At 67.5% G+C, this 56525-nt stretch carries 48 protein-coding genes, 7 tRNA genes and 1 pseudogene (1 of these 56 running past the window's edge); 23 read left to right on the top strand and 33 right to left on the bottom strand.

Annotated features, from left to right (window positions below; all coding sequences use genetic code 11):
• Window positions 1-1420: the 5' portion of an alanine--tRNA ligase gene (gene alaS, locus ACAH41_RS16825; protein ID WP_325653939.1), read on the bottom strand. 1244 nt of this gene lie to the left of the window's left edge; 1420 of the gene's 2664 nt are visible here — the first part of the coding sequence; the start codon lies at window positions 1418-1420; its stop codon lies off the left edge, out of view.
• A gap of 184 nt (window positions 1421-1604) precedes the next feature.
• Between alaS and ACAH41_RS16820 the strand changes: the two genes are divergently transcribed.
• Window positions 1605-3491: a M48 family metalloprotease gene (locus ACAH41_RS16820; protein ID WP_325653941.1), complete on the top strand. Its 1887-nt coding sequence runs from the start codon at window positions 1605-1607 to the stop codon at window positions 3489-3491.
• 107 nt (window positions 3492-3598) lie between these two features.
• Window positions 3599-4117, top strand: coding sequence for a hypothetical protein (locus ACAH41_RS16815; protein ID WP_325653943.1), 519 nt, complete (start codon window positions 3599-3601; stop codon window positions 4115-4117).
• Between the two features lie 5 nt (window positions 4118-4122).
• On the opposite strand, the gene ACAH41_RS16810 is transcribed toward ACAH41_RS16815, so the two are convergent.
• Complete coding sequence (locus ACAH41_RS16810) at window positions 4123-5529, bottom strand: PLP-dependent aminotransferase family protein (RefSeq protein WP_325653945.1); 1407 nt, start codon at window positions 5527-5529, stop codon at window positions 4123-4125.
• A gap of 145 nt (window positions 5530-5674) precedes the next feature.
• Here ACAH41_RS16810 and gabT point away from each other — a divergent pair, with 145 nt between their 5' ends.
• The 7 genes from gabT to ACAH41_RS16775 all read left to right on the top strand — a co-directional run bounded on the left by gabT (window position 5675) and on the right by ACAH41_RS16775 (window position 13924).
• Window positions 5675-6973 (top strand): 4-aminobutyrate--2-oxoglutarate transaminase, encoded by a 1299-nt coding sequence (gene gabT, locus ACAH41_RS16805; RefSeq protein WP_325653947.1) that lies wholly within the window; start codon window positions 5675-5677, stop codon window positions 6971-6973.
• A gap of 16 nt (window positions 6974-6989) precedes the next feature.
• The gene (locus ACAH41_RS16800; RefSeq protein WP_325653949.1) at window positions 6990-8072 is read left to right on the top strand and encodes an ABC transporter ATP-binding protein; all 1083 of its coding nucleotides are present in this window, start codon (window positions 6990-6992) and stop codon (window positions 8070-8072) included.
• A 128-nt stretch (window positions 8073-8200) separates the two neighbouring features.
• Window positions 8201-9235, top strand: a complete 1035-nt coding sequence (locus tag ACAH41_RS16795) for an ABC transporter substrate-binding protein (protein ID WP_325653951.1) — start codon at window positions 8201-8203, stop codon at window positions 9233-9235.
• Between the two features lie 12 nt (window positions 9236-9247).
• Window positions 9248-10531, top strand: coding sequence for an ABC transporter permease (locus tag ACAH41_RS16790; RefSeq protein WP_325653953.1), 1284 nt, complete (start codon window positions 9248-9250; stop codon window positions 10529-10531).
• Between the two features lie 4 nt (window positions 10532-10535).
• Window positions 10536-11366 carry an ABC transporter permease gene (locus ACAH41_RS16785; RefSeq protein ID WP_325653955.1) on the top strand — a complete coding sequence of 277 codons (831 nt, stop codon included), beginning with the start codon at window positions 10536-10538 and terminating at the stop codon, window positions 11364-11366.
• A gap of 10 nt (window positions 11367-11376) precedes the next feature.
• Entirely contained in the window at window positions 11377-12327 is a 951-nt protein-coding gene (gene speB / locus ACAH41_RS16780) for an agmatinase (RefSeq protein ID WP_325653957.1), read from the top strand.
• Between the two features lie 106 nt (window positions 12328-12433).
• Window positions 12434-13924: an NAD-dependent succinate-semialdehyde dehydrogenase gene (locus tag ACAH41_RS16775; RefSeq protein ID WP_325653959.1), complete on the top strand. Its 1491-nt coding sequence runs from the start codon at window positions 12434-12436 to the stop codon at window positions 13922-13924.
• Between the two features lie 44 nt (window positions 13925-13968).
• Here ACAH41_RS16775 and ACAH41_RS16770 read toward each other — a convergent pair whose 3' ends face one another.
• The 4 genes from ACAH41_RS16770 to ACAH41_RS16755 all read right to left on the bottom strand — a co-directional run bounded on the left by ACAH41_RS16770 (window position 13969) and on the right by ACAH41_RS16755 (window position 17573).
• Complete coding sequence (locus ACAH41_RS16770) at window positions 13969-14886, bottom strand: GGDEF domain-containing protein (RefSeq protein WP_325653960.1); 918 nt, start codon at window positions 14884-14886, stop codon at window positions 13969-13971.
• Window positions 14887-15053: 167 nt separating this feature from the next.
• Window positions 15054-15815, bottom strand: coding sequence for an OmpW family outer membrane protein (locus tag ACAH41_RS16765; RefSeq protein ID WP_325653962.1), 762 nt, complete (start codon window positions 15813-15815; stop codon window positions 15054-15056).
• A 26-nt stretch (window positions 15816-15841) separates the two neighbouring features.
• Window positions 15842-17242: a prolyl oligopeptidase family serine peptidase gene (locus ACAH41_RS16760; RefSeq protein ID WP_325653964.1), complete on the bottom strand. Its 1401-nt coding sequence runs from the start codon at window positions 17240-17242 to the stop codon at window positions 15842-15844.
• A gap of 257 nt (window positions 17243-17499) precedes the next feature.
• Window positions 17500-17573: transfer RNA gene (locus ACAH41_RS16755), tRNA-Gly, on the bottom strand.
• Window positions 17574-17763: 190 nt separating this feature from the next.
• On the opposite strand from ACAH41_RS16755, the gene trmB reads away from it, so the two are divergent.
• Window positions 17764-18507, top strand: a complete 744-nt coding sequence (gene trmB, locus ACAH41_RS16750; protein WP_370538380.1) for a tRNA (guanosine(46)-N7)-methyltransferase TrmB — start codon at window positions 17764-17766, stop codon at window positions 18505-18507.
• A gap of 103 nt (window positions 18508-18610) precedes the next feature.
• Here the strand turns inward: trmB and ACAH41_RS16745 are convergent, their stop codons facing one another.
• The gene (locus ACAH41_RS16745) at window positions 18611-19453 is read right to left on the bottom strand and encodes an undecaprenyl-diphosphate phosphatase (RefSeq protein WP_325653968.1); all 843 of its coding nucleotides are present in this window, start codon (window positions 19451-19453) and stop codon (window positions 18611-18613) included.
• A 169-nt stretch (window positions 19454-19622) separates the two neighbouring features.
• Here ACAH41_RS16745 and ACAH41_RS16740 point away from each other — a divergent pair, with 169 nt between their 5' ends.
• From ACAH41_RS16740 to ACAH41_RS16725, 4 genes are all read left to right on the top strand, one after another.
• Entirely contained in the window at window positions 19623-20348 is a 726-nt protein-coding gene (locus ACAH41_RS16740; protein ID WP_325653970.1) for a TetR/AcrR family transcriptional regulator, read from the top strand.
• Between the two features lie 82 nt (window positions 20349-20430).
• Entirely contained in the window at window positions 20431-21084 is a 654-nt protein-coding gene (locus ACAH41_RS16735; RefSeq protein ID WP_370538379.1) for a protein-L-isoaspartate O-methyltransferase, read from the top strand.
• Window positions 21085-21111: 27 nt separating this feature from the next.
• The gene (locus ACAH41_RS16730; RefSeq protein WP_325653974.1) at window positions 21112-21459 is read left to right on the top strand and encodes a rhodanese-like domain-containing protein; all 348 of its coding nucleotides are present in this window, start codon (window positions 21112-21114) and stop codon (window positions 21457-21459) included.
• A gap of 89 nt (window positions 21460-21548) precedes the next feature.
• Window positions 21549-22901: a TolC family outer membrane protein gene (locus tag ACAH41_RS16725; RefSeq protein ID WP_325653975.1), complete on the top strand. Its 1353-nt coding sequence runs from the start codon at window positions 21549-21551 to the stop codon at window positions 22899-22901.
• A gap of 59 nt (window positions 22902-22960) precedes the next feature.
• Here ACAH41_RS16725 and ACAH41_RS16720 read toward each other — a convergent pair whose 3' ends face one another.
• Window positions 22961-24244, bottom strand: a complete 1284-nt coding sequence (locus tag ACAH41_RS16720; RefSeq protein ID WP_325653977.1) for a 3-deoxy-D-manno-octulosonic acid transferase — start codon at window positions 24242-24244, stop codon at window positions 22961-22963.
• 28 nt (window positions 24245-24272) lie between these two features.
• Window positions 24273-25661 (bottom strand): phosphomannomutase/phosphoglucomutase, encoded by a 1389-nt coding sequence (locus tag ACAH41_RS16715; RefSeq protein ID WP_325653978.1) that lies wholly within the window; start codon window positions 25659-25661, stop codon window positions 24273-24275.
• Between the two features lie 243 nt (window positions 25662-25904).
• Between ACAH41_RS16715 and ACAH41_RS16710 the strand changes: the two genes are divergently transcribed.
• The 9 genes and pseudogenes from ACAH41_RS16710 (at window position 25905) to ACAH41_RS16670 (ending at window position 35230) form a co-directional block, all read left to right on the top strand.
• Complete coding sequence (locus ACAH41_RS16710; protein ID WP_325653980.1) at window positions 25905-27098, top strand: histidine kinase; 1194 nt, start codon at window positions 25905-25907, stop codon at window positions 27096-27098.
• Window positions 27095-27844, top strand: coding sequence for a LytTR family DNA-binding domain-containing protein (locus tag ACAH41_RS16705; RefSeq protein ID WP_325653982.1), 750 nt, complete (start codon window positions 27095-27097; stop codon window positions 27842-27844). The genes ACAH41_RS16710 and ACAH41_RS16705 overlap by 4 nt, the downstream gene beginning before the upstream one ends.
• Before the next feature lie 75 nt (window positions 27845-27919).
• Window positions 27920-29497 (top strand): AlkA N-terminal domain-containing protein, encoded by a 1578-nt coding sequence (locus tag ACAH41_RS16700; RefSeq protein WP_325653984.1) that lies wholly within the window; start codon window positions 27920-27922, stop codon window positions 29495-29497.
• Window positions 29498-29506: 9 nt separating this feature from the next.
• Complete coding sequence (locus ACAH41_RS16695) at window positions 29507-30082, top strand: methylated-DNA--[protein]-cysteine S-methyltransferase (RefSeq protein WP_325653986.1); 576 nt, start codon at window positions 29507-29509, stop codon at window positions 30080-30082.
• Window positions 30079-30975 carry an EamA family transporter gene (locus ACAH41_RS16690; RefSeq protein ID WP_325653988.1) on the top strand — a complete coding sequence of 299 codons (897 nt, stop codon included), beginning with the start codon at window positions 30079-30081 and terminating at the stop codon, window positions 30973-30975. Before ACAH41_RS16695 ends, ACAH41_RS16690 begins: the two co-directional genes overlap by 4 nt.
• Window positions 30976-30984: 9 nt before the next feature.
• The gene (locus tag ACAH41_RS16685) at window positions 30985-32505 is read left to right on the top strand and encodes a helix-turn-helix transcriptional regulator (protein WP_325653992.1); all 1521 of its coding nucleotides are present in this window, start codon (window positions 30985-30987) and stop codon (window positions 32503-32505) included.
• Window positions 32506-32673: 168 nt separating this feature from the next.
• Window positions 32674-33621: a hypothetical protein gene (locus ACAH41_RS16680; protein ID WP_325653994.1), complete on the top strand. Its 948-nt coding sequence runs from the start codon at window positions 32674-32676 to the stop codon at window positions 33619-33621.
• Window positions 33622-33636: 15 nt separating this feature from the next.
• A pseudogene (locus ACAH41_RS16675) lies at window positions 33637-33903 on the top strand (S8 family serine peptidase); the annotation flags it as partial.
• A 400-nt stretch (window positions 33904-34303) separates the two neighbouring features.
• The gene (locus ACAH41_RS16670) at window positions 34304-35230 is read left to right on the top strand and encodes an alpha/beta hydrolase (RefSeq protein ID WP_325653996.1); all 927 of its coding nucleotides are present in this window, start codon (window positions 34304-34306) and stop codon (window positions 35228-35230) included.
• Between the two features lie 6 nt (window positions 35231-35236).
• Here ACAH41_RS16670 and ACAH41_RS16665 read toward each other — a convergent pair whose 3' ends face one another.
• The 24 genes from ACAH41_RS16665 to leuC form a co-directional block, all read right to left on the bottom strand.
• Window positions 35237-35986 (bottom strand): sulfite exporter TauE/SafE family protein, encoded by a 750-nt coding sequence (locus tag ACAH41_RS16665; RefSeq protein WP_325653998.1) that lies wholly within the window; start codon window positions 35984-35986, stop codon window positions 35237-35239.
• A gap of 167 nt (window positions 35987-36153) precedes the next feature.
• Window positions 36154-36230: transfer RNA gene (locus tag ACAH41_RS16660), tRNA-Asp, on the bottom strand.
• 92 nt (window positions 36231-36322) lie between these two features.
• A tRNA-Glu gene (locus tag ACAH41_RS16655) sits at window positions 36323-36398 on the bottom strand.
• A gap of 34 nt (window positions 36399-36432) precedes the next feature.
• A tRNA-Ala gene (locus tag ACAH41_RS16650) sits at window positions 36433-36508 on the bottom strand.
• A gap of 71 nt (window positions 36509-36579) precedes the next feature.
• Window positions 36580-36656 (bottom strand) — tRNA-Asp (locus ACAH41_RS16645).
• Between the two features lie 91 nt (window positions 36657-36747).
• A tRNA-Glu gene (locus ACAH41_RS16640) sits at window positions 36748-36823 on the bottom strand.
• A gap of 35 nt (window positions 36824-36858) precedes the next feature.
• Window positions 36859-36934, bottom strand: a tRNA-Ala gene (locus tag ACAH41_RS16635).
• Window positions 36935-37040: 106 nt separating this feature from the next.
• A complete protein-coding gene (gene gltX, locus ACAH41_RS16630; protein WP_325653999.1) occupies window positions 37041-38498 on the bottom strand; it encodes a glutamate--tRNA ligase in 1458 nt (485 codons plus the stop codon).
• On the bottom strand, window positions 38498-39715 hold the full coding sequence (locus ACAH41_RS16625) for an O-succinylhomoserine sulfhydrylase (protein ID WP_370538381.1): 1218 nt from the start codon (window positions 39713-39715) through the stop codon (window positions 38498-38500). Before ACAH41_RS16625 ends, gltX begins: the two co-directional genes overlap by 1 nt.
• Window positions 39716-39771: 56 nt before the next feature.
• Complete coding sequence (purF, locus tag ACAH41_RS16620) at window positions 39772-41298, bottom strand: amidophosphoribosyltransferase (RefSeq protein WP_325654003.1); 1527 nt, start codon at window positions 41296-41298, stop codon at window positions 39772-39774.
• A gap of 96 nt (window positions 41299-41394) precedes the next feature.
• Window positions 41395-41928: a CvpA family protein gene (locus ACAH41_RS16615; RefSeq protein ID WP_325654005.1), complete on the bottom strand. Its 534-nt coding sequence runs from the start codon at window positions 41926-41928 to the stop codon at window positions 41395-41397.
• On the bottom strand, window positions 41925-42818 hold the full coding sequence (locus ACAH41_RS16610; protein WP_325654007.1) for an SPOR domain-containing protein: 894 nt from the start codon (window positions 42816-42818) through the stop codon (window positions 41925-41927). Before ACAH41_RS16610 ends, ACAH41_RS16615 begins: the two co-directional genes overlap by 4 nt.
• Window positions 42819-42928: 110 nt before the next feature.
• Window positions 42929-44206 carry a bifunctional tetrahydrofolate synthase/dihydrofolate synthase gene (gene folC / locus ACAH41_RS16605; RefSeq protein ID WP_325654009.1) on the bottom strand — a complete coding sequence of 426 codons (1278 nt, stop codon included), beginning with the start codon at window positions 44204-44206 and terminating at the stop codon, window positions 42929-42931.
• A gap of 94 nt (window positions 44207-44300) precedes the next feature.
• The gene (gene accD, locus ACAH41_RS16600) at window positions 44301-45173 is read right to left on the bottom strand and encodes an acetyl-CoA carboxylase, carboxyltransferase subunit beta (protein ID WP_325654011.1); all 873 of its coding nucleotides are present in this window, start codon (window positions 45171-45173) and stop codon (window positions 44301-44303) included.
• 31 nt (window positions 45174-45204) lie between these two features.
• On the bottom strand, window positions 45205-46026 hold the full coding sequence (trpA, locus tag ACAH41_RS16595) for a tryptophan synthase subunit alpha (protein ID WP_325654012.1): 822 nt from the start codon (window positions 46024-46026) through the stop codon (window positions 45205-45207).
• A gap of 67 nt (window positions 46027-46093) precedes the next feature.
• Entirely contained in the window at window positions 46094-47299 is a 1206-nt protein-coding gene (gene trpB / locus ACAH41_RS16590; protein ID WP_325654013.1) for a tryptophan synthase subunit beta, read from the bottom strand.
• Window positions 47300-47315: 16 nt separating this feature from the next.
• Entirely contained in the window at window positions 47316-47954 is a 639-nt protein-coding gene (locus tag ACAH41_RS16585; protein WP_325654014.1) for a phosphoribosylanthranilate isomerase, read from the bottom strand.
• On the bottom strand, window positions 47951-48856 hold the full coding sequence (gene truA / locus ACAH41_RS16580; RefSeq protein ID WP_325654015.1) for a tRNA pseudouridine(38-40) synthase TruA: 906 nt from the start codon (window positions 48854-48856) through the stop codon (window positions 47951-47953). The genes ACAH41_RS16585 and truA overlap by 4 nt, the downstream gene beginning before the upstream one ends.
• The gene (locus ACAH41_RS16575) at window positions 48843-51449 is read right to left on the bottom strand and encodes a FimV/HubP family polar landmark protein (protein ID WP_325654019.1); all 2607 of its coding nucleotides are present in this window, start codon (window positions 51447-51449) and stop codon (window positions 48843-48845) included. The genes truA and ACAH41_RS16575 overlap by 14 nt, the downstream gene beginning before the upstream one ends.
• A 419-nt stretch (window positions 51450-51868) precedes the next feature.
• Window positions 51869-53029, bottom strand: a complete 1161-nt coding sequence (asd, locus tag ACAH41_RS16570) for an aspartate-semialdehyde dehydrogenase (RefSeq protein ID WP_325654021.1) — start codon at window positions 53027-53029, stop codon at window positions 51869-51871.
• A gap of 103 nt (window positions 53030-53132) precedes the next feature.
• Window positions 53133-54245: a 3-isopropylmalate dehydrogenase gene (gene leuB / locus ACAH41_RS16565; protein ID WP_325654139.1), complete on the bottom strand. Its 1113-nt coding sequence runs from the start codon at window positions 54243-54245 to the stop codon at window positions 53133-53135.
• Window positions 54246-54270: 25 nt separating this feature from the next.
• Window positions 54271-54918 carry a 3-isopropylmalate dehydratase small subunit gene (gene leuD / locus ACAH41_RS16560; RefSeq protein WP_325654022.1) on the bottom strand — a complete coding sequence of 216 codons (648 nt, stop codon included), beginning with the start codon at window positions 54916-54918 and terminating at the stop codon, window positions 54271-54273.
• Window positions 54919-54931: 13 nt separating this feature from the next.
• A complete protein-coding gene (locus ACAH41_RS16555) occupies window positions 54932-55069 on the bottom strand; it encodes an entericidin A/B family lipoprotein (protein WP_141288923.1) in 138 nt (45 codons plus the stop codon).
• Window positions 55070-55090: 21 nt separating this feature from the next.
• Window positions 55091-56500, bottom strand: coding sequence for a 3-isopropylmalate dehydratase large subunit (leuC, locus tag ACAH41_RS16550; RefSeq protein ID WP_370538378.1), 1410 nt, complete (start codon window positions 56498-56500; stop codon window positions 55091-55093).
• Between the last annotated feature and the right edge of the window lie 25 nt (window positions 56501-56525).

Raw genomic sequence — 56525 nt, 5'->3', positions numbered from 1 at the left:
CGTCGTAACCGTGGAAGGTGGTGGGCGAGCCGGTGTAGGCCAGGCCGGCGGCCATCTTGAACTTGCCGGCGGCGCGGGCCTGCTCGCGCTGTCGCGCCATTTCCGCGTCGAACTCTGCTGTGTTGATGGTTATCCCACGCTCACGTGCCACGTCCGCGGTCAGATCGATGGGGAAACCATAGGTGTCGTGCAACTTGAACGCGATGTTTCCGCCGAGCGTCAACTCTCCGCCCCGCGGAAGAACTGACAGCGCTCCTTCCAGAATTTCCATCCCGCGTTCGATGGTCAGGAAGAAGCGTTCCTCTTCCTGTTTCAAGACCTCGCTCACGCGCGCCTGAGCTTGGCGCAGCTCGGGGTAGGCATCGCCCATCTGGTTGACCAGCTCGGGCAGGATCTTGTGGAAGAACGGGGTGCGCGCGCCCAGCTTGTAGCCGTGGCGGATGGCGCGGCGGGCAATGCGGCGCAGCACGTAGCCGCGGCCTTCGTTGCCGGGGATCACGCCGTCCACGATGGTGAACGAGCAGGCGCGGATGTGGTCGGCGATGACCTTGAAACTTGGATTCTCAGGGTCGACCACCAATGCATCAGCGACAGCCGCGCCAGCCCCACCTGCCTCAGCAACGGCCTTGCGGGTTGCAGCCAGCAGCGCGACGAAGGTGTCGATCTCGTAGTTCGAGTGCACGTGCTGCAGCACCGCGGCCAGGCGCTCCAGGCCCATGCCGGTGTCCACCGAGGGCTTGGGCAGCTTGTGCATCACACCGTCTTCGGTGCGGTTGAACTGCATGAAGACGTTGTTCCAGATCTCGATGTAGCGGTCGCCGTCTTCGTTCGGCGAGCCCGGCGGTCCGCCGGGGATCTCTTCGCCGTGGTCGTAGAAGATCTCGGTGCAGGGGCCGCAAGGGCCCGTGTCGCCCATCATCCAGAAGTTGTCGGAGGCGTAGCGGCCGCCCTTGTTGTCGCCGATGCGGATGATGCGTTCGGCCGGCACGCCCACCACCTTGTGCCAGATGTCGTAAGCCTCGTCGTCTTCTGCATAGACGGTGACCCACAGCTTCTCGGCCGGCAGCATGAACTTGGTGGTCAGCAGTTCCCAGGCGTAGCTGATCGCGTCGTGCTTGAAGTAGTCCCCGAAGCTGAAGTTGCCCAGCATTTCGAAGAAGGTGTGGTGGCGCGCGGTGTAGCCGACGTTGTCCAGGTCGTTGTGCTTGCCGCCGGCGCGGATGCACTTCTGGCTGGTCGTGGCGCGCGTGTAGGCGCGCTTGTCGAAGCCCAGGAACACGTCCTTGAACTGGTTCATGCCCGCGTTGGTGAACAACAGCGTCGGGTCGTCCCCAGGCACCACGGGCGACGAGGCCACGATGGTGTGGCCCTTGGACTCGAAGAACTTCAGGAAGGTCTGGCGGATCTCTGCGGCTTTCATCCGGGTCTTTTCTCGAGGGTCACGCCGAGTCTGGCGAAGCTTTCGATTATAGGTGGCGAGGGCTGGCCACACGGGCCTGGGCCGCCCGGCTTGTGCAGCGCGCGGGCCTCGTCACAAAATGCCTCCAAAGCGGAAAACGCAGGTTCAACGAGGGTCCGGGAAGTTTCGGAGTGAGGGAGGAAAGATGGAAATCGAACGTTTCGAGCGCATGGTCGCGCAGCTGGAAGCCGAGAGCGCCGCTGCGCCAGGGCGTTACCAGCTGAAGGTGGCACTGCTGGCCCTGGCCGGCTTCGGGCTGCTGGGGCTGATCGGCCTGGGGCTGGGCTTCGGCCTGGTGCTGCTGGGTGGCGCGGTGGCGGCCGCCTTGTGGGTGGGCGGGGCCGCGGCCTGGCTGCTGTTGCTGAAGCTGGGCAAGCTGCTGCTGCTCGTGGCCATTCCGGTCTGGCTGCTGCTGCGCAACACCATGAGGGCGTTGTTTGTGCGCCTGCCGACGCCGCAGGGCCGCGCGCTGCAGCGGGCCGACGCACCGGCGCTGTTCGCCGCGCTGGACGACATGCGCCGCCGGCTTCGCGGCCCGGCGGTGCACCAGGTGCTGGTGGTGGACGGCATCAACGCGGCCATCGTGCAGCGGCCGCTGTTCGGGCTGATCGGCTTTCCGCGCAACCACCTGCTGCTGGGCCTGCCGCTGCTGGAAAGCCTGTCGCCCGACGAGGCGATGGCCGTGGTGGCGCACGAATACGGCCACCTCTGCGGCGCACACGGCCGCTTCAGCGCCTTCATCTACCGGCTGCGCTTCAGCTGGGCCACGATCCAGGGCCACGCCGCCACCTGGCACGGGTGGGCCGGCCGGCTGATGCAGCGCGCGGTGGGCGCCTATGCGCCCTACTTCAACGCCTACACCTTCGTGCTGGCCCGGGCCCAGGAATACCAGGCGGATGCGACCTCGGCCCAGCTGGTCGGCAGCGCGGCGGCCGTGGCGGCGCTCAAGCGCACCAACCTGGCCTCGGCCCATCGCTCGGGCTTCTTCGACCAACTGCTGGAAACCACGCGCGACCAGGCCGCGCCGCCACCCGACCTGGCGCTGCGCTGGGCGGCGGTTGCCACCCAGTTGCCTGCTGCCCGCACCGGCCCGTGGCTGGACCGTGCGCTGGACCGCTCGCCGGGCGCGATGGACACCCACCCGACGCTGCGACAGCGCTTGCAGGCGCTGGGCGCAGACGGCACCGAAGCGCAGGCCACGCCCGCCCCGTTGACCGGCCCTTCGGCGGCCCAGGTGCTGCTGGGCCCGGTGGCCGACACGCTGCGCAGCGAGTTCCAGCGCAGCTGGGCCGAAAACGCCGCCGAAGGCTGGGGCGAACAGCACGCGCAGTGGCAGGCCCGCCGCCAGCGCCTGGCCGAACTGGAAGCCATGGCCGAGCGCGACAGCGACCAGCGCCTGGAACTGCTGCGCCTGACCATGGGCCTGCAGCCCGAGCTGGACCTGCGCGCGGCGTTTGCCGAGTTCAACCGCGAGCACCCGGACCATGCGCTGGGCCTGTTCCTCGAAGGCTCGGCCCGGCTGGCGCGGGACGATGCCGGCGGGCTGGGCCAGCTGGAGGCCGCGATCCGCCTGGACGTGGAAGCCACGCGCGGGGCCTGCGAACGTGCGCACGCCTGGCTGATCGAGCGCGACCCAGCCGCCGCCAAGCCCTGGGCCGAGCGTTGGCAGGCCCGGGCCGAGCTGGAAGCGCTGCGCCAGCACCAGCTGGACCGGCTGGACCCCAAGGGCAAGCTGCTGCCGGCGGAGCTGTCGGCGGACACGCGCGTGGCCATGGGCAAGCTGGTGGCGCAGCACGGCAAGGGCGTGCGCCAGGCCTGGCTGCTGCGCCGCGAGATCCCGGCCGACCCGGCCTGCGAGGCCTATGTGATCGTGCTGCAGCTGGGCTGGTGGGCGCGGCTGCGCAACCAGGGTGGCCTGGCGGTGCAGGCGCTGGCGCGGCAGGAATGGCCAATGCCGCTGCACCTGTGCCTGGGCCACCGCTTCCGCGCTTACCAGCGCACTGCGATGAAGATCGGCACGCGATTGCGCTGAACTTCACGTTGCAGAAGCCAGCCCTCGGAGTCGGCAGGCGGAGCTCAGGCCCGGCAAGCAACCCGCCAAGGCCGGCAGGGATTTGCATCGCGCGTAAGCTCATCGCGATGACGATCTCGATCTTCTTTTCCAACGCTTGGCGTGGCCTTGCCGCCGCCGCCACGGTGGCCAGCCTCGGTGGCTGCGCGATCTTCTCTCCGCCGAAATTCGAACCCGGGGCCAGCCCCGCCGAAGTGACGCGGCAGCTCGGCCAGCCGACCGGCGACTACCCGCAACCGGGTGGCGGCCACACGCTGGAGTTTGCCGCCGGCCCATTCGGCAGGTTCACGTGGCTGGTCCGCTTCGACAGCCAGGACAGGCTTGTCAGTGGAGAGCAGGTGTTGACCGAGCGCAACTTCAACGCGATCAAGGCCGGCATGACGGCTGACGAAGTGCGGCTCGCGATCGGCCGGCCCGGCACCACGTTCGGCGTGCACTACCCGAAAGAAATCGTCTGGGCCTACCGCTACGACACCCCGTTCTGCCAGCGCTTCATGGTGGGCATGGGCTTCGACGACCGCGTCATCGACACCGCCTACGGCCCGGACCCGGCCTGCGACAACGACAGGCCATTCTTTGCGCGCTGAGGGCCTCAGCCCAGGCCCTGCGCCTGGAAGAACTCGCCCAGCTTGGTGTCCAGCGAAAAGGCCACGTTGAAACGCATCCACGGCGTGGGGCCCAGGTCCGCTGAAAACAGGTGGCCGGGGCCCAGCATGATGTCGTGGTCGGCCGCCTTGTTGGACAGTGCCACCGGGTCGCTGACCAGAGGGTGGCGGGCCCACAGGAACATGCCCGCCTTGGGTTCGGCGAACAGCTCGAAGCCCAGGCTGGAGAGGCGGTGGCCGACCTGCTGGTGCGCCTCCGCCAGGCGCTCGCGCAGGCCTTTGAGGTGCTTGCGCCAGCGGCCTTCGATCAGCACGCCCAGCGCCAGCCGCTCGCCGAATTCGGCGCTGGTCAGCCCGGCAATCATCTTCAACTGCGCCAGGTCTTCCACCATGTCCGGGTGCGCCACCAGGTAGCCCACGCGGATGTTGGGCGAGATGGTCTTGGAATAGCTGCCGACCGTGATGACGCGGCTCAGCTGGTCCAGGCTGGCCAGCGATGGCCGCGGGTTCGGGTCCAGGTCGACGTAGATGTCGTTCTCGACAATCGTCAGGTCGTGCTTCTCGGCCAGTTGCAGCACGCGGTGCAAATGCGCCAGTTGCGCCACCGAACCGGTGGGGCTCTGCAGCCGCGGCTGGGTGAAAAACACCTTGGGCTGGTGCGCCACGATCAGCCGCTCCAGCGCGGGCAGGTCGTAGCCCTGCGGCGTGCGCGGCACGCCGACCAGCGTGGCGCCCTGGAAGCGCAGGCTGAACAGCAGGTTGGCATAGCCGGGGTCGTCGACCAGCACGGTGTCGCCCGCGCGCACCAGGCGGCGCACCGCCAGGTCCAGCGCCTGGCTGGAGCCTTGCGTGAGCAGCACCTGGCTGGGGTGCACCTGCACCTCCTGCTCGGCAAACGCCTCGGCAATGAACTGGCGCAGCGGCGGATAGCCTTTCGGGTCGCCATAGCCGCCGAGGTCTGCGTCTTCGCTGGCCAGGCTGCGCAGCGCACGGCGCAGGCCGTCTTCGGCCAGCCAGTCGCCGGGCAGCCAGCCGCAGCCGGCCTTGATGGACAGGTGGCGGTGCTCGAAGATCTTGCGCATGTACCACATGGCATCGAAGCCCTGGACTGCCGCCACCTGGGCCCGGGCCGGGCCGCCTTCGCGGCCATCCGCCTGCGCCCGCCGCCGCACGAAGAAGCCCGAATGCGGGCGCGAGGCCAGCCAGCCTTGCGCCACCAGCCGGTCGTAGGCCTCGACCACGGTGAACACGCTGACCTGGTGCGCATGCGCGAACTGGCGGATGGACGGCACCTTGGCGCCGGCACGCAGCCCGCCCTGCTCGATCTGCGAGCGCAGGCCCTCGACGATCTGGGCCACCAGCGAAATGCTGGACTGGGGCTGAAGCTGGAGCATGGGGAACGCCGCGGTGGCGCGCTGTACAGGTCTTGCGGCCTGCACAGTGCACCGCACAAGACCTCGCGCTGTACATGGTAACGCCCGTGTCATGAAGCCTAAAGTCGGCGCCTCACCTGCAAACCAGGACAGGAAGGCAAAGACCATGAAACACGAAGCTCCGAACAATGCGATGCTGATGGCGCGCCGCCGCGCTGCGCTGCCGACCGGGCTGGGCCAGACCTACGAGGTCTTCGCCGAGCGCGCGCTGAACGCCGAAGTCTGGGACGTGGAAGGCAAGCGCTACATCGACTTCGGTGGTGGCATCGCGGTGTTGAACACCGGCCACAACCACCCGAAGATCGTCGCCGCCGTGAAGACGCAGCTGGACAAGGTCCACCACACCTGCTTCCAGGTGCTGGCCTACGAGCCCTACGTCGAACTCGCCGAGCGCCTGATCGAGAAAACGCCTGGCGACTTCGCCAAGAAGGCCTACTTCCTGTCCACCGGCGCCGAGGCGGTGGAAAACGCCGTGAAGATCGCCCGCGCAGCCACTGGCCGCCAGGCGGTGATCGCCTTCGGCGGCGGCTTCCATGGCCGCACGCTGCTGGGCATGGCGCTCACCGGCAAGGTTGCGCCGTACAAGGCCGGCTTCGGCCCATTCCCCGCCGAGATCTATCACGCCGAGTATCCGAACCCGCTGCACGGCATCAGCACCGCCGAGGCGCTGCGCTCGGTCGAGCACATCTTCAAGTACGACGTGGAAGCGGCCCGTGTCGCCGCCATCATCATCGAGCCTGTGCAGGGCGAAGGCGGCTTCTACGTCGCGCCCAAGGACTTCGTGCAGGCGCTGCGCAAGCTGTGCGACCAGCACGGCATCGTGCTGATCGCCGACGAGGTGCAGACCGGCGCCGGCCGCACCGGCACCTGGCTGGCCAGCGAGCAATGGGGCGTGGCAGCGGACATCGTGACGATGGCCAAGTCCATGGCCGGTGGCTTCCCGCTCTCGGCCGTGATCGGCCGCGCGGACCTGATGGACAAGCCGCTGCCCGGTGGCCTGGGCGGCACCTATGCCGGCAACCCGCTGGCCTGCGCCGCGGCGCTGGCGGTGCTGGACGTGTTCGAGGAAGAGCAACTGCTGGCCCGCTCTGTGGCCGTGGGCGAGAAGCTCACCGTTGGCCTGAAGGCGCTGGCCACCAAGCACAGGCAGATCCAGGACGTGCGCGGCCTGGGCGCGATGGTCGCGGTCGAGCTGTTCAAGGACGGCGACCATGAACAGCCAGATGCCGACCTGACCAAGCGTGTGTGCGCCGAAGCCATCAAGCGAGGCCTGGTGCTGCTCTCCTGCGGCGTGTATGCCAACGTGATCCGCGTGCTGGTGCCGTTGACTGCGAGCGACGCGCTGCTGGACGAAGGCCTCGCCGTCCTGGGCGAGGCCTTCAGCGCCGCCGTCCAGCAAGGCTGAAGCCGACGTGAACACCATGCCCACAATGCCTCTTGTCCGGTTCGCCGGTGTGCAGAAGACCTACGACGGGCTCAGCCTCGTCGTGCGTTCGCTGGACCTGGACATCCAGCGCGGCGAGTTCCTGTCGTTGCTGGGCCCGTCTGGCTCCGGCAAGACGACCACGCTGATGATGCTCGCGGGCTTCGAGTCGCCCACCGCAGGCGAGATCCTGCTCGACGGCTCGCCGATCACGCGCACGCCGCCGCACAAGCGCAACTTCGGCATGGTGTTCCAGAACTACGCGCTCTTCCCGCACCTCTCGGTGGCGGACAACGTGGCCTACCCGCTGACGGTGCGCAAGGTGCCCAAGGGCGAGATCGCCACCCGCGTGGCCAGGGCGCTGGACATGGTGCAGCTGGTCGGCAAGGGCGAGCGCCTGCCCGGCCAGCTCTCCGGCGGCCAGCAGCAGCGCGTGGCGCTGGCCCGCGCCCTCGTGTTCGAGCCGCAGCTGGTGCTGATGGACGAGCCGCTGGGCGCGCTGGACAAGCAGCTGCGCGAGCACATGCAGATCGAGCTGAAGGAACTGCACCGCAAGCTCGGCGTGACCTTCGTCTACGTGACGCACGACCAGGGCGAGGCGCTGACCATGAGCGACCGCGTGGCCGTCTTCAACGACGGCCTGATCCAGCAGATCGCCCCGGTCGAGCAGCTCTACGAAACGCCGGTGAACCGCTTCGTGGCCGGCTTCGTCGGCGACAGCACGCTGCTGGCCGGCACCGTGGGCCAGTCCGATGGCGACAGCTGCGAGCTGGTGCTGCCCACCGGCGAGCGGCTGACCGGGCTGAACATCAACCGCGCGCTGCCGGGCACACAGGTGCTGGCCTCGGTGCGGCCCGAGCGCATCGAACCCTGCCTGGTCAAACCCGAGGCGCTGGGCAATGCGGTGCAGGCCGCCGTGACCGACATCATCTATTTCGGCGACCACCTGCGGCTGCGCTGCGCCGTCAATGGCCAGGCGCCGGCGACCGTCAAGCTGCCGCTCGCGGGCGGGCTGCAACCGGTCGTCGGCCAGGCAGTGTGGCTGCACATTCCGCAGCCCTACCTGCGCATCTATCACTGAACAAGATCCAAAGGCCCGTTCGAGGCTCGCACACATCAAGAGGCACCGCAGCGCAAGCTGACGGCGGCCCGTGACTTCTCTCGCTGCACGACACGTCCCTCCCTCAAGCCCTTTCAGGAGTTATTGCGATGAAGAAGACGTCCATGGCCTTTGCGGCCGCGGCGATGCTGGCCGCGCTGCCAGCGCTGGCCCAGAGCCAGTTGACGGTGGTGAACTTCGGCGGTGCCAATGGCGCAGCGCAGAAGAAGGCGTATGTGGAGCCGTTCGAGAAGAGCAGCGGCGCCAAGCTGGTGATCGTGGAATACAACGGCGAGCAGGCCAAGATCAAGGCGATGGTCGAAACCGGCAAGATCAGCTGGGACGTGGTCGAGGTCGAAAGCCCGGACGTGGCGCGCGGCTGCGACGAAGGCCTGTTCGAGAAGATGGACTGGCGCAAGGTTGGCAGCAAGGCTGACTTCCAGCCCGCTGCCGTGACCGAGTGCGGCGTGGGCGCCTTCGTGTGGTCCACCGTGATGGCCTACAACGGCGACAAGCTCAAGGACGGCCCCAAGACCTGGGCCGATTTCTGGGACACCAAGAAGTTCGCCGGCAAGCGCGGCATGCGCAAGGGCGCGCGCTACAACCTGGAATTCGCGTTGATGGCCGACGGCGTGAAGAGCGCGGACGTCTACAAGGTCCTGGCCACGCCGGCCGGCGCGGACCGCGCCTTCAAGAAGCTCAGCGAACTCAAGCCCAGCATCCAGTGGTGGGAAGCCGGCGCGCAGCCGCCGCAGTTCCTGGTGGCCGGTGACGTGGTGATGGCCACGGCCTACAACGGCCGCATCGACGCCGCGCAGCGCGAAGGCAAGAACCTGAAGATCAGCTGGACCGGCGGCATCTTTGACCTGGACTACTGGGTCATCCCCAAGGGCTCGCCGAACAAGGACCTGGCGATGAAGTACATCGCCGCCGCTGCCGCACCGGGCGCGCAGGCCGAATACGCGCAGAACATTTCCTACGGCCCGACCAACAACAAGGCCCTGGCCAAGCTGGACCCCAAGGTGCTGGCCCTGCTGCCGACCTCGCCGGCCAACAGCAAGGACGCGCTGCAGTTCAACATCGGCTTCTGGGCCGACCAGGGCGAGGCGCTGGAAAAGCGCTTTGCTTCCTGGGCCGCGCAGTGATGGCCTGAAGCCGTGAGCAGCAGCACCGTGACGACACTCGCCGCCGCACCGGCGCCCGCCCCCGAAGGCAATGCGCTGGCCCGCTCGCTGGCGCGGGCCCAGCGCCGCCGGCACCTGGCGGCGATCTCGCTCACGCTGCCGCTGCTCTTGTTCCTGCTGGCCACTTTCCTGGTGCCCATCGGCGCGCTGCTGATTCGCGCCGTGGAGAACCCGGAAGTGGCCAACGCCCTGCCCCGCACCGCGCAGGCGCTCTCGAAGTGGGACCGCCACCAACCGCCCGCCCCTGCCGCCTATGCGGCTGTGGTGGAAGACCTGGCGGCCCTGCCCGAAGCGGCGCAGGCCGGTGCGCTGGCAAGGCGCCTGAACACCGAACAGCCCGGCTCGCGTTCGCTGGTCATGAGCACCTACCGCGCGCTGCCGCAGCTGCAACCCGCAGGCACCACGCCCGCACCCGACGCGCTGCGCGAGCAGCTGCTGGCGCTGGACCCGCGCTGGGGCGAGCTGCCGTACTGGCAGGCGATTGCCAAGAACGCCAGCCGCTGGACGCCGGACTACCTGCTCACTGCCGTGGACCTGAAGCGCAAGGCCGAGGGCGGGCTGGAACGTGTGGCGCCGGACCAGCGCGTGTTCTCGTCCATCCTGCTGCGCACCTTCCAGATCAGCGCGGTGGTGATGCTGTGCTGCCTGCTGCTGGGCTATCCGCTGGCCTACTGGCTCTCCACGCTGAACGCGCGCCAGGCCAATGTGCTGATGATCCTGGTGCTGGTGCCGTTCTGGACCAGTATCCTCGTGCGCGTGGCCGCGTGGATCGTGCTGCTGCAGCGCGAGGGCCTGGTCAACAGTGCGCTGATGGGTGTTGGCGTGATTCAGGAACCTCTGGCGCTGCTGTTCAACCGCACCGGGGTGATCATCTCGATGACGCACATCCTGCTGCCCTTCATGATCCTGCCGCTGTACAGCGTGATGAAGTCGGTCTCGCCGACCTACCTGCGCGCAGCGGTGTCGCTGGGCAGCCCGCCGCTGGCGGCCTTCTTCCGTGTCTACGTGCCGCAGACGCTGCCCGGCGTGGGCGCGGGCGGCCTGCTGGTCTTCATCCTGGCCATTGGCTACTACGTGACACCCGCACTGCTGGGCGGTGCGGACGACCAGATGCTGAGCTACTACATCGCCCAGTACACCAACGTCGACATCAACTGGGGCATGGCGTGCGCTTTGGGCGCCATCCTGCTGACGGCCACGCTGGTGCTGTATGCGCTGTACCGCCGCGTCGTGAAGTCCGAACTGAGCCTGGGGTAACGGCATGAGTTTTTTCTCGTTCTTGCGACCACAGTTCCCGGCCCACTTCACGCTGCTGGACAAGGCCGGCTGGTGGGCGCTGCGCCTGTTCAGCCTGGGCGTGCTGCTGTATTTGCTGCTGCCCATCCTGGCCATCATGCCGCTGTCGTTCTCGGCGTCTTCGTTCCTCGCCTACCCGATGCCGGGCTGGTCGCTGCAGTGGTATCACAACCTCTTCACGTCGGACGAATGGGGGCGCGCGGCGAAGAATTCCTTCATCGTTGCGCCGGCCGCCACCGTCATTGCCACCACGCTGGGCACGCTCACCGCCGTGGGCCTGGCGCGCGCGAACTTCCCCGGCAAGGGCTTGCTGATGAGCGTGCTGATTGCGCCGATGGTCGTGCCCATCGTCGTCGTCGGCGTGGCCTGCTATTTGTTCTTCGCACGCATCGGCCTGTCGGACACCTATGCCGGGCTGATCATCGTGCACGCGGCACTCGGCGCGCCGTTTGTCGTTACCACCGTGCTGGCCACGCTGCAGAACTTCAACCACAACCTGGTGCGCGCCTCGCTGAGCCTGGGCGCCGGGCCGCTGCAGACCTTCTTCCGCGTGACGCTGCCGGTCATCGCGCCGGGCGTGATCTCGGGCGCGCTGTTCGCCTTTGCCACCTCGTTCGACGAAGTGGTGGTCACGCTGTTCATCGCCGGGCCGGACCAGGTGACGCTGCCGCGGCAGATGTTCACCGGCATCCGCGAGAACATCAACCCGACGATTGCCGCCGTGGCCACGCTGCTGATCCTGTTCACCACCGCGCTGATGGGCGCGCTGGAGTGGATGCGCGGGCGCCGCGCCTGAGAGACACACGATGACGCGACAACTCAACATTCCTTTGGGCGGCAACGACATGCCGCGCTTCGGCGGGCTGGCCAGCATGATGAGGCTGCCGGTCGCCACCTCGCCCGTGGGCCTGGACGCTGCCTTCATCGGCGTGCCGCTGGACATCGGCACCTCCAACCGCGCCGGTGCGCGCTTCGGCCCGCGGCAGATCCGCGCCGAGTCTTCACTGATCCGGCCCTACAACATGGCCACCGGCGCTGCGCCGTTCGATGCGCTGCAGGTGGCCGACCTGGGCGACGTGCCGATCAACACCTACTCGCTGGAAAAGTCCGTCCCGATCATCACCGCGTTCTACCGGCCGGTGGTGGCGGCAGGCTGCATTCCTCTGACCCTGGGCGGCGACCACACGATTGCGCTGCCCATCCTGCGCGCGGTCGCCGAACGACACGGCCCGGTCGCGCTGATCCACGTGGACGCGCATGCCGACGTCAACGACGACATGTTCGGCGAGCGCATTGCGCACGGCACGCCGTTCCGCCGCGCGGTCGACGAAGGCCTGCTGCAGAACCACAAGGTCTGGCAGATCGGCCTGCGCGGCTCGGGCTACGCTGCGGACGATTTCGACTGGCCGCGCCGCCAGGGCTTCACCATCGTGCCGGCGCACGAGGTGTGGTGGCAGTCGCTCACCCCCCTGATGGCGCGCATCCGCGAAGCCATTGGCAACGCGCCCTGCTACCTCAGCTTCGACATCGACGGCATTGACCCGGCCTATGCCGGTGGCACCGGCACGCCGGAGATCGGCGGACTGAACGTGCCGCAGGCGCTGGAGATCATCCGCGGCTGCTTCGGGCTGAACCTGGTGGGCTGCGACCTGGTGGAGGTTTCTCCCCCTTACGACCCCAGCGGCAACACCTCGCTGCTGGGCGCCAACCTGCTGTACGAGATGCTGTGCGTGCTGCCGGGCGTGCCGCGGCGCTGAACCAGGCAACACAAGGCAACACAGCCGACATGCGATTCGCGGAACGCGCGCTGTAGAGTCCGCGTCCAACCTTGCCGGCAGCGACCGGCCGATTCCGGAGATTTCGATGGACACGAGCAACACCCCCAGCAACAGCCCGCTGAGCGCCCTTCGCGACCCCAGTCTGCTGAAGAGCGACGCGCTGATCAATGGTGAATGGGCGCCCGCGCCCGGCCGTTTTGCGGTCAACGATCCGGCCACCGGCGCCTTGCTCATAGAGGTGGCCAACCACGGCGCAGAGTCGGCGCACCACGCCATCGTCGCGGCGAACCGCGCCTGGCCGGCCTGGAAGGGCAAGACGGCCAAGGAACGCGCGGCCATCATGATGAAGTGGTTCCAACTGCTGCATGCCAATGCCGACGACCTGGCCCGCATCATGACCGCCGAGCAAGGCAAGCCGCTGGCCGAGGCCAAGGGCGAAGTGAGCTACGGCGCCAGCTTCATCGAGTGGTTTGCCGAAGAGTCCAAGCGGGTCTACGGCGAAACCGTGCAGACCACCGACGGCAACAAGCGCTATCTGGTGATCAAGCAGCCGGTGGGCGTTTGTGCGGCCATCACGCCGTGGAATTTCCCGATCGCAATGATCACCCGCAAGGTCGCGCCGGCGCTGGCCGCCGGCTGCACCGTCGTCATCAAACCGGCCGAGGCCACGCCGCTGTCGGCGCTGGCGGTGGCCGAGCTGGCACAGCGCGCCGGCATGCCGGCCGGTGTGCTGAACGTGCTGACGGCGGACGCAGAGCAGTCGATTGAAGTGGGCAAGGTGCTGTGCAGCAGCGACGTGGTGCGCCACCTGTCCTTCACCGGCTCGACCGAGGTTGGCCGCATCCTGGCCGCGCAGTGCGCACCGACGGTCAAGGCACTGTCGCTGGAACTGGGCGGCAACGCGCCTTTCATCGTCTTCGATGACGCCGACCTGGACAGCGCGGTCGAAGGCGCGATGGCCAGCAAATACCGCAACGCCGGGCAGACCTGCGTCTGCGCGAACCGCTTCTATGCGCAAGACGGCATCTACGACCGCTTCGTCGAGAAGCTGGCCGAGAAGGCTGCGGCGATGAAGGTCGGCAACGGCTTCGAGGCCGGCGTGACACTGGGCCCGCTGATCGACGACGCGGCGATTGCCAAGGTGCAGGAACACGTGGCGGACGCGGTGAGCAAGGGCGCGCGCGTGGTGACCGGCGGCGAGCTGATCGAAGGCCGCTTCTACCAGCCCACGGTGCTGGCCGATGCTACGGCCGAGATGCGCTGCTCGCGCGAGGAAACCTTCGGCCCGGTCGCGCCGGTGTTCCGCTTCCAAACCGAGGCCGAAGCCATCGAACTGGCCAACGCGACCGAGTTCGGCCTGGCCAGCTACTTCTACAGCCGCGACGTGGGCCGTGTCTTTCGCGTCGGCGAAGCGCTGGAGTACGGCATGGTCGGCATCAACACCGGGCTGATCTCAACCGCCGAAGTGCCGTTCGGCGGTGTCAAGCAGTCGGGCCTGGGCCGCGAAGGCGGGCGCCAGGGCATCGAGGACTATGTCGAAACCAAGTACCTGTGCCTGGGCGACATCCTGAAGTGATGAAGTGAAGCCGGCCGCGCCGCGGAGCGGTGCTTCAGTGCTGGCTATTCGTCGTCGTTGGCCGCCGCGGCGCCCACGCTGCGCAGCCGGCTGATGGCCTCGCCCGAGGCTTGGCTGACGGCGCGCGTGAGCAGCGCCTGCGCGTCCTTGCCATGTGCGGGGTATTGACCCACGCCGACCCGCGCGCCCAGCGGCACGTTGTGGCCGGTCACCTGGAAGGGCTGGGTGACCGAGGACAGCAGCTTGCGGGCGACCCGCTCGGCGTCGTCGTCGGCGTCGATCCAGGCCAGCAGCACCGCGAACATGTCGCCGCCCAGCGAGGCCACCACGTCGCTCGCGCGCAGCGAGGCGCGCAGGCGCACCGCCGCCTTGCGGCGCAGCACGTTGGCCGATTCGGTGCCCAGGCTGGCCTCTGCCGCACGGAAGCCGTCCAGGTGCAGAACAATCAAGGCCATGGACGCCGGCTCGCGCTCGCGCAGCGCCAGCAGGTGCGTCATGTGTTCCAGCAACTGGTGGTGGTTGGGCAGGCCGGTCGTCAGGTCGATGCTGTAGGCGCGGCGGGCGGCGTCGTCCTGGCGCTTGCGCTCCAGCGCGATGCGCAGCGAGCGGCCCATCATCTCGTCATTGACCTCGCGCTCCGACAGGATCTCGCGCACCCCCGCCTGCAGCAGCTTCAGGCAGGTGGCCGGTGCCGGCTCGGGTGCCACCACCAGCACGGCCGCAGCCATCACCGCGCGCGCCAGCCCGGGCCATTGCAGCAGCTTGTCCAGCCCGCCCGCAGTGGGCAGGTGGATCAACAGTGCCGGGCCGATCTCGCTGCCGTCGGCGACCTGGGTGTTGAGCTGCTCGGACAAGGCGTCCAGCGTGGCGCAACTGCGCAGCACAAAGGGGCCGAAGCCCGAGGTGATCAGATCGGGCAGCTTGGGACTGAGGCAAAAGACCTGGTAAGGCGTGGCGGACATGAGGGATCCCTGTGTTCGCTGTGCATGATGCCCGAAGCCGACGCCACCGCGCGGCGGAAAACACGGAGCCCGCCCCTCAGTTCAAACGATGGCCAGGCTCATGGAAAACGCCGCGACAAGCGCGGCGTTGAATCGGGGCAGGCGCCGGACATGCCGGCGCGCCAAGCTCAGAACGAATAGCCCAGCGACAGCGAATAAACGACCGGGCGGAAGTTGATGTTCGCGGTGTGCGTCACCGTCACCGGTCCGTCGCCGAGGTTGGTCTGGGTGGTCGAGGTCTGGGTGCTGGCCACGTGCGCATAGGCCACGGTGCCGACGAAGGACCAGTTGCGGTCGATCTGCCAGGTGCCGCCCACGTGGCCCGCCAGGCCCCAGGACGGATCCAGCTTGACCTTGGTCTCGCCACCGGCGGCCGCATTGCCGGCAGCCGTGTTGCGGGCGCGCAGGAAACGCGTGTAGTTGATACCCGGGCCGACGAAGAAAGACACGCCTTCTGCCACTTCAGGGAAGTGGTAGTTGAGGAAGGCCGTCGGTGGCGCCTGCTTGACCAAGGTGATCTGGCCGAAGGACTGGAGCAAGTCATCACCGTGGATGCTGTGCTCTGGCGGCAAGCCCAGTGCCAGCTCACCGCTCCAGGTCTTGTTGAAGCGGTAGACCAGGCCAAAGCCGACGGTGCTGGCATCGTCAATGCGGAAACGCGCGGCATGGGTGCTGCCGTCCGGGAACGTGGTGCTGGTGCCGCTCAGCGGGCTGGACTTGGCATGCACGTCGATGTAAGCGCCACCCAGGTAGAAGCTCCAGCCGTCAAGCATGCTGCCGGAGCCCGTGTCGGCGTCGGCCGCGTGGGCCTGTCCGGTCATGGCCAGCACGGCCAGCACGGCTGCGCGCAGGCTGGTCGAAAGCGAAGGGAATTGGAATCGGGAAGTCATCGGTTTGAATCCTTGGCGCTCGGCATTCATTGGACGAGGCTGGAGAAGAAGCCACGCACGAAGGTGGCGCAGAACGGCGCCGCGTTGGCATGGTCCGACTCGGTGCCGGGCGTGCCGACCGCGGTGCCGGTCGCCGGATAGGTCACCTGGAACGCGCCGGCGACCTGTGCTGCAGCAAGGCCCAGGCTGCCGGCGATTGCCGTCGTGTTCCCACGCACGTCCAGCGCCGGCACGAGCACGCCGCGGGACGCGAAGTCGGCCTGCATGTCGGTCGTGTTGTACGAGTAGACGGTGGGGTCTGCCGCGCTATAGCACATGGCCATCGGCGCCTTGGGCGTCCAACCCAGCAGGGTGTTTGCGGCAGCGGCCTTCTTGAAGCCGCTGTTGGCATCGGTGAAGTAGGCTGCCCGGAAGGCTTCCTGGATCAAGCCGCCGGTGCCAAAGAGTTTGCGGAAGGTGCTGTCAGGCGGCAGCTTGCCAGTCGTCAGCAAGGTTTCCACCGAGCTGTTGGTCGGCAGCAGCGTGGCGGTGGCCGCGCCATACGGTGCCTGGTAGACGCTGGCAGCGTCGCTGTACACGTCGCCATACGAGCGCTGCCAGCTGGTCAGCAGCAGCGGCGTGAACAGCGTGGCACCGGCGTTCACGGTGCAGTTCACATCAGGCGAGCCCAGCGTGGGGCAAACGTCCGGGCCGCTGTTGATCTGGGCAATGAACTTGGCCAGGTTGTGCGGGCCGGACATCGGCGCCGAGGCCGTGACGGTGAACTCGCTGGCGTAGTCGCGCTCGATGATCTTGTGCGTGGCCATCGCCACGTGGCCGCCTTGCGAATAGCCGGTCACGAACAGCTGGGCCGAAGGCTTCACCGCGCTGGCCTCGTTCAGGTAGGCCTTGGCGGCGCGCAGGCCGTCGACCATGTCGATGGCGCTGTTCTCGGCGTTCAGGTACGGGTGGTAGTCCAGGCCCGATTCGTCGTAGCCGAGGTAGTTCGGCGCGACCACGATGTAGCCATGCGCCGCCAGCAGCGCGGCAACCAGGCTGCCTTCGGAGTTGTTGACGATGTCGGCCATGTTGTAGGCCTTCTCGATCGTCGTACCGTGCGCGTACAACACGACAGGGCGGGAGCCGGTGCAGCTGGCATCGGTGCCCGAGGGCACGAAGGCGGCAGTGCTGGCCGTGGCCGGCTGGCCGGCAGGGTCGCGGGTCTGGTAGACGACGTAACGGATGTCCACGTTGCAGACCGCGGCGCCTGTCAGGCCGATCAGGCCGGTGGCGGTGGTCCCAGCGTCGATCTGAGCCGTGGTGGCCTGGCCGGCCAGCTGCGCCAAAACAATCGTGGCGCGCGGGGGTGGCGCGTCGGTACTGCCACCGCAGCCAGCCAACACGGCAGCGACCACGGGCAGCAAAAACAGGGGGCGCTGGAAACGCATCCGGGAGCTCCTAAAACACTCGAAATTAAAACGAACGACCGTTCGTTTTTGTTGCATGTGACTGTACGCGCGCGTCCAAAGCCGACCCCAGTCGGACAAACCACTAGCGGCGGGCCGCCCACCTGGCATTGGCTCAAGCGGCCAAGCGATTGGCCTGCAGGGTCGGGCGCGGCCCCGGCCGCGAGGCCTGCATGCCACACGGCGGCGGCAACAAAAAAGCCAAGGCGGTGAGGCCTTGGCTTTTGGGTGCGGTGGTCTGGAGCGGGCGATGGGAATCGAACCCACGCTATCTGCTTGGGAAGCAGAAGTTCTACCATTGAACTACGCCCGCGAAGGCCAGGAGTTTACGCGATCCGGCACCCACCTCGGGCTTGATGTGCGTCAGGGCCGGTACTTCGCGAAATCGGCGTTGACGCGTCGCTGCAGGTCGTCGGCCAGTCGGCCATCATTGCCCAGGATGCCCTGGCAAAATGCGCTCCCCTTCCTCGCGATGCGCATCTCGCGCGCCGCCTTTCGCCCACGTGATGAACGACCTGCCCGAATCCTCCGCCGACACGCCTTCGGACGACGACACCTCGCCCGCCGGCGACTCGGCCGCGCCGCGCCGCGGCATCCGCAGCTTCGTGCTGCGCGCCGGCCGCATGGGCACTGGCCAGCAACGTGCGCTGGAAGAACTGGGGCCACGCTTCGTGTTGCCGTTCCAGGACCAGCCACTGGACGCCGCGGCGGTGTTCGGCCGGCAGGCGCCGCTGGTGCTGGAGATTGGCTTTGGCATGGGCGCGGCCACGGCCGAGATCGCTGCTGGCCGGCCGGACACCGACTTCATCGGGGTTGAGGTTCACACGCCCGGCGTGGGCGCGCTGCTCAAGCGCATTGGCGAGCAGGAGCTGAGCAACCTGCGCATCGTGCAGCACGACGCCGTGCAGGTGCTGGAGCAGATGATCGCCCCGGCCACGCTGGCGGGCGTGCACATCTTTTTCCCGGACCCGTGGCACAAGAAGAAGCACAACAAGCGCCGCCTGATCCAGCCGCCGCTGGTGCAACTGCTGGCCAGCCGCCTGGCGCTGGGCGGCACGCTGCACTGCGCGACCGACTGGCAACCCTACGCCGAGCAGATGCTGGAAGTGCTGTCCGCCGAGCCGGCGTTGACGAACACCGCACAGGGTTACGCGCCCCGTCCTGATTACCGCCCGCTGACCAAGTTCGAAGCCCGCGGCCTGAAGCTGGGCCACGGTGTTTGGGATTTGGTCTTCGTCCGCCGCTAGCCCGCTGACGGCGCGCCCGCAGGCCAGCGCCGGGCCGCTCCCAAGCGGCCTGCGCAACCCGCCCGGCGGGTGGTCTTGCATATCCGCGAGACCGGGTGCCCCATCAGGAATCGGTCCAGCTGACCATGCCGGTGTAGGCAGTCAGCAGGATCACCAAGCCAAAGCCGATGCGGTACCAGGCGAAGGCATTGAAGTTGTGGGTCGAGACATAGCGCAGCAGCCAGCGCACGCAGGCCCAGGCAGCAATGAACGAGAACACCAAGCCGACCGCGAACAGCGGCAGGTCGGCCGCAACCAGGCTGTGGCGCACCTTCAGCAGGCTGTAGGCGCCGGCGCCGATCAGCGTGGGAATGGCCAGGAAGAAGGTGAACTCGGTGGCCGCCTTGCGCGACAGGCCGAACAGCATGCCACCGATGATGGTCGAGCCCGAGCGGCTGGTGCCGGGCACGAAGGCCAGGCATTGCACCAGGCCGATCTTCAGCGCGTCCCAGGGCGTCATGTCTTCGACCTCGGCCACGCGGATGACCACGTTCTTGCGCCGCTCGGCCCACAGGATGATGAAGCCGCCGATGATGAAGGTGGCCGCCACGATCAGTGGCGTGAACAGCAGTTCCTGCACCTTCTTGCCGATCAACAGGCCAAACACCACCGCCGGCAGGAAGCCGATCAGCACGTTCAATGCGAAGCGGCGCGCGTTGCGGTCGGTGCCCAAACCACGCACCACCGCCGTCAGGCGTTGCCAATACACCAGCACGATGGCCAGGATCGCACCGGTCTGGATCGAGATCTCGAAGGCCTTGACCTTCTCCGGCGTCAGGCTGCCGCCCTCAAACCCCAGCACCGAGCCGGCGAGGATCAGATGCCCCGTGGACGACACCGGCAGGAATTCCGTCAGGCCTTCCACCACGCCCATCACGGCGGCCTTCAGCAGCAGCAACCAATCCAAGTGCATCTCCTTGAGCTAGCGCGGGGGGACCCCGCGAATCGGGCGGGATGATACCCGCCGCCTCGGGACAACCCTGAGTCCAGGCCACACCTTAAGCACGGCCCGCGCCAAGCCTTTGCTTGACGGGCAGAACCAGCCTGCTAGCATTACTGACCAGTCAGTCATTAACATGTCCGAACCGTCCCAACGCCAGCGCCGCAAAGACGCCCGCCCCCAGGAATTGCTGGATGCGGCGCTGGCGCTGTTCGTCGAAAAAGGCTTTGCCGCGACCCGCTCCGACGAGGTGGCGCAGCGGGCTGGCGTGTCCAAGGGCACGCTCTACCTCTACTTCCCCAGCAAAGAAGACCTGCTGAAGGCGGTGATCCAGCAGACGCTGGCAACCGAGATCGCCGAAGGCGAACGGGTGCGCCAGGCGCATACCGGGAGCTGTACCGAGATGCTGGTGGATGTGCTGGCGGAATGGTGGGTCAAGATTTTCGAGAGCCCGGCCTCCGGTGTCTTCAAGCTGGTGCTGACCGAGATGCGCAACTTCCCGGAGCTGGCACAGTACTACGCCGAGCATGTGGTGCAGCCCGGCAGCGCGGTGATTGCCCGGCTGGTGCAGTCCGGCATCGAGCGCGGCGAGTTCCGGCCGGTGAGCATTGATGTGGCGGTTCACAGCATCGTCATGCCTTTGATCATGATGTGCATGCACAAGCACACGCTGGACGCCTGCGGTTATGCGGACCTGGCGCAGTCGGACCCACGGGCCTTCATCCGCGAGCACCTGCAACTGCTGTTGCTGGGGCTGAGCAGGCCGCAGGAGGGCGATTTGCAAGCGGCTGCGCAAGCGCGGGTTTCCGAGGCACCGCCAGCAGAAATACAGGCCGAGAAGCTGCCTAAAATGAAGGGTTAACCCGCGCGGCCGTGCCGCCAACCCAGCGAGTCGGCGCAGTGCGTCCAGCTCGCCCGCCCTCGCCTCTTTTGCAGGACACGCCATGAACATCGAACAAGCCCGCTTCAACATGATCGAACAGCAGATCCGCCCCTGGGATGTGCTGGACACCGCCGTGCTGGAACTGCTGGCCGTCGTCAAGCGCGAAGACTTCGTGCCGCCGGCCTACCGCGCGCTGGCCTTTGTCGACACCGAGGTGCCGCTGCCCGAAGGCCAGGTCATGCTGGCGCCCCGTGTCGAGGCCCGGCTGCTGCAGGAAGCCAAGGTGCAGCGCCATGAAACGGTGCTGGAAATCGGCGCCGGCTCGGGCTTCATGGCCGCGCTGCTGGGCCACCGCGCGCAGCGCGTGATCTCGCTGGAGATCCGCCCTGCGCTGGTCAAGATGGCGACCGACAACCTGCGCCGCGCCGGCCTCTCGAACGTGACGGTGAGCGAGGCCGATGGCAGCCAGGGCCTGGCCGCCGAAGGGCCGTTCGACGTGATCATGCTGTCCGGCTCGGTGGCCGCCGTGCCGCAGGTGCTGCTGGACCAATTGAAGGTGGGCGGCCGGCTGGTGGCCGTGGAAGGCGAAGAGCCGGTGATGCGCGCCACGCTGCGCACCCGCACCAGCGCCTCAGGCATCACCAAGGTCGACCTGTTCGACACCGTGCTGCCGCGCCTGGACGACTTCGCCGAAGTGAGCCGCTTCCACTTCTGAACCCGCCAACCTGACCACCTCGTCCAGATGAACAGCTTGAACGTGCAGGACCTGCCAGCCTTCGTGGCCGAAGCGGCCGCCGAAGACCCCGGGCAGCCCACGCTGCTGCTGGACGTGCGAGAGGACTGGGAGGTGGCGCTGGCACCGCTGGCAGTGCCCGGCGCACGCACGCTGCACATGCCGATGAACCAGGTGCCGGCGCGGCTGGCCGAACTGGCGGGCCTGCAGCCCATCGTCTGTTTTTGTCATCACGGCATGCGCAGCGCGCAAGTCGTCGCATTCCTGCAGCGCCAAGGCCACGAACACGTGTACAACCTCGCCGGCGGCACGGAGGCCTGGTCCACCCAGGTCGATGCCGGCGTGGCGCGCTACTGAGCAGCGCCCGCGCCTTGCCGCCCCGAACACAACGCCGGCCCAGTCCGCACCCTTGTCTCTTGTCTCTCGCGCATCCTGAGGAAAGCACCATGCCGTTTTCTAGCGTTCGTCTGTTGAGCCACCGCCTGGGCGCGTTGTCGCCGCTGGCCCTGGCCGCCCTGTGCCTGGCCGGCAGCGCCCATGCCCAAAGCCTGCAGGACCTTTACGACGCAGCGCACCAGTACGACGCGACCTACCTCGCAGTGCGCGCCGCCACCGATTCGGCCCAGTACCGCGCCGACCAGACGATGGCGCTGCGCCTGCCCGGCGTGCAGCTGACGGCCGGCATCTCGCGCAGCACCAGCGACACGCCCTACACCACGCCCAAGAGCAGCGAGACCAACGCCCACTCGGCCACGCTGTCGGCCTCGCAGAACGTGTTCAACCGCCCGAACGACATCACGATCGACCAGGCCGACAAGGCCGTGGTCATCGCCCAGTCGCAGCTGCGCGCCGCCGAGCAGGACCTGATCGTGCGCCTGGCCCAGGCCTACTTCGACGTGCTGGCCTCCAGCGATGCACTGGACACGGTGCGCGCCAACAAGGCGGCCATCAAGGAGCAGCTGGCCTCGGCGCAGCGCAACTTCGAAGTCGGCACCGCGACCATCACCGACACCCGCGAAGCCCAGGCCGCCTATGACCTGGCGCTGGCCCAGGAACTGGCCGCCGACAACGACCTGCGCGTCAAGCGCGTGGCGCTGGAGCAGCTGGTCGGCCGCGACAGCCTGCAGCCGCGGCCGTTGGCCGTGCCGGTCGTGCTGCCGCAGCTGGCACCCGCATCGGTGGACCCATGGGTCATCACGGCAGACGCCAACAACCCGACCATCGAACAAGCCCGGCTCGGGCTGGACGTGGCCAAGCTGGAAACTTCCAAGGCCCGCGCCGGCCACCTGCCCACCGTGGCACTCACCGGCAGCTACACCAAGGGCCATGTGGACACCGACACCTCAGTCGGCGCGCTCAAGGGCAACAACGGCAACTCGGCCATCGGCCTGACGGTCACGGTGCCGCTGTTCGCCGGCTTTGCGACGCAGAATCGCATCAAGGAAACCTTGTCGCTGGAAGAGCAGTCGGTCAACAACCTGGAGGCCGCACGCCGCGGCGTGGCCCAGGGCACGCGCACCGCGTTTTTCGGCGTGCAGTCCGGCATGGCGCAGATCAAGGCGCTGGAAGCCGCCGAAGTGTCCAGCAAGCTGGCGCTGGATGCCACCAAGCTGGGCTACGAAGTGGGCGTGCGCGTGAACCTGGACGTGCTGAACGCCCAGACCAAGCTCTACACCACGCAGCGCGACTTGGCCAAGGCCCGCTACGACGTGATCCTCGGCAAGCTCAAGCTGCGCCAGGCTTCGGGTGAACTGAACCCGAGCGACATCGCCGCCGCCAACGCGCTGCTCGCGAAATAAATGGGGCACCCGGTTCGGCGAGTACGCCGAACCGGGTGCCAAGCGGGTGCGCAGGCGGGCTACTTGATGCGCGCCAGGATCGCGCTGGCCATGCGGGCCGCGGCGCCCCGGTGTTTGGACGCAAAGGCCTGCGCGTGCGCCACGGCATCGCTCAACGCGAGCGGATGTGCCAGCCAATCTTTTGCCATGGCCAGTGCTTGCGGCATGTCCTGGGCTGACCGGGCTGCACCGGCGGCCAAGGCCAGCTGCGCAGCCTCGGCGAAGTTGAAGGTCGACGGACCCAGCACGATGGGGCAGCCGTTGGCCGCCGCCTCGATCAGGTTGTGCCCGCCCAGCGGCAGGAAGCTGCCGCCCAGCAGCGCCACGTCGGCCAGGCTGTAGTACAGCGACATCTCGCCCAGCGAATCGCCCATCCACACATCGGCCTGCGCGGCCTCGGGCGGCGGCTCGCCACCGGCCCAGTTGCTGCGCCTGGCCAGCGACAGCCCGGCCTGCGCCACCAGCCTCGCCACCTCGTCAAAACGCTGCGGATGCCGCGGCACGATCAGCAGCAAGGGCTGCTCGCCGCAGGCCGCAAACGCCTGACCCCATTCGCGCAACAGCAGCGCTTCTTCGCCATCCCGCGAGTTCGCCAGCACCACCACCGGCCGTGCCAGCGCGGCACGCCAGGCTTCGCCGATGGCCTGCTGCGCCGAGGGCGGCTGCAGGTCGTACTTCAGGTTGCCGGCCACCTGCACGTCTGGCACACCGGCGCTGCGCAGGCGCTGCGCATCGGCCTCGCTTTGCGCCAGTGCCAGCGACAGCGCCTGCACCGCAGGTGCCAGCAGCGCGCGCAGCCGCTCGCCCTTGCGGGCACTGCGCTCGCTCAGGCGTGCATTGGCCAGCACCATGGGCAGACCGATGCGGCCAGCCTCGTACAGCAGGTTGGGCCAGATCTCGGTTTCCATCAGCACGCCGGCCGCAGGCCGCGTGGCGCGCAGGAAGCGCCGCACGGCACCCGGTGTGTCCACCGGCAGCCAGGCCTGCACATCGCCCTCGCGCAACAGAGCCTGGCCAGCTTCGCGGCCGGTGGCCGTGCCGTGGGTCAACAGCAGCCGCAGGCCAGGTCGCTGCAGGCGTAGCGCGTCGACCAGCGCCGCTGCCGCCTTGGTCTCGCCCAGCGACACCGCATGCAACCAAAGCGCGCCCGGCGCGATGGCCGGCTCGCCGAAACCCAGCCGCTGCGGCAGCGCCACGCGGTAGCCGGGCTCGGCGCGGCCACGCAGCCACAGCCGCAGCAGGTAGGCCGGGATCAGCAGCCGGAACAGCGTGGAATAGGCGGCGCGCGCCAGCCCCTCAGACACGACAGCGCGCTCCGCGACCAGCGCCAGATCAGTGCGCTGCAGCGGCGAACTCGGCGTCCGGCTTCACGGTGCGCAGCGCGGCCATGAAGTCGGTTTCGATGCGATGCATGGCTTCGGGTGTGTGACCTTCGAAACGCATCACCAGCACCGGCGTGGTGTTGGAGGCGCGCACCAGGCCAAAGCCGTCCGGGTACTCGGCGCGCAGGCCATCGATGGTGATGATTTCGGCGCCGGGGAACTTGGCGGTTTCGAGCAGCTTGGCAATGACTTGTGCCGGTTCGCCTTCGGCACACGGGACGTTCAGCTCTGGCGTGTTGAAGGCGGTGGGCAGCGCGTTCAGCACGGCGCTTGGGTCGTCGCTGCGCGAGAGGATCTCCAGCAGCCGTCCTGCCGTGTACATCGCGTCGTCGAAGCCGTACCAGCGCTCGGAGAAGAAGATGTGGCCGCTCATCTCGCCGGCGATGGGCGCGCCGGTTTCCTTCAGCTTGGCCTTGACCAGCGAGTGGCCGGTCTTCCACATCAGCGGCTTGCCGCCAGCAGCTTCCACTTCCGGCGCCAGGCGCTGGGTGCACTTCACGTCATAGATGATGGTGCCACCCTTGACGCGCGCCAGGATGTCGCGCGCGAACAGCACCAACTGGCGGTCCGGGTAGATGATGTCGCCGCCCTTGGTGACCACGCCCAGGCGGTCGCCATCGCCGTCAAAGGCCAGGCCCAGCTCGGCACCCGTGGCGTGCACGACCTTGATCAGGTCAGCCAGGTTCTCGGGCTTGGACGGATCCGGATGATGGTTCGGGAAGTCGCCGTCGACCTTGGAATACAGGTCGATCACCTCGCAGCCCAGGGCCTTCAGGATGGCCGGGCCGGTGGCGCCGGGAATGCCGTTGCCGGAGTCGACGACGATCTTCATCGGCCGCGACAGCTTGCAGTCGCTGACGATGCGGTGGCTGTACTCGGGCACGATGTCCATCGCCGCGATGCGACCCTTGCCCACCGTGTAGTCCTCGGCCTCGATGCGCTTGCGCAGGCCCTGGATTTCCTCGCCGTAGATCGCACGGCCGGCCAGCACCATCTTGAAGCCGTTGTAGTCCTTGGGGTTGTGGCTGCCGGTGACCTGGATGCCGCTGGTGCAGCCCTGCTTGGCGCGGGTCGCGGCCACGTAATAGACCATGGGCGTGGTGACCGCGCCGATGTCCACCACGTCCAGCCCGGTCGAGGCCAGGCCACGCTTGAGCGCTTCGATCAGGCCGGGGCCCGAGAGGCGACCGTCGCGGCCGACAACCACGGCTTTTTCGCCGGCCTTCAGCGCCTCGGTGCCGAAGGCGCGGCCCAAATGCTCGGCGACGCTTTCGTCCAGCGTCTTGCCGACGATGCCGCGGATGTCATAGGCCTTGAAGATCGATGCGTTCACTTGCATGGCGGGCGGATCCTGTGTTGTATCCCTGAGTTCGGGCAATTTGAGACTGGCGCCGATTGTAGGCAGCCACCGTGTCGCGCTTGTCAGCGCAAGCCGCGGCCTGCGCTGGCGGCGCGAACGTGCAAGGAATGCGCCTGCCCGGGCTGCGCGGTTTCCGAGAGTGGCTTGCCAGCCGTCGCATCGGCTCGCCATCCGTCGCAGCCTGCCGCCGCCGTCGGCAGTGCCTGCCTACACTGCGGCCGCATGAAGTCTTCCGTCGCCCTGCTCAAGCGTTCGCTGCGCGCCTGGTCGGCTGGCATCCACCAGGAACGTCCAGCCGGCCCGGGCTGGCTGCAGTGGCTGTGGACCGGCCTGTTCGGCACCATGATCGGCCTGTTCTTCACCTTGCTGGGCTTCATCTTCCACGCCCGCGGCGAGGATTGGACGAACTGGCCCAACTGGCGCCACTGGCTGGGTGTGAACCTGTTTGTCAGCCTGTTCATCGCATTTTTCATCCACCTGCTGTGCGAGCTGGTGGTGCGCCTGGTTGGCCGGGCCCGCATTGCCACCTGGCCACCCGGGCGCAGGCGGGTGGTGTTCAATGTGACGCCGCTGGTGGGCGTGGCCATCGGCTGGCCGCTGGCCACCTCGCTGGCCGGCCGGTTCACGCGCATCGAGTCCGACGGGCCAAACTCGGTCAACCTGGTGCTGGGCATGCTGGCCTTCGTGCTGATGTTCTCGGCGCTGGTCTCGCTGTACTTCAACGGCAAGGCCCGCGCCGAAGCGGCCGAGAAGCGCGAGGCCGAGGCCAGGCTGCGGCTGCTGCAGGGCCAGATCGAACCGCACTTCCTGTTCAACACGCTGGCCAACGTCGCCAGCCTGGTGGAGGCCGATCCGCAGCGCGCCCGCTGGATGCTGGAGGCGTTTGTGGACTACCTGCGCGCCTCGTTCGCCGGCCTGCGCGACGCGCAGCACAGCCTGGGCCAGGAGCTGGCGCTGGTCGAAGCCTACCTGCAGGTGCTGGGCGTGCGCATGGCCGACCGCTTGCGCTGGCGCATCGAGGTGCCAGCCGACTTGCGCGAGCTGCCGCTGCCGGCACTGCTGCTGCAGCCGCTGGTGGAAAACGCCATCCACCACGGGCTGGAGCCAAAGATCGAAGGCGGCGAGGTGCTGGTGCGCGCCGAACGCGTGGGCCGGCAGCTGCGGCTGGAGGTGCGCGACAACGGCCTGGGCTGGCCCGAGCCCGGCGAACCGCCGCCCGCGCGTTCACCTCGCGCAGGCACCGGCAGCGCGCTGGCCAACATCCGCGCGCGCCTGGCCCACGCCCATGGCGACGAGGCCTCGCTGACGCTGACGCAGCACCCGGAAGGCGGCGTGTCGGCGCTGCTGGTGCTGCCTGTCGCCCCCGCCGCCGCGACGCGGCCCTTGTCCATTGCCACTGCCCCGCATCACCCATGACCACTGCGCTGATTGCCGACGACGAACCCCACCTCGCCCGCTTCCTCGCCGAGCAGCTGAAAGCCTTGTGGCCGGCGCTGGAGATCGTCGCCGTGGCACGCAACGGCGTGGAAGCCGCGCAGCAAATCGAGGCCCTGCAGCCCGACGTGGCCTTCCTGGACATCCGCATGCCGGGCCTGACCGGGCTGGAAGTGGCGCAGGGCATCGAGGGCCTGACGCGCGTGGTCTTCGTCACCGCCTTCGACGAATTCGCGGTGCAGGCCTTCGAGGCCGCCGCGGTGGACTACCTGCTCAAGCCCGTCAGCGAGGCCAGGCTGCAGCGCACGCTGGCCCGCCTGCAGCAGCCGCTGCCGGCGGACGACAGCCAACTGGCGCGCACGCTGCTGCAGTTGCAGGCGCCCGCCGCCGTGGCCGAGCCACCGCTGCGCTGGATCCGCGCCAGCGCCGGCGACACCACGCACCAGATCCCGGTCGACGAGGTGTTGTTCTTCCAGGCCGACGACAAGTACACCTGCGTGCACACCACCAGCGGCCGGCAGCACCTGATCCGCACCGCCGTCGCCGAGCTCGCCGCGCGGCTGGACCCGCAGCAGTTCTGGCAGGTGCACCGCGCCACGCTGGTCAACCTGAACCACCTGGCCAGCACCCGGCGCGACGAGGCCAGCCGCCTGTGGCTGCGGCTGCAGGGCCATGCCGCCGAACTGCCGGTCAGCCGCGCCTACGTGCACCTGTTCAAGGCCATGTGACCAGGCGTCCGGGGGCCCCGATGCACAGGTCCGAAAACGGCCAGTCGGCGCCAACCAGCGGCCTATCATGCCGCCATGCCGCTGAGAAACACCCGCTCGACAGACACGCCGGTCGCCCTGGCCGCGCCGGCCGATGCAGCGCCCGAAACCGCTGCTGCTGCACCGGCACACGCGCTGTCCGACAGTGCTGCCTATCTCGCGCTGCTGACCCGCGACGCCCGCTTCGACGGCCGGCTTTTCGTCGGGGTAACCTCCACCCGCATTTACTGCCGGCCGATCTGCCGCGTCAAGGTGCCCAAGGCCGCGAACTGCCGCTTCTTCGCCAACGCCGCCGGCGCAGAGCAGGCCGGCTTCCGGCCCTGCCTGCGCTGCCGGCCGGAGTTGGCGCCGGGGCTCTCGCATGCCGACTCCTCGCAGGCGCTGGCGCGGGCCGGTGCGAAATGGATCGAGCACGCCGTGGCGCAGGGCGAGGACCTGGCGCTGCCGGACGTCGCGCGCCGCCTGGGCGTGACCGACCGGCATTTCCGCCGCATCTTCCAGGCCGTGCATGGCGTGAGCCCGGTGGACTGGCTGGTCACGCGCCGGCTGTTGCTGGCCAAGCAGTTGTTGACCGACACCCTGCTGCCGGTCACCGAAATTGCCGGCGCCAGCGGCTTTGGCAGCGTGCGGCGCTTCAACGCGGCATTTGCCGAGCGCTACCGGCTGGCACCGAGCGCGCTGCGGCGGCAGTCGGCCGAAGGCGTGGCCACGCTGCCCAGCGAGCCGGCCACCGTCAAGCTGGCCTGGCGCCCGCCGTACGACGTGGCCGCAATGCAAGGCTTCCTGGCCGCGCGACCGCTGCCGGGCGTGGAGGCGCTTCACGAAGGCCGCTGGCACCGCACGCTGGCGCTCACCCACCGCGGCCAGCGCTGCGAAGGCTGGCTGGCGCTGGCCTTCGAGCCTGAGAAGGCACAGGTGCGGCTGACGCTGTCGCCCGGCCTGGCACCCGCACTGGGCGCGGTCGTTGCCCGGGTGCGCCACCTGCTGGACCTGGACGCTGATCCGAACGCGGTGGACGGTGCACTCGCCGCGGTGCTGGCCGGCATGCCGCAACCTTACCGGCCCGGCCTGCGCGTTCCGGGTTGCATCGACGGTTTCGAGACCACGGTGCGCATCATCCTGGGCCAGCAGGTCACCGTGGCCGCAGCCTGCACGCTGGCCGGCCGGCTGGTGCAGCGCTTCGGCCAGCCGCTGGCCACGCCTGTGCCGGGCCTCACGCACCTTTTCCCCACCGCGCAGGCCCTGGCCGAAGCCACGCCCGAAGCCATCGGCACGCTGGGCATCGTGCGCACCCGCGTGGCTGCACTGCAGGCGCTGGCCCGTGAGGTCACCAGCGGCGAACTCGCGCTGCACCCGGCTGCACCGATGGCTGACACGCTGGCCCGACTGCGCGCGCTGCCCGGCGTGGGCGACTGGACCTGCGAGCTGGTCGCGCTGCGCGTGCTGGCCTGGCCGGACGCGTTTCCGGCGACGGATGCAGGCGTGGTCAAGGCGCTGCAGGGCGCCCGCGCGCCGGCCTCACTGCTGCTGGCCGAAGCCTGGCGGCCGTGGCGTTCTTATGCGGTGCTGCAGCTCTGGCAGTCGCTCTCGCCAGCGGCGCCCAACCTGTCTTAGGAGATGGACATGACCCTTGCCCTGCAACGCCCCTGGGTGGCGCAAACCGTGGTCGACACGCCGCTGGGCCCGCTGCGCCTGGCCGCTACCGAAGCCGGCTTGGCCGGCGTCTGGTTCGAAGGCCAGCGCCACCATCCCGGCATGCTGGCAGCGCCGGACAACCCGTCCCAGCGCTGGCTGCGCCAAGCCGCCGACGAACTGGCCCGCTACTGGACCGACGCCCGCCGCAGCATGTTCAAGGTGCCGCTGGACGCGGACGGCACGCCGTTCCAGCGCGAGGTATGGCGCGCACTGCTGGCCATTCCGAGCGGTACGCTGAGCAGCTATGGCCGCATCGCCAGCGAACTGGGCCGGCCCAGCGCGTCGCGGGCGGTGGGCGCCGCGGTGGGCCGCAATCCGCTGTCCATCCTCGTGCCTTGCCACCGCGTGGTGGGCGCCACCGGCGGCCTGACCGATTACGCTGGCGGGCTGCACCGCAAGCAGGCCCTGCTGGAACGCGAAGGCGCCTTCGCGGCCTCAGTGCAAGACATTGCCGAACGCAGCGAAGCCCACTGGCCGCTGCCACTTTTTGAACACGCTGAATGAAATCCCGCCACCTCGCCGAACTGCTCTCGCTTGCCGCCATCTGGGGCGCGTCCTTCCTGTTCATCCGCATGGGCGCTGCGGCCTTCGGCCCGCTGGCGCTGGCCGGCATGCGCACCGTCGGTGCCACGCTGTGCCTGCTGCCGCTGCTGCTCTGGCGCGGCGAACAGGGCGCGCTGCTCAAACACTGGAAGCCCATCCTGCTGGTGGGCATCACCAACTCTGCCCTGCCCTTCGTCTGCTTCGGCGTGGCGGCGCTGGCGATCAATGGCGGCCTCTCGGCCATCTTCAACGCCACCACGCCGCTGTGGGGTGCGCTGCTGGCCTGGCTGTGGCTGGGTGACAAGCCCACGCGCGCCAAGTCGCTGGGCCTGGCCATCGGCTTTGCCGGCGTGCTGTGGCTGGCCTGGGACAAGGCCAGCTTCCGGCCCGGCAACCACGGCGTGAGCCCGGCCCTGGCGGTGCTGGCCTGCATGGCCGCCACGCTGCTGTACGGCTTCTCGGCCAACTTCACCCGCCGCTACCTGACCGGCGTGCCGTCGATGGCGCTGGCCGCCGGCAGCCAGATGGCCGCCAGCCTGCTGCTGGTGCCGCTGATGCTCACGCATTGGCCTGAGGTCAACCCTGGCGCCCACGAATGGATGGCGGCGGTGCTGCTGGCCGTCGTCTGCACCGGCCTGGCCTACGTGTTGTACTTCCGGCTGATCGCCAACATGGGCGCCTCGAACGCGATGACCGTGACCTTCCTGATTCCCGCCTTCGCTGTGCTCTGGGGCGCGCTGTTCCTGTCCGAACAGCTCACCGGAGCGATGCTCGCCGGCTGCGCGGTGATCCTGGTCGGCACCGGGCTGGTGACCGGGCTGCTGAAGTTGAAGATGCCGCTCCCGGGGAGATAGCGCAGGTCCATGTCCGCCAAAACCGCCGCGCCGCACCGCGCCTCTTCCTCTCAAAACCGCCAGCGCGCGCATGCGCTGCTGGACCACCTCGCCCAGCAGCCGCCGTTCGACCAGATCGCGCTGCGCGAAGGCGCGGCGCAGGCCCTCGCGCTGGCGGTCGAGGCGGGCGATCTGGTGCTGCAGGCCGAGGCCTTGCTGGCCGGCGCCAGCTGGCCCGGGCAGTTGGTCGACCCGCTTGGCGCTTGGTCAGCGCTGCAAAGGGCCGAGCGCATCTTCCGGGCCAACGGCATTCCCGACCGGGCAGCGGCCTGCCAGGTGGCCATGGCGCGTGCGCTGTACGACCTGGGCCAGGAGCGCCAGGCCGACGTGGTCGTGCAGGCGGCCTTGCAAGAGCCTTCACTGCCCGCACCGCAGCGCACCCGGGCCTACATGCTGCGGTTCCTGGCACTGGGCCGCATGGGGCAGATCGAAGCCGCCTACGAATGCCTGGTCGACCAGGCCATGCCGATGGCGCGGGCCAGCGGCGACGGTTACCAGCTGGCCCGCGCCATCGGCCGCAAGGCCTGGCTGATCGCCCGGCTGATGCACAGCGCAGGCAACCCCGAGCTGCCCCTGCCGGCCTTCGCACACCTGACCAAGCTCAAGCGCGAACCCGCCACGCTGGCGCACGTGCTGAGCCTGCTCGACGAGGCGCGTGCCGCGCTGCCCGCCGGCACACGCTGGGCCGAGATCGAGATCACGCACCACTACGCGCTGGGGCTCACGCGCCGGCCAGCGGCGGTGGCTGCTGCCTGGCAGGCGTTGAGCGTGCTGGCCCAGGAAGTCACCGCCACCGACCCGCCACTGGCCGCCTGGGCCTACCTCTGCGCAGCGATGGTGCTGCACGCAGGCGGGGACGTGGCGGGCGCGCTGGCCGTGCTGCCGCAAGCGCTGCGCGTGGCCGAGTCGGCGCGCCTCACGGTCATGGTGCGCGACGTGCTTTTCTACCAGTCGCTGTGCTTCGAGGCTGCCGGCGACCTGGGTGCCGCACTGGCCGCCTACAAGCGGCACTACGCGCTGATCATGAACCCGGCCGAATCAACCGGGCCCGACGACCCGCGCGTGCCGGTCGACGTCGAGCCGCAATTGCCGGGCGACGCGGCGGCCGAGCCGCTGCACCGCCTGCGGGCACTGGAGCCGGCCTGCCTGAAGCGCGCGCTGCGGCTGATCGAGCTTCGCGTGGCGGAGAACCTGAGTGCGAACGAGGTGGTTGCGGCCTGCGGCGTGAGCCGCCGCACGCTGGACGAGGCGTTCAAGGCGGCGCGCGGGACCACACTGCTGGCCTACCTGAAGCGCAAGAAGCTGGAGTTCGCGGCCAACCTGTTGCTGCACACCCAGCGCCCGATCCGCGACATTGCCGCATCCATGGGCTACCGCTCGGCCGCACTGTTTGCGAGCGAATTCCGCGACCGGATGGGCATGTTGCCCTCGCAATGGCGTGGCCTGCAGGCCACGCCGGTCGCGCCAGCTGCCGATCCCTCCTCGACGTAGCCGCCAGCACGCGATAGTTTCCAAAATTCGCGAGTTGCTTGCGGCAATGCGCTCATCCCTGGCCCCGTGACGGCTCACGCGACTGGCCGACGGCACCGGGCTTGCGTTTACCGTTGGTCCACGGCCTGCATGCCCCCAGTGGCAGCTTCTCAACAAGGTGAAATCATCATGAGTCTTCGCGTTTCCCAACGGTTCAATCCCATTTTCGCTGCGGCAGCGATTGCATCGTCATTCGCTTGCGGATCTGCAGTTGCCGAAAACCCGGGCGCGGTGATGGAGCAGCCGCTCAGATTCCAGGCCTATGACAACCCGAAATTCCCCACTTTTGCTTTTGGCATGGAGAAGCACGGCATGGTGGTCGGGTACTACTACGATGCCAGCTACAACGCGCTGGGTTTCCTGCGCACTGCAGACGGCGGTTATACCGATGTTGTCTATCCCAAAACACCGACCGCGACCTACGCGCAAGCCATCAACAACATGGGCAATGTGGCGGGCTATGGGCAAATTGCGGGTGTGAATGGCGCCTACGGCTGGTTCTACGACGCAGCGAGCAAGGCCTTCGCTGCGATTGAGGTGCCACACGCGCAGGCCACGAATGTCTGGGGTTTGAACAACCAGAACGTGGTGGCGGGTGCCGCCTATTTCTATACGGATTCGACCGGGCGCGGCGTGGGCTTCACCTGGACGAACGGAACGTTCAAATACTACAAGATGCCCGACGCCACCTACACCTCGATCTACGCGATCAACGATGCTGGCGATGTGGCCGGGTCCTACATCGAGGCCAGTGGCGCGAGCCATGATTTCATCTGGAAGGCGGATGGCACCGTTTCCATCCTGGATCCCGTCAACGAGTTCAACAACATGGCGGGGGTCGCCGGGCTCAACAAGAATGGCGATTTTGTAGGCCCCTGCTATGACCAGGACTTCAATACCATGGGCTGCTTCTACAAGCGCAGCACGGCCAAGGTGACTTCCTTCAAGCTGGACGGTTTCTCGTCGACGATGCCGTTTGGCATGTCGCATGGGGACATCGTGGGCTATGGCATCGATGCAAACTCCGGCGTAGCCCAGGCTTTCGTGATTCCCAAGTCCTCCGTGCTGGGAAAATAGGCAGCCTGTTACTTCTCGTCGCTGGGCCCCAATGTGGCGTCCACCAACGCCATGAAGCCGGACCTCACGGCGCCCGGCGTGAGCATCATCGCGTCGGTCGCCTACACGCAAAAGACGCAGGCTGAGAACTACGCGATCCGAGATGGCAGCATGGTGCCGCCGCCAGTGGCTGCGGCCGATGACGGCACCTCCATGGCCACACCGCATGTGGCCGGCATGGCAGCGCTGCTGCGCCAGGCGCACCCGATGCAAAACCCCGCACCCGGCACCTACCAGCTCTGAAACCCCACGAACCCGGCGCTGGGCGACTTGAAGGTCAGCGGCCTTCCAAGCGACAAGGCCAAGGTGGGCAAGGCCTATACCGCGACCGCCAGTTGGAGTGGCCTGTCGGCCTGCCAGCACTACTTCGGTCAGTTGCAGTACCAACGCGCAGATGGCAGCTTGGCAAGCTCGACCTACATCCGCGTGGAGCCGGGCGTCACGGCCGTCAAGCCGGCCACGTTGAGGAGCCTGCCGGTGGCTGTGCGCTCACCCGCACAGTTCAAGGCGGAAAAAGCACGCTGCCGCACAAGCCAGGCAGCGGCAGAAAGCGGCAGCCAACCGCGCGCGCTGAAGAGACAGCAGGGAGGCGCAGGGCGCCTGCCCTTGCAGAACAGGACTCTGCCCCACAATCAGGGGGACCATGAGCCTGCAAGCCTCCCTGCTGAACCTGGTGCTGCGTTTCACCTTCAAGCGCCACAGCCGAGGGCCGCTGGATGCACTGGCCATCCGTGAACGGGTGAACCGCACCACCCGCGATCTGCCACTGCCGCGTGACATCCGCCGCGAGCCGGTAGCCGCCGACCCGACCCGTGGGCTGTGCGCTGCCGAATGGCTGTTGCCGCCCTCACCGCGCGGCACGCTGCTGTATTGCCACGGTGGCGGGTATTTCTTTTGCGACCTGGTGACCCACCGCCCGACTGCGGCGCAACTGGCCAAGCGCACCGGCATGCGGGTGCTGTCGCTGGACTACCGCATGGCGCCGGAGCACGCCTGCCCGGCCGCGGTGGATGACACGCTGGCCTGGTGGCAACAGTTGCTCGCCGACGGCGCGCTGCCGAGTGAGACCGTCTTCGCTGGCGACTCGGCTGGGGGTGGGCTGGTGGTGGCCAGCCTGCTCGCGGCGCGCCAGCAAGGCCTCGCGCTGCCCGCCGGTTCGCTGCTGTTTTCACCCTGGGCCGACCTGAGTTGCGCAGGCGACAGCATGCGGCTCAATGCACGCTCGGACACCATGTTCGCGCCCGAGGCGCTGCCGCAGGCCGCGGCCTTCTACCTGGCCGGCCGCTCGGCCGAAGATCCTCTGGCCTCACCTCTGTTTGGCGACCTGCGCGGCCTGCCACCGATGATGCTGCACGCCAGCAGCAGCGAAGTCCTGCTGTCGGACAGCGAGCGGCTGCATGCGCGCGCGCTGGCCCACGGCGTGGCCAGCGAACTGCACATCAAGCCCGGCATGCCGCATGTCTGGCCAACCTTCATCACGCTGCCCGAAGCACGCGCAAGCCTGGCGGATTCGGCGGCGTTTGCGTTGCGGGTCACCGGCCTGCGTGCCCCGTCGGCCAGCGCCCTGTGAAAACGCTCAGGCGCGGACCAACGCGCCGATGGACGCCACCAGCATCGTCAGGCCAGAGAGCGACAGCAGGGTAAGCACAACGCGCCGGAATGCCAGCGGGCTCAGGCCCACGTAGATTCGCGAACCCAGCAGCGTGGGGATGACCAACGCGGGCGCGATGACCGCGAACTTCGGCAGCATGTCCAGGTGCACCGTGCCAGAGACCACCATCGCGGCGAAGGCGGCCGCCAACGCGGCCAGGTTGAAGTTCTGCAGCACCGCGCGGCTGACATCCTTGTCGTAGCCGCGCAGCGTGCACCACAGCGCTGGCGCGACGCCGGTGAAGCCACCAATGCCGCCCATCACGCCACCGATCAACCCGACCACCCCATCGCCGGCGCGGCCGCCCCAGCGCAGCGCTGGCAAACGCGGCGCAAACAACATGGCCGGGCAGAACACCAGCAGCAGGCTGCCCAGCACCAGCTTGAAGTGCGAAGGATTCAGGTGCGGCAGGATCAGCACGCCAATCGGCACACCCACGGCGCCGCCCACCAGGAAAGGCGCGAGCACCGGCAGGTTCAAGCTACGGCGGGCCGTGGCGGCCGAGAGCAACTGCCCGGTGAGGCCACCGAACACCGTCATCACCGCGGCCACGTTGGGCGCAATGCCCCAGACCCAGAACGACATCGCCACCATGCCAAAAGCGAAACCGGAAATGCCCTGGACAAAACCGGCGGCAGCGGCACCCAGCGCAAGCAGGAGAATTTCAGAAGACATCGGCGGCGGACGGCTGGAGCGACGAGACCGATTCTCGGTGCGAATGCCGCGGAAGGCGAACCAAAACGCAAAAACGCCCGCAAACCAAAGTTTGACGGGCGTCCTAGGTGCGTTCACGGTGGTGCAAGAAACCTTGCAGCAACTGCCATGCGCATATTCGAATGGAGTGGCGGAGTGGACGGGACTCGAACCCGCGACCCCCGGCGTGACAGGCCGGTATTCTAACCAACTGAACTACCACTCCGCAGTGGTGTTGAATTTCAAGCCATTCTTGCGAACAACTCCAGGCTTGCAACTGCCTGCCAGATTCCACCGCAGTTTGCACTGCAGCGCATCTGGTACGCCCTAGGGGATTCGAACCCCTGTAGCCACCGTGAAAGGGTGGTGTCCTAGGCCTCTAGACGAAGGGCGCCAAGACTTTCACATCATTCTCACCGTTGGCTGGGTGGTGGAGGTAAGCGGGATCGAACCGCTGACCTCTTGCATGCCATGCAAGCGCTCTCCCAGCTGAGCTATACCCCCAAATTCGCCAACCAACGGCAATCGAATGAAAACGCCTGCAGGACTCTCGTCCAGCAGGCGTTGCTGCTCGATGGCGGAGTGGACGGGACTCGAACCCGCGACCCCCGGCGTGACAGGCCGGTATTCTAACCAACTGAACTACCACTCCGCAGTGGTGTTGAACTTCAAGCCGCTCTTGCGAGCCACTCCAGGCATCAACTGCCTGCCAGACCCTGCCTCGGCTCTCACCGAAGTGTATCTGGTACGCCCTAGGGGATTCGAACCCCTGTAGCCACCGTGAAAGGGTGGTGTCCTAGGCCTCTAGACGAAGGGCGCCTTGGATCTTGTTGCTTCAACGGCGCCACCAGGTTTGGTGGAGGTAAGCGGGATCGAACCGCTGACCTCTTGCATGCCATGCAAGCGCTCTCCCAGCTGAGCTATACCCCCATCTCTGCACCTTCTTCAAGCAAGCCAGGCCTTCGCCCCACCACCTGAATTCAGCCGCTTTGATCGGTTACGCCGTTCAAGCAAGACCAAGAGTATATAGCGAAATTCAAGCGTTTCGCAAGCGATCGACGACAACTTGGCGATCGAACAGCGAAAGGACCGCGTCGACCGACGGCGTCTGGGCCCGGCCGCAGACCAGCACCCGCACCGGAATCGCCAATTGCGGCATCTTCAGGCCGTGCTCGCCAATGGTTTCCTTGATCGCCTGCTGGATGCTCGCCTTGTCCCACTCCGCCAGCGCCGCCAGGCGCGTGGCAAGCGCCGCCAGCGCCGGCCGCACCGCGTCGGTCACATGCTGCGCCAGCTCGGCCTCAGCCGGCTGCACCGGCGCGAAGTACATCGCCAGCCAGTCGGCCAGCTCGACCGTGGTGCTGCAACGGTCCTTGAACAACGCGCACATCGCGGCGGTCACGCCATGCTGGCTGCCAGGGCCGGACTCCAGCACCGCAATGCCACGGCGGCGCAGCTGTGTCGCCGCCATCTCGGCCAGGCGCAGGTCGTCGGTCTGCTTGATGTACTGGGCATTGACCCAGGCGAGCTTGGCCGGGTCCCATTGCGCCGGGCTCTTGGACAGGTGCTGCCCGTCGAACCATTCGACCAATTGCTCGCGGCTGAACAGCTCGTCGTCGCCATGGCTCCAGCCCAGGCGGGCCAGGTAGTTCAGCATCGCCTCCGGCAGGTAGCCGTTCTCTTCGTAGGCGGTGACGCTGACCGCGCCGCGGCGCTTGGAGAGCTTCAGCCCGTCGTCGCCCAGGATGACCGGCACATGGCCGAACTGCGGCAGCGGCGCGCCCAGCGCATTGAAGATGTTGATCTGCCAGGGCGTGTTGTTGACGTGCTCGTCGCCGCGGAAAACGTGGGTGATGCCCATGTCCCAGTCGTCAACCACGACCGCGAAGTTGTAGGTCGGCACGCCCGGCGTGCCGGGGGGCGCGTCATCGGCCGGCGGGCGCTGGATGATCAGGTCGTCGATCTCTCGGTTGGCGATGGTGATCTGGCCCTTGACCAGGTCGTGCCAACTGACCTCGCCATCCTGCGGATTGGCAAAGCGCACCACCGGCTTCACACCGGCCGGCACCTCCGGCAGCGTCTTGCCAGGCGCCGGGCGCCAGCGGCCGTCGTAGCCGGTCTTTTCGCCACGGGCCTTCTGGGCCTCGCGCAGCGCGTCCAGCTCTTCGGGCGTGCTGTAGCAGTGGTAGGCGGTGCCGGCAGCCAGCATCTGTTCGATCACCGACTGGTAGCGCGCCAGGCGCTGCATCTGGTAGATCGGGCCCTCGTCGTAGCCCAGGCCCAGCCAGTCCATCGAAGCGATGATCTGCTCGACCGAGGCCTGCGTGGAGCGGGCCACGTCGGTGTCTTCGATGCGCAGCACGAAGTCGCCGTCGAAATGGCGCGCATAGGCCCAGGAGAACAGCGCGGTGCGCGCGGTGCCCAGGTGCAGGAAGCCGGTGGGCGACGGCGCGATGCGGGTGCGCACGCGCTTGGATGGTTGTGCTTGGCTCATCAGTGGTTCAGCGTGGACAGGCCACGCAGCAGATCGTCGGTGATGTCGTCGGGATGTTCCAGGCCCACGGCCAGCCGGATCAGGCCCTGGCCAATGCCGGCAGCCTGGCGCTGGGCCTCGCTGAGCCGGCCGTGCGAGGTCGTCGCCGGATGGGTGATGATGGACTTGGTGTCGCCGAGGTTGGTGGCGATGCTCAGCACGCGGGTGCTGTCGATCACATGGAAGACCGCAGCCTTTGCAGCCTCCGGGGTGTCAGCCCGCAGCTCGAAGGACACCACCGCCCCGCCCTGCCTGTCCTTGTGCTGCCGCATTGCCAGCTCGTGCTGCGGATGCGAAGCCAGGCCGGGATAGAACACGCGCGCCACCTCCGGCCGGCTTTCCAGCCACTGGGCAACTTTCAGCGCGTTTTCGCTGTGGGCCTTCATTCGGATGCCCAGCGTTTCGAGGCCCTTCAGCACCACCCAGGCGTTGAAGGGCGACAGCGTCATGCCGGCAGTGCGGATCACGGGGCCGAAGACATCCTTGATCAGCTTTTCAGAACCACACAAGGAACCAGCCATCACGCGGCCCTGGCCATCCAGGTACTTGGTGCCAGAGTGCATCACCACGTCGGCCCCCAGCTTCGCGGGCTGCTGGATGGCGGGCGAGCAGAAGCTGTTGTCAACCGCCAGCAGCGCGCCGGCGCCATGCGCCAACTCGGCCAGCGCGGCAATGTCACAAACCTCGGTCAGCGGATTGGTCGGCGTCTCGGCAAAGAACAGCTTGGTCGTCGGCTTGACGGCCGCTCGCCATTCGGCCAGGTCGGTCTGCGAGACAAAGCTGGTCTCCACGCCGAACTTGCCGAATTCCTTGGCGAACAGGTTGATCGTCGAGCCGAACACCGAACGCGAGCAGACCACATGGTCGCCGGCCTTCAGCAAGCCCATGATCAGCAGCAGGATCGCGCTCATGCCGGTTGACGTGGCCACCGCGGCTTCGGTGCCTTCCATCGCCGCGAGGCGGGCCTCGAAGCTGCGCACCGTGGGGTTGCTGGTGCGGGAGTAGGTGAAGTCTTCGGAGGCGGCGAAGCGGCGCGCAGAGGTTTCCGAGTCGGGCTGCAAGTAGCCGCTGGTGAGGAACAAGGCTTCGGAATTTTCGCCATGCTGGCTGGGTGCCAGCGCGGCGCGCACGGCCAGCGTCTCGGGGCGCAAGCCCTCGGGCAGCTTGGCACGCGCAATGCGGCGATCCTCGTCGCTGACCCCAGGCTTGCCGCTGTTCGGCTTGTCCCCGCTCATCAGCCGGCCTCGCTGCCGCTTTGCAGCGCCAGGCGGCTGCGGTCGGCCATCTCTTCTTCGTCCCCGCCTTGCGCCGCGCGCTGGGCCTTCATGGTCTCGAAGTCCTTCACCGAGACGTCGCCGGTGATGTAGTGGCCATCGAAGCACGAAGCCTCGAAGCTGCGCAGATTCGGGTTCAACGCCCCAACGACACGCTTCATCGCGTCCACGTCCTGGTAGATCAGCGCATCGGCGCCGATGAACTGACGGATTTCCTCGATGCTGCGGTTGTGCGCGATCAGCTCTTCCTTGGTCGGCATGTCGATGCCGTACACGTTCGGGTATCGCACCGGCGGCGCGGCCGAGGCCATGAAGACCTTGTTGGCGCCCGCTTCACGCGCCATCTGCACGATCTCCTTGCTGGTGGTGCCGCGCACGATGGAGTCGTCCACCAGCAGCACGTTGCGGCCCTTGAACTCGACGCCGATGGCATTGAGCTTCTGGCGCACGCTCTTCTTGCGCACGCCCTGCCCCGGCATGATGAAGGTGCGGCCGACGTAGCGGTTCTTCACGAAGCCTTCGCGGTAGGGCTTGCCAATCTTCTGCGCCAGCTGCATGGCACTCGGGCGGCTGGATTCCGGGATGGGAATGACCACGTCGATCTCGCTCGGCGGCATGGTCGAGATCAGCCGCTGGGCCAAGGTCTCGCCCATGTTCAGGCGAGCCTGGTAGACCGAGATGCCATCGATCACCGAGTCCGGCCGCGCCAGGTAGACGTACTCGAACATGCAAGGATTGAGCGTCGCGGACGGTGCGCACTGCTCGCTGTGGATGCGGCCTTCGGTGTCGATGAAGATCGCTTCGCCGGGCGCCACGTCGCGCTGGAACTTGTGGCCTGTGCCCTCAAGTGCGACCGATTCGCTGGCCACCATCACACCCGCCGTCTCTTCGCCTTCGGCCGTGCCGAAGCACAGCGGACGGATGCCGTACGGGTCGCGGAACGCCAGCAGCCCGTAGCCGGCGATCAGCGCAACGACAGCGTAGGAGCCCTTGATGCGGCCGTGCACCGCGCGCACGGCCTTGAAGATCTCTTCCGGCGACAGCGGCAGGTTGCGTGCGGCAACTTCCAGCTCGTGCGCCAGGATGTTGATCAACACCTCGGTGTCGCTTTCGGTGTTGATGTGCCGCCGGTCGATCGCGAACAGTTCCTTCTTCAGGTCGTGCGCGTTGGTCAGGTTGCCGTTGTGCACCAGCACGATGCCGAACGGCGCATTCACGTAGAACGGCTGCGCCTCTTCTTCACTGTAGGCGTTGCCGGCCGTGGGGTAGCGCACCTGGCCCAGGCCCACGGTGCCGGGCAGCGCGCGCATGTTGCGGGTGCGGAAGACGTCGCGCACCATGCCGCGGGCCTTGTGCATGAAGCACTTGGTGCCTTGCATGGTGACGATGCCAGCTGCATCCTGGCCGCGGTGCTGCAGCAGCAGCAGCGCGTCATAGATGAGTTGGTTGACCGGCTGTTTGGAAATCACGCCGACGATGCCGCACATGGGAGGGGTCCGTTCTCGAAAGGTCGAATGAATCGAAAGAAGTCGAAATTGTCTGTTACCGGGTAAACCCGGTATCTGGAGGCGGCTACTGCGGGATCAAGCGCCACGCACCGGAATGCTGGCACTGAAGCGCTCCGGCAGCCAAGGACGCAATTCATGCTGCAGGCTCGCAAGCCAGCGTGCACCTTGTGAAGCCTGCCACCAATCGGCCCGCGCCAGCGGTGTCCAGCTGATGACCGTGGCCAACACCAGCAGCAGCAACAACCCGCGCGCCACCCCGAAAACACCGCCCAGCAGCCGGTCCAACCCGCTCAGCGGCGTGGCGGCCACCAGCGCGCGGACCATTCTGGCGGCCAGCCCGCAAGCCAGCAGCGTGACGGCAAACGCCACCACAAAACCCACGCCGGTGCGCAGCATCGAACCCGGCTGCCCAATGTTCAACCACTGCCCGACCAGCGGACCGCCATGCAGCCCGACGATCCACGCCAGCACCCAGCCGCCCAGCGACATCACCTCGAACACCAGCCCGCGCCACAGCCCGAGCAGCACCGAGATCACAAGCAATCCCAGCAGCCCCCAGTCCAGCACGGACACGCCGCCCAGGTCTGCCGCCAGTACGCCAGTGCTCAAAGCGTCAGCACCGCGGCCGGCAGGCCGCTGGCCTTGATGCGCGCCGCTGCCTTGTCGGCCTCGGCCTTGGTGGCATAGGGCCCGACCCGCACACGGATGCGCCGGCCGGTGGCCGATTCAATCACCTGGGTGTAGGTCTTCAAGCCCAGGCCTTCGACCTTGCCGCGCGCCTCGCGGGCGCTGCCGGCTTCGGCAAAGGCGCCGATCTGAACGACGAAGCGGCCGTCGTCGGCCATGGTGGACTTGCCCGCCAGCATCTGCTCGGGCGTTGGCTTTTCAGTCGCCGGTTTCTCGGCAGGCTTGACCGCGACCGGCTTGGGCTCCGGAGGCTTCTCGGCCACTCGCTGCTCCGCGGGTTTCTCAGCCGGTTTTTCAACCGGTTTTGAAGCGGGCTTGAGGGGCGTGACGGCAACGGCCTGGGACGGCTGCTGCGCCGGCTTGGACGCCGGCTGTGGCCGGCTTGGTGCCGCTTCGGTGATCATCGGCAGCGGCGCCGGCTTGGGCATTGGCGCCGCCATGCTGGCGGGCGGAGACGGATCGACGGCTTGCGGCGTGACGTCAGCCGCATTGGCAGCCGGCGCCTCTTCGGGCGGCGGTTGCAGCGCAGGGTCGGGCCTGGCCTGGCGCGCACCGCTGGGCAGCAGCGGCGGCACCGTGTCGCGCGCGGGTATTTCGATGGGGATGTCGACCGGGATCGGCCGGGGCTGGGTCTCGAACAGCAGCGGGAAGCCGATGATGCCGATGACCAGCAGCATCGCCGCGCCAACCAGGCGCCGACGCGCCCGGCTGCGCACCTCACGCACCAACTCGGAGGGGTCCACAGCGGCCGAGGGGCTTGCCTTGGCCGCTGTCTTGGAAGAACCGAACTTGAACTTGGACAGCAAACCCATGCGTGATGACCTGCAGGCGACAGGCTGGAAGGATCTGGCCCTCGCGGAAGCCATGCCGCAAGGCGTTGCGGCAAAGCGCAACGCCTACAGCTCTGTGTGCCTGGCCTCGCTCACGCCTGGTGAGGCGCGCCCAGCCGAGGCAGACCATCCTTCAGCACGCCGCCCACGGTTTGAAACGAGCCGAAGACCACGATTCTATCAGCCGGGTCTGCGCTGGCGATGGCAGCGGCCAGGGCAGCCTTGGGGCCGGTGTGCTGCTGCACTTGCGCCTTGGGCGCCACGCGGGCGACGGCCTCGGCCAGCTCCGCAGCCGAAGCCCCGCGCGGCGGCGGCAGGTCGCACAGGTACCAGCGGTCGACCAGCGTGGCCATGCGCGCCACCAGCGCGTCCAGGTCCTTGTCATGCATGGCACCCAGCACGGCATGGGTGCAGGGCGAAAACCCCATCTGGTCCAGGTTCAGCGCCAGCGCGGCAACCGACTGGGCGTTGTGCGCCACGTCCAGTACCAGCGCCGGCTGGCCAGGCACGATCTGGAAGCGGCCCGGCAACTCGACCGTGGCCAGCCCCAGCCGCACGGCCTGCGCGGTGACAGGCACACGCTCGCGCAGCGACTCCAGCGCCGCCAGCGCACCCGCCGCGTTCAGCAACTGGTTCGCGCCGCGCAGCGCCGGGTAGGCCAGGCTGTGGTACCGCCGGCCGCGGCCACTCCACGCCCATTGCTGGCGGTCACCGGACTGGTTGAAGTCCCGCCCTGCCAGCCACAGGTCGGCGCCCAGTGATTCGGCCGCAGCGATCACGCTGGCCGGCGGCACCGGGTCGGACACAACCGCCGGGCGCCCGGCGCGCAGGATGCCGGCCTTCTCGCGGCCAATGCTCTCGCGGTCCGGGCCCAGGTATTCGACGTGGTCGATGTCGATGCTGGTGATGACCGCGCAGTCGGCGTCAAACGCATTGACCGCGTCCAGCCTGCCGCCCAAGCCAACTTCCAGGATCACCAGGTCCAGGTCGGCTTCGGCCAGCGCGCGTGCGATCGCCAGCGTGGTGAACTCGAAGTAGGTCAGCGTGATGTCGCCACGCGCGGCTTCCACCGCCTCGAAATGCGGCACCAGCGCGGCGCCGTCGACCTGCTCGCCGTTGATGCGGCAGCGCTCCTCGAAGTGCACCAGGTGCGGCTTGCTGTACAGGCCGACGCGGTACCCGGCCGCACGGGCGATGCTGTCCAGCATCGCGCAGGTCGAGCCTTTGCCGTTGGTGCCGGCGACCGAGATCACCGGCGCCTTGAACTGCAGGCCCAGGCGCTCGCGCACGGTCCGCGAGCGCTCCAGCGTCATGTCGATCGTCTTCGGATGCAAGCGCTCGCAGTGCGCCAGCCAGTCGTCCAGGGTCATGAAACGGCGTGCCGATGAAAACGCCCCGGCGCGCCAGATGGCGGGCCGGGGCGAAGGAGAGAAAGGGGAAAGCTGGGTCGGTCTCGAAGCCGGGTCAGGCCACTGCGTCAGCGTTCTGGCGCTGCAGCATCGCCAGTTGGTGGGCGATGGTCTGCCGCAGCTGGCGGCGGTCGACGATCATGTCCACCGCGCCCTTTTGCACCAGGAACTCGGCGCGCTGGAAGCCTTCCGGCAGCTTCTCGCGCACGGTGTTCTCGATCACGCGCGGGCCGGCAAAGCCGATCAGCGCCTTGGGCTCGGCAATCACCACGTCGCCCACGAAGGCGAAGCTGGCGGAAACGCCGCCCATGGTTGGATCGGTCAGCACGCTGATGTAGGGCAGCTTGGCTTTGGCCAGGCGCGTCAGCGAAGCATTGGTCTTGGCCATCTGCAGCAGGCTGAACAAGCCTTCCTGCATGCGCGCGCCGCCGGTGGCGGTATAGCTGATGAACGGCACCTTCTGCTCAACGGCGGTTTCGACGCCGCGCACGAAGCGCTCGCCGACGACCGAACCCATCGAGCCGCCCATGAAATCGAACTCGAAGCAGGCGACCACCGCCGGCACGCTCATCACCGAGCCGCCCATGACGATCAGCGCATCGGTCTCGCCGGTGGCTTCCATCGCGGCCTTCAGCCGCTCCGGGTACTTCTTGCTGTCCTTGAACTTCAGCGCGTCGACCGGCAGCACTTCGTGGCCAATTTCGTAGCGGCCTTCGGCGTCCAGGAAAGCATCCAGGCGGGCGCGGGCACCAATGCGGTGATGGTGGCTGCACTTCGGGCAGACATTCAGGTTCTGCTCCAGGTCGGTCTTGTACAGCACCGACTCGCAGGAAGGGCATTTGATCCACAAGCCTTCCGGAACCGAGCGGCGTTCGCTCGGGTCGGTGTGCTGGATTTTCGGGGGCAGCAGTTTCTCAAGCCAGCTCATGGATCAAAGCTCCTCAGCGTTCAATTCAACTTTATAACGGATCTAGCGCGTCCAGCGCACGGCGGATCTCCACCATGAACTGCCGAGCCGTGGGTGCAAGCAAGTCGTGCGCCTGGGTTTCGAGCAGCTGGATCAGGCGAGAGCCTATCACCACACCGTCCGCCACCCGCCCCACGGCTTGTGCCGAGGCCGCGTCACGGATGCCAAAACCCACGCCCACCGGCACTTTGACGTGCTGGCGAATGCGCGGCACGACTTCGGCCACCGCCGCCGTGTCCAGGTTGCCGGAACCGGTCACGCCCTTCAGCGAGACGTAGTAGACGTAGCCGGTGGCAATGCGGCCGACCTGTGCCATGCGCGCCTCGGTGGAGGTGGGCGCCAGCAGGAAGATCAGATCCAGGCCGTGCGCCTTCAGCAGCGCGGCAAAGTCCTCGCACTCTTCCGGTGGATAGTCGACGATCAGCACGCCGTCCACGCCCGCCTCGGCCGCATTCTTCACGAAGGCCTGCGCGCCGTGCTTCTGGTCGTAGCGCTCGACGGGGTTGGCATAGCCCATCAGCACGACCGGCGTGTGCTGGTTGCGGGCGCGAAAAGCCCGCACCATCGCCAGCACCTGCACCGTGCCGATGCCACGCGCCAGCGCGCGCTCGGAAGCCTTCTGGATCACCGGGCCGTCGGCCATGGGGTCCGAAAACGGCACGCCGAGTTCGATCACGTCGGCACCGCCTTCGGCCAGTGCCAGCATGATCTCGACGGTGGCGTCCGCCGCCGGGTCGCCCGCGGTGACGTACGGAATCAAGGCCTTGCGACCATCCCGCTTCAGCGCGTCAAAAGTGGCCTGGATGCGGCTCATTGGACCCCCTTGGCACTGCGTGCCGTCCCCCCAAGGGGGAATTCGTACTTCGGGCGGCCGTGCGTACTCATGACAAGCCCTCCATGCCCGCAAGGCTGGCGACGGTGTTGATGTCCTTGTCACCCCGCCCGGAGAGGTTGACCAGCAGGTGCTGGTCGGGCCGCATGGTCGCGGCCAGCTTCATCGCATAGGCGACGGCATGGGACGATTCCAGCGCCGGGATGATGCCTTCGGTGCGGCACAACCGGTGGAAGGCAGACAGCGCCTCGTCATCGGTGATGCCGACGTATTCGGCGCGGCCAATGTCGTTCAGCCAGGCATGCTCGGGGCCGACGCCGGGATAGTCCAGGCCGGCCGAGACCGAGTGCGTCTCGATGATCTGGCCGTTGTCGTCCTGCAGCAGGTAGGTGCGGTTGCCGTGCAGCACGCCGGGCGAGCCGGCCGAGATGCTGGCGGCATGCTTGCCGCTGTTCAGCCCCAGGCCCGCAGCCTCGACACCGATCAGGCGCACGCCTTCATGTTGGATGTACGGATAGAAGATGCCCATCGCATTGCTGCCGCCGCCCACGCAGGCGATCACCGCATCCGGCTGGCGGCCGGTCATCTCGGGCATCTGCACCAGGCATTCATCGCCGATCACGCGCTGGAAGTCGCGCACCATCGCCGGGTAAGGCGCCGGGCCGGCCACGGTGCCGATGATGTAGAAGGTGTTCTCGACGTTGGTGACCCAGTCGCGCAGCGCTTCGTTCAGCGCGTCCTTCAGCGTCTTGCTGCCGGACTCGACTGGCACCACCTTGGCGCCCAGCAGGTGCATGCGGAACACGTTCGGGCTTTGCCGCTTCACGTCTTCCGAGCCCATGTAGACGATGCATTCCATGCCGTACCGGGCGCAAATGGTGGCGGTGGCCACGCCATGCTGGCCGGCGCCGGTCTCGGCGATGACACGCGGCTTGCCCATGCGCCGGGCCAGCAAGGCCTGGCCGATGGTGTTGTTGATCTTGTGCGCGCCGGTGTGGTTGAGGTCTTCGCGCTTGAGGAAGATCTGCGCGCCACCAATCTCGCGCGACATCCGGGCCGCGTGGTAAATCGGGCTGGGCCGGCCGACGAAGTGAGCCAGTTCGCTGTTGAATTCGGCAATGAATTCAGGATCGTGGCGGTAATGCTCATAGGCGGCCTGCAGTTCATCGAGCGCATGCACCAGCGTCTCGGAAACAAACCGCCCGCCATAGGGGCCGAAATGGCCAGCCGCATCGGGCTGTTGGTAGGCAAACATGAAAGACCTTCGTGAATCAGGAGATCGCGTCGGCCATGCGGGCATCAGCCTCGCGCACAGCCTCGCAGAACCGGTGCATCAGCGCGGCATCCTTGATGCCCTTGGCTGATTCCACACCGGAGCTGACGTCAACGGCCCAGGGCCGGACGTGCAAGATTCCATCGATCACGTTTGCAGGATTCAACCCACCAGACAAAACGAGCGGACGGGGCACGTTTGCGGGAATGAGCGACCAATCAAATGCCTTTCCACCGCCCCCGTAGCCCTCGACGTGGGCGTCGAGCAGCAAGGCCGCGGCCTGCGAGTGGCGAGCTGCGAAGTCTAGCAAATCGAAACCAGGTGCCATTCGCGCAGCGCGCAGGAAGGGACGCTCGAACCTGGCGCAGTCATCCGCCAGCTCGTCGCCATGGAACTGCAGCAGCGCCATCGGCACCTCTTCCAGCCCCGCCCTCACCTCCGCGGCGCTGGCGTTGACGAACAAAAGCACCGGGGTCACAAAAGGCGGCAGCCGCCGCGCCAGTTCGCCGGCCCTGGCGGCGGTGACGCCACGCGGGCTCTTTGCATACAGCACCAGGCCAATGGCGTCGGCACCGGCCGCCACCGCGTCGTCAACGTCGGCTTCGCGGGTCAGGCCGCAGATCTTGATTCGGGTCATGGCAACCAGTCCATCGCGTGCGTGTGGTTCGGCAACTGCAGGTCGGCATCGTAGACCGGGCCGACGAAATACAGCCCCTGCGGCGCGAAGGTCGGCGCGGCAGCGTCGCGTGAGCGCGCGGCCAGCACCTCGTCCATCCAGGCTGGCGGGCGCGAGCCGGTGCCGATGGCGATCAGGCAGCCCATGAGGTTGCGCACCATGTGGTGCAGGAAAGCCGAGGCCTCGAAGTCGAAGCGCCAGTAGGCACCGCGGCGGCTGATGTCGATCTGCCGCATCAGCTTGATCGGCGACAGCGCCTGGCATTCGGACGAGCGGAACGAACTGAAGTCGTGCTCGCCGAGCAGCCGGGCCGCCGCGTCGCGCATCGCATCGCCGTCCAGCGCACGGAAGATCCAGCCGCAGCCGCCCTGCTCGATGGCCGGCCGCACGGCAGACTCCAGCAGCAGGTACCGGTAGCGCCGGCCGCGTGCACTGTTGCGGGCATGGAAGCTGGCCGGTACCGGCTGGGCCCACTGCACCGAGATGTCGGGCGGCAGGTAGCGGTTGGTCCCACGCACCCAGGAGAACAATTCGCGCTGAAGAGGCGTGTCGAAATGCACGACCTGGTTCAGGCCATGCACACCGGTGTCGGTACGGCCGGCGCACAGCGTGCTCACCGGACCAGCAGCGAATTTGGCCAGCGCGGATTCCAGCTTGTCCTGCACCGTGCGGCCGCTGGGCTGGCTTTGCCAGCCGTGGTAGGCATCGCCACGGTAGGCAATGCCAAGGGCGATGCGCTGGGTGTCGGCGGTCAGCGCCTCAAGGACGCCTTCCTCGGCGACAGGCAACGGCGCCGCCGTCGCCAAGCTGGCGGGCGGCGAGTCGGCCGCCTCACCAGCCGGCACGCTGTCAGCCAAGCTCATCCAGCATGGCCTGGGCTCGGGCGCGCAGTGCGGCGCTGCCCTTGCTCAGCACTTCTTCGAGCAGGTCTCGTGCGCCTTCGATGTCGCCGATGCGGCGGAACTCGTCGGCCAGTTCGATCTTGCGCTGCAGCGGGTCACCATCTTCCGGCTCCAGGTCGAACGACATCGAAGGCGTCGTGTCGCCGGACTCGGTCTCCAGGTCACCACTCAGGTCGGCCGAGGTACCGGCAGCGGTCGTCGGTTCGTTCAAGTCCAGTGACAGGTCGCCAAAATCGAACTCCACCGAACCGGAGTCGGGTGCCGGCGCAGCAGGTGGCGCGGGCGGCTGCAGGTCCGACAGGTCAGGCAGCGGCTCCATGCCGGTGGGCAGCACTTCGGGCATGTCCAAAGCGTCAAGCTTGCCGCCCAGCTCGTCCTGCAGCGGAGGCAGCTCGGTGACATTGCCGCCCACGGTCGTCAGCGGACGGGTGCTCTCCAGGCCGGTCAGCGAGGAAGCCGCGTCCAGGTCAATGTCCAGGTCGTAGGTCGAGACGCGGCCTTCCGGCGTCCGTGCGTCCGCATGCAGAGGCAGTTCGTCGAACGCTGGCAGCGGCTCGGGCGCGGCATAGACCGGTGCCGGTGCGGCTGGCGGCTGGTAAGGCGCGGTGGCAGGATCTTCGCGCAGGTCCGGCGGCGCGTCGGACGATGTGTCGATGTCCACCTCGTCGATCGGGCCGGTTGGCTGGTAGAGCGCGTTGTTCGGGTCGATCGAGCGCCCCAGCTCCTGCGCCTTTTCCCATTCCTCGCCCAGGCCGCCTGTCATTTCCACCAGTTGGCGGGCCTGGATCTCGAAGCTCTTGGCGTCAGCGCGCTTGGCGTAGACCTCCAGCATCTTGCTGCGGATGGCCACGCGTCCTGGGTCGGTGCGCAGCGCTTCCTTCAGGATTTCCTCGGCCTGCAGGTCGCGGCCATAGGCCAGGTAAACATCGGCCTCGGCGACCGGGTCCACGTCGCCAATGGCGTCGAGCTGGCTCAGCGAGTAGCTCAGCGACGAGGAAGACGAGCTGGTGCCGTCGCGGGTGTCCACGCGCTGGCCGCCGCTGGCGCCGAAGAACGAATCAGGCTGCAGCTTGCTTTCGACAAACGAGGTCTCGCTGCCCTGGTCACTGCTGCGGCGGCGCAGGCGCATCACGCCCAGGCCGGCCAGCAAGGCCACCAAGCCGACAGCGCCTGGCAGCACAAACGGATTACCTGTCAGCGACTCGAGGAAGCTGGGCTCGGCCACCGGCACCGGGGCTGGCAGCGGCCTGGGCCGGGGCTTGGGCACCGAAGCAGCATCCGAAGCCGGCAACACAGGCGCGCTGGCGGCAGCACTCGATGTCGGCGTGGCCATGCTGGCAGCCTGCGCGGGCGCCGATGCCACCACGGGCGGCGGCGCGACGACCACGGCCGGCGCGGGTGCTGCGGGCGCAGGAGCCGGTGGCACCGCGGGCCCTGGTGCGGGCGCGGCAGCCACGGGCACCTTGACGCCCAACTGCGGCGCGCTGGCCGCCGCGGGTGCCGCGGCAGCTTGTTTGCCACCGGAAAGCTTCTTCAGCTCCTCGACATTGCGCGACAGCTCGGCCACGCGGGTGTCGGCGGCCTTGCGCTCGCTTTCCTTGGAAATCTTGCCTTCGGTCTCGCCGGCCTTGCCGCGCGAGAGCTTCAGCTGGTCAGGCGCGGTCGCCGGGCCGCCGGGCTTGCGGTCCTGCACCGCCGCCTCGACCTTGCCACTGGCCTGGCGGGCCGATTCGGTCGTCTTGACCGCAGGCGCGCCTTCGGCGAGGCGCTGGCGGAAGGCCGAGAAGTCGGCGCTGTGGGCCTGGATGACCTGGTGCGCTTCATCGGCACCAATGCTGCCGGCGCTCTGCGCGTCCGGCACATTCAGCACCACGCCAGCCTTCAGCCGGTTCATGTTGTTGCCGAGGAAGGCCTGCGGATTGCCGCGGTACAGGCCGACCAGCATCTGGTCCAGCGACACGCCTTGGCGCGCATTGGCATTGGCGATTGACGACAAGGTGTCGCCGCTGCGCACCTTCACGCTGTCGCCCGAGGCGGAGGATGGCGTGGCAGGCTGGCTGGCCACCGAACGCGGCGCAGTTGCCGGGGCCTGTGCGGGCGCCGGGCGCGGCGGGGTGTACGGCGCGGTGGCAATGGGCGGCGGGGCCACTTGTGCGGGAGCCGGCGTGGGCGCAATCGGTGCGGCCGAGATCGCCGGCGCGGCATTCACAGGTGCAGACTGGGTGCCGGCGCTGCTGCGTGTGGTCGGTGGGTCGATCAGCAGCGTGTACGAACGCTGCAACCGCCCGCCATTCCACGAGAAGTCGAGGATCACGTCGACAAAGGGCTCGGACACCGCCCGCTCGCCGACCAGGCGGATGATCGGGCGACCGTCCGAACGCCGTTGCAGCGTGGCCTGGGCGCCGATCAGCACCGCGTTGTAGTCGACACCGGCTGCGCGGAAGGCATCACCTGAAGCGACGCTGCTGCGCAGCGAGGCGGCTTCGTCGGCCGTCAGGCCGGTGATCTCGATTTCGGCCCGCAGCGATTCGCCCAGCGCGCTTTGAACCGTCATCCGGCCCAAGCTGAACGCAGATGCGATCGGATGACAAGCCAGCAGCGCCGCCGCCGCAACAGCACTGAGCAGAGGGCCACGGGCCAGGAATGAGGGGTTCTTCAAAGCGTCTCCGAAAACGCAATCCGCCAGCCTGGGCAACTCAGGCTGCACGCCAACGACAAAACTCCCTGCAGGATATCCCCAAACAAGTGGGGAACTTCCGGCAGGAAAGCGGCACTGTATCAAGCATATAGCTTGCCAAGCTCATCCAAATCCTGACGTTGCCGCGAATGCGCTGAATAGCGCAAACCGCCGCACTTGCCTGTTGCCAAGTGGCAACGGGAGCAGGTTTGCGCGCGACGGAGCGTGTAACAAGTCACGTTTGCAGCCCTGTTGTGGCATGCGAAGCGTGCCTGGGCACCCTGCCCAGGCAGGCCTCAGGCGCCCAGCAGGATGCGCAGCATGCGCCGCAGCGGCTCAGCCGCGCCCCAGAGCAATTGGTCACCAATTGTGAAAGCGCCCAGATATTCGGGGCCCATCGCCAACTTGCGTACACGGCCGACAGGAATCGTCATCGTGCCGGTGACAGCCACCGGCGTCAGGTCGCGAATCGTCGCTTCGCGAGTATTGGGCACGAACTTCACCCAGTCGTTGTCGGCCGCGATCATGGCCTCAATGTCGGCCAAGGGCACGTCCTTCTTCAGCTTGAAGGTCAGCGCCTGGCTGTGGCAGCGCATCGCGCCCACGCGCACGCAGAAGCCGTCGACCGGCACGGCGGGCGAGCCGAAACCTTCACCCTGGCCCAGGATCTTGTTGGTTTCGGCCATGCCCTTCCACTCTTCCTTGGACATGCCCCAGTCAGGATCATCCTGACCCTTGCCAATGCCCAGGTCCTTGTCGATCCACGGGATCAACGAACCACCCAGCGGTACACCGAAGTTGGCGGTCTCGGCCGCGCTCAGGCTGCGCTGCTTGGCGATGACCTTGCGGTCGATCTCCAGGATCGCGCTCTTCGGGTCGTCCAGCAGCGCCTTCACTTCAGCGTTCAGCGTGCCGTATTGCGTCAGCAGTTCGCGCATGTGCTGCGCGCCGCCGCCCGAAGCCGCCTGGTAGGTCTGGGTGCTCATCCATTCGACCAGGCCAGCCTTGTACAGCGCGCCCACGCCCATCAGCATGCAGCTGACGGTGCAGTTGCCGCCAATCCAGTTCTTGCCGCCGTCGCTCAGCGCGTTCTTGATCACCGGCATGTTGACCGGGTCCAGCACGATGACGGCATCGTCTTTCATGCGCAGCGTGGAGGCGGCGTCGATCCAATGGCCATTCCAGCCCGCCGCACGCAGCCTGGGGAAAACTTCAGAGGTGTAATCGCCGCCTTGCGCAGTGATGATGATCGCGCAGCGCTTGAGCGCGTCGATGTCGAACGCGTCCTGCAGCTTGGTTTCGTTCTTCGCCATCGCAGGGGCGGCGGCGCCGGCGTTGGAGGTTGAGAAGAACAGCGGTTCGATCAGCGCGAAGTCGCCTTCGGCCTGCATGCGGTCCATCAGGACCGAGCCGACCATGCCGCGCCAGCCGACCAGTCCTACGAGTGCTTGTGCCATGTCAGTTCGCCTTTGCCTTGCCTAGTGAGAGTGCAGAAATCCAGACCTGCCCGGCTCGTGTCGCCGGGATCTGGGTTGCAGGGGCGAGACGAACCGGAGCTGATCAGCTCTTAATGGTTTTGCCGGTTTTGGTGGAGGTGAGTGCCGTGACCACGGCATCACCCATCTCGCGCGTGCCCACCTTCTGGGTGCCCTCGCTCCAAATGTCAGGCGTGCGGTAGCCCGAGGCCAGCACCGACTTCACCGCGGACTCGATTCGGTCGGCAGCGTCGGGCTGTTGGAGGGAGAAACGGAGCATCATGGCGGCAGACAATATTGTAGCCAAAGGGTTGGCCACGCCCTTGCCGGCGATGTCTGGCGCGCTGCCGTGGCTTGGCTCGTACAGGCCTTGGTTCTTGGCATTCAGCGAGGCCGAAGGCAGCATGCCGATGGAGCCGGTCAGCATCGAAGCCTCGTCCGACAGGATGTCGCCGAACATGTTGCCGGTGACGATCACGTCGAAATTCTTCGGCGCCTTGACCAGTTGCATCGCCGCGTTGTCCACGTACATGTGGTCCAGCGCCACGTCCGGGTATTCGGCGTGCACGGCCGTGACCACGTCCTTCCAGAACTGGAAGGTCTCCAGCACGTTGGCCTTGTCGACCGAGGTCACCTTGCCACCCTTGCCACCCGCACGCTTGCGGGCGGCCTGGAAGGCCACGTGCGCGATGCGCTCGATCTCCGGGCGCGAATAGCGCATCGTGTCGAAGGCCTCCTCGGCACCGGGGAAATGACCGTCCACCGCGGTGCGGCGGCCGCGCGGCTGGCCGAAGTAGATGTCGCCAGTCAGCTCGCGGATGATCAGGATGTCCAGGCCGGCGATCAGTTCCGGCTTCAGGCTGGACGCGCCGACCAGTTGCTCGTAGCAGATGGCCGGGCGGAAGTTGGCGAACAGGCCCAGGTGCTTGCGCAGGCCGAGGATGGCTTGCTCCGGGCGCAGCGGCCGGTCCAGCGTGTCGTACTTCCAGTCGCCCACGGCACCGAACAGCACAGCATCGGCCGCCTGGGCCAGCTTCAGCGTGGATTCGGGCAGTGGGTGGCCGTGCGCCTCGTACGCCGCGCCGCCAACCTTGGCCTCTTCCATCTCGAAAGACAGGTCCAGCACCTTCAAGACCTTGACGGCCTCGGCAATGATTTCAGTGCCAATGCCGTCACCCGGCAGGATTGCGATCTTCATGGTCATGGTCAAAGAGGAATCTGAATCAACGAACGCGCTGGGCCAGCCATGGCATGCGGGCCAGGCGCTCGGCCTCGAAGGCCTTGATCTTGTCGGAGTGGCGCAGCGTCAGGCCGATGTCATCGAAGCCGTTGACGAGGCAATACTTGCGGAAAGGCTGCACGTCGAACGCGATCTCGGCACCATCGGGCTTGACCACCACCTGGCGCGGCAGGTCCACCGTCAGCTGGTAGCCCGGGAAGGCCTTGACCTCGTCGAACAGCTGGTTCACCGCCGACTCCGGCAGCTGAATCGGCAGCACGCCGTTCTTGAAGCAGTTGTTGAAGAAGATGTCGGCAAAGCTCGGTGCGATCAGCGCACGGAAGCCGTATTGTTCCAGTGCCCAGGGTGCGTGCTCGCGGCTGGAGCCGCAGCCGAAGTTCTGGCGCGCCAGCAGCACCGAGGCGCCGGTGTACCGGGGCTGGTTCAGCACGAAGTCCGGGTTGGCGCGGCGCGTCGCCGGATCCTGGCCAGGCTCGCCGTGATCCAGGTAGCGCCACTCGTCGAACAGGTTCGGGCCGAAGCCGGTGCGCTTGATGGACTTCAGGAACTGCTTCGGGATGATCGCGTCGGTGTCGACGTTCTCCCGGTCCATCGGGGCCACGAGGCCCTTGTGAAGGGTGAAGGCTTGCATCACTGGACCCGGGTTACTTGGATTTCTTGGCGGCGCCTTCAATGGCGTCGCCAGCCTTGGAAATGTCCTTGCCCATGCCTTCGACGGTGTTGCAACCGACCAGCGCCAGCAGCAGCAGGGAAGCCAGGGTTACGCTCAACTTCTTCAACATCATTCGCTCCTCAAACCACTATCAAGCCACACGGCGCACGTCGACAAAATGGCCCGCCATCGCGGCTGCCGCAGCCATGGCCGGGCTGACGAGGTGGGTGCGGCCGCCGGCGCCCTGGCGGCCTTCGAAATTGCGGTTGCTGGTCGACGCGCAGCGCTCGCCCGGCTCCAGTCGGTCGGCATTCATCGCCAGGCACATGCTGCAGCCCGGCTCGCGCCATTCGAAGCCTGCCGCCTTGAAGACCTCGTCCAAGCCCTCAGCCTCGGCCTGCGCCTTCACCAAGCCGGAGCCGGGCACCACCAGCGCCAGCTTGACATTGGGCGCAATGCGCCCGCCCACGCGGCGCACCACGGCGGCCGCTTCACGCATGTCCTCGATGCGGCTGTTGGTGCACGAGCCGATGAAGACCTTGTCGATGCGGATGTCCGACAGCGCCTTGTTGGGCTCCAGCGCCATGTACTGCAGCGCGCGCTCGATGGCGCCGCGCTTGACGCTGTCCTTTTCCTTGTCTGGGTCCGGCACCCGGTCCTCGATCGACAGCACCATCTCCGGCGACGTGCCCCAGGTCACCTGCGGACGGATCTGCGCAGCGTCCAGTTCGACAACCTTGTCGAAATGCGCGCCGGCGTCGCTGTGCAGCGTGCGCCAGTGGGCGATGGCATGCGCCATCTCCACGCTGCTCGGGCTGAAGGGCCGGCCCTGGACGTAGTCGATCGTGGTCTGGTCCACCGCGACCAGGCCGGCACGCGCGCCAGCCTCGATGGCCATGTTGCAGACCGTCATGCGGCCTTCCATGCTGAGTGCGCGGATGGCGGAACCCGCGAACTCGATGGTGTAGCCGGTGCCGCCGGCCGTGCCGATCTTGCCGATGATGGCCAGCACAATGTCCTTGGCGCCCACGCCCTTGCTCGTCTGGCCTTCGACCTTGACCAGCATGTTCTTCGCCTTCTTGGCCAGCAGCGTCTGCGTTGCCAGCACATGCTCGACCTCGCTGGTGCAGATGCCGTGCGCCAGCGCGCCGAAGGCGCCGTGGGTCGAGGTGTGGCTGTCGCCGCAGACCACCGTCATGCCCGGCAGCGTGGCACCCTGCTCCGGGCCGATCACGTGCACGATGCCCTGGCGGCGGTCGTTCATCTTGAACTGCGTGATGCCGAAGCGGTCGCAGTTGGCGTCGAGCGTCTCGACCTGCAGCCGCGACACCGGGTCGGCGATGCCGGCCGAGCGGTCGGTCGTCGGGACGTTGTGGTCGCTCACGGCGAGGTTGGCGGAGATCCGCCAGACCTTGCGGCCGGCCAGGTCCAGGCCCTCGAAGGCCTGCGGGCTGGTCACCTCGTGCACCAGGTGGCGGTCGATGTAGAGCAGCGCGGTGCCGTCTTCCTCGGTGCGGATGACGTGCTCGTCCCAGAGCTTGTCGTAAAGAGTGCGTCCCATAGGTCCGATTTTAGGCGGCGAGCGC

The organism is Ideonella sp., assembly GCF_041287625.1.
Classification (GTDB): Bacteria; Pseudomonadota; Gammaproteobacteria; order Burkholderiales; family Burkholderiaceae_C; genus Ideonella.
Note: the sequence above shows the minus strand (reverse complement) of the source record. Positions and strands in the feature narration are given on the sequence as shown.

What these genes read in the sequence shown, in the direction of transcription:
- ACAH41_RS16715 (WP_325653978.1), bottom strand. Translation starts at nt 25,661, where the DNA reads ATGCAAGTGAACGCATCGATCTTCAAGGCCTATGACATCCGCGGCATC.
- trpB (WP_325654013.1), bottom strand. Translation starts at nt 47,299, where the DNA reads ATGTTTGCCTACCAACAGCCCGATGCGGCTGGCCATTTCGGCCCCTAT.
- ACAH41_RS16555 (WP_141288923.1), bottom strand. Translation starts at nt 55,069, where the DNA reads ATGTTGAAGAAGTTGAGCGTAACCCTGGCTTCCCTGCTGCTGCTGGCG.
- accD (WP_325654011.1), bottom strand. Translation starts at nt 45,173, where the DNA reads ATGAGCTGGCTTGAGAAACTGCTGCCCCCGAAAATCCAGCACACCGAC.
- ACAH41_RS16710 (WP_325653980.1), top strand. Translation starts at nt 25,905, where the DNA reads ATGAAGTCTTCCGTCGCCCTGCTCAAGCGTTCGCTGCGCGCCTGGTCG.
- ACAH41_RS16665 (WP_325653998.1), bottom strand. Translation starts at nt 35,986, where the DNA reads ATGTCTTCTGAAATTCTCCTGCTTGCGCTGGGTGCCGCTGCCGCCGGT.
- trpA (WP_325654012.1), bottom strand. Translation starts at nt 46,026, where the DNA reads ATGAGCCGCATCCAGGCCACTTTTGACGCGCTGAAGCGGGATGGTCGC.
- ACAH41_RS16670 (WP_325653996.1), top strand. Translation starts at nt 34,304, where the DNA reads ATGAGCCTGCAAGCCTCCCTGCTGAACCTGGTGCTGCGTTTCACCTTC.
- leuD (WP_325654022.1), bottom strand. Translation starts at nt 54,918, where the DNA reads ATGCAAGCCTTCACCCTTCACAAGGGCCTCGTGGCCCCGATGGACCGG.
- ACAH41_RS16740 (WP_325653970.1), top strand. Translation starts at nt 19,623, where the DNA reads ATGTCCGAACCGTCCCAACGCCAGCGCCGCAAAGACGCCCGCCCCCAG.
- ACAH41_RS16815 (WP_325653943.1), top strand. Translation starts at nt 3,599, where the DNA reads ATGACGATCTCGATCTTCTTTTCCAACGCTTGGCGTGGCCTTGCCGCC.
- ACAH41_RS16695 (WP_325653986.1), top strand. Translation starts at nt 29,507, where the DNA reads ATGACCCTTGCCCTGCAACGCCCCTGGGTGGCGCAAACCGTGGTCGAC.
- ACAH41_RS16810 (WP_325653945.1), bottom strand. Translation starts at nt 5,529, where the DNA reads ATGCTCCAGCTTCAGCCCCAGTCCAGCATTTCGCTGGTGGCCCAGATC.
- speB (WP_325653957.1), top strand. Translation starts at nt 11,377, where the DNA reads ATGACGCGACAACTCAACATTCCTTTGGGCGGCAACGACATGCCGCGC.
- asd (WP_325654021.1), bottom strand. Translation starts at nt 53,029, where the DNA reads ATGGCACAAGCACTCGTAGGACTGGTCGGCTGGCGCGGCATGGTCGGC.
- ACAH41_RS16785 (WP_325653955.1), top strand. Translation starts at nt 10,536, where the DNA reads ATGAGTTTTTTCTCGTTCTTGCGACCACAGTTCCCGGCCCACTTCACG.
- gabT (WP_325653947.1), top strand. Translation starts at nt 5,675, where the DNA reads ATGAAACACGAAGCTCCGAACAATGCGATGCTGATGGCGCGCCGCCGC.
- ACAH41_RS16770 (WP_325653960.1), bottom strand. Translation starts at nt 14,886, where the DNA reads ATGTCCGCCACGCCTTACCAGGTCTTTTGCCTCAGTCCCAAGCTGCCC.
- gltX (WP_325653999.1), bottom strand. Translation starts at nt 38,498, where the DNA reads ATGAGCCAAGCACAACCATCCAAGCGCGTGCGCACCCGCATCGCGCCG.
- ACAH41_RS16795 (WP_325653951.1), top strand. Translation starts at nt 8,201, where the DNA reads ATGAAGAAGACGTCCATGGCCTTTGCGGCCGCGGCGATGCTGGCCGCG.
- ACAH41_RS16800 (WP_325653949.1), top strand. Translation starts at nt 6,990, where the DNA reads ATGCCCACAATGCCTCTTGTCCGGTTCGCCGGTGTGCAGAAGACCTAC.
- leuC (WP_370538378.1), bottom strand. Translation starts at nt 56,500, where the DNA reads ATGGGACGCACTCTTTACGACAAGCTCTGGGACGAGCACGTCATCCGC.
- ACAH41_RS16575 (WP_325654019.1), bottom strand. Translation starts at nt 51,449, where the DNA reads ATGACGGTTCAAAGCGCGCTGGGCGAATCGCTGCGGGCCGAAATCGAG.
- folC (WP_325654009.1), bottom strand. Translation starts at nt 44,206, where the DNA reads ATGACCCTGGACGACTGGCTGGCGCACTGCGAGCGCTTGCATCCGAAG.
- purF (WP_325654003.1), bottom strand. Translation starts at nt 41,298, where the DNA reads ATGTGCGGCATCGTCGGCGTGATTTCCAAACAGCCGGTCAACCAACTC.
- ACAH41_RS16690 (WP_325653988.1), top strand. Translation starts at nt 30,079, where the DNA reads ATGAAATCCCGCCACCTCGCCGAACTGCTCTCGCTTGCCGCCATCTGG.
- ACAH41_RS16705 (WP_325653982.1), top strand. Translation starts at nt 27,095, where the DNA reads ATGACCACTGCGCTGATTGCCGACGACGAACCCCACCTCGCCCGCTTC.
- ACAH41_RS16700 (WP_325653984.1), top strand. Translation starts at nt 27,920, where the DNA reads ATGCCGCTGAGAAACACCCGCTCGACAGACACGCCGGTCGCCCTGGCC.
- truA (WP_325654015.1), bottom strand. Translation starts at nt 48,856, where the DNA reads ATGAGCTTGGCTGACAGCGTGCCGGCTGGTGAGGCGGCCGACTCGCCG.
- ACAH41_RS16775 (WP_325653959.1), top strand. Translation starts at nt 12,434, where the DNA reads ATGGACACGAGCAACACCCCCAGCAACAGCCCGCTGAGCGCCCTTCGC.
- ACAH41_RS16760 (WP_325653964.1), bottom strand. Translation starts at nt 17,242, where the DNA reads ATGCGTTTCCAGCGCCCCCTGTTTTTGCTGCCCGTGGTCGCTGCCGTG.
- ACAH41_RS16725 (WP_325653975.1), top strand. Translation starts at nt 21,549, where the DNA reads ATGCCGTTTTCTAGCGTTCGTCTGTTGAGCCACCGCCTGGGCGCGTTG.
- ACAH41_RS16730 (WP_325653974.1), top strand. Translation starts at nt 21,112, where the DNA reads ATGAACAGCTTGAACGTGCAGGACCTGCCAGCCTTCGTGGCCGAAGCG.
- ACAH41_RS16610 (WP_325654007.1), bottom strand. Translation starts at nt 42,818, where the DNA reads ATGGGTTTGCTGTCCAAGTTCAAGTTCGGTTCTTCCAAGACAGCGGCC.
- ACAH41_RS16685 (WP_325653992.1), top strand. Translation starts at nt 30,985, where the DNA reads ATGTCCGCCAAAACCGCCGCGCCGCACCGCGCCTCTTCCTCTCAAAAC.
- ACAH41_RS16765 (WP_325653962.1), bottom strand. Translation starts at nt 15,815, where the DNA reads ATGACTTCCCGATTCCAATTCCCTTCGCTTTCGACCAGCCTGCGCGCA.
- leuB (WP_325654139.1), bottom strand. Translation starts at nt 54,245, where the DNA reads ATGAAGATCGCAATCCTGCCGGGTGACGGCATTGGCACTGAAATCATT.
- ACAH41_RS16585 (WP_325654014.1), bottom strand. Translation starts at nt 47,954, where the DNA reads ATGACCCGAATCAAGATCTGCGGCCTGACCCGCGAAGCCGACGTTGAC.
- ACAH41_RS16680 (WP_325653994.1), top strand. Translation starts at nt 32,674, where the DNA reads ATGAGTCTTCGCGTTTCCCAACGGTTCAATCCCATTTTCGCTGCGGCA.
- ACAH41_RS16820 (WP_325653941.1), top strand. Translation starts at nt 1,605, where the DNA reads ATGGAAATCGAACGTTTCGAGCGCATGGTCGCGCAGCTGGAAGCCGAG.
- ACAH41_RS16735 (WP_370538379.1), top strand. Translation starts at nt 20,431, where the DNA reads ATGAACATCGAACAAGCCCGCTTCAACATGATCGAACAGCAGATCCGC.